The organism is Ruminococcus turbiniformis (assembly GCF_020687545.1).
Lineage (GTDB): Bacteria > Bacillota > Clostridia > Lachnospirales > Lachnospiraceae > Mediterraneibacter > Mediterraneibacter turbiniformis.
This window is the reverse complement of sequence record NZ_JAJEQX010000011.1, coordinates 1-57,671: the sequence shown is the minus strand read 5'-3', so window position 1 is coordinate 57,671 and position 57,671 is coordinate 1. Positions and strand designations below refer to the sequence as shown.

55 protein-coding genes, 1 tRNA gene and 5 pseudogenes (1 of these 61 running past the window's edge) are annotated in these 57,671 nt (G+C 48.8%); 17 read left to right on the top strand and 44 right to left on the bottom strand.

Features of this window, described 5'->3' with window-relative positions; genetic code table 11:
• The 5 genes and pseudogenes from LKD70_RS07745 to LKD70_RS07725 all read left to right on the top strand — a co-directional run.
• Window positions 1-321, top strand: partial view of a helix-turn-helix domain-containing protein gene (locus LKD70_RS07745; RefSeq protein ID WP_177754555.1) — the 3' portion only. 27 nt of this gene lie to the left of the window's left edge; the window shows 321 of its 348 coding nt (coding positions 28-348); its start codon lies beyond the left edge, outside the window; it ends in the stop codon at window positions 319-321.
• A pseudogene (locus LKD70_RS07740) lies at window positions 318-671 on the top strand (recombinase family protein); the annotation flags it as partial. The gene LKD70_RS07745 and the pseudogene LKD70_RS07740, both read left to right, overlap by 4 nt.
• 283 nt (window positions 672-954) lie before the next feature.
• The gene (locus LKD70_RS07735; RefSeq protein WP_227707460.1) at window positions 955-1,440 is read left to right on the top strand and encodes a DUF5721 family protein; all 486 of its coding nucleotides are present in this window, start codon (window positions 955-957) and stop codon (window positions 1,438-1,440) included.
• Window positions 1,441-1,547: 107 nt separating this feature from the next.
• Entirely contained in the window at window positions 1,548-2,300 is a 753-nt protein-coding gene (locus LKD70_RS07730; protein ID WP_227707459.1) for a MerR family transcriptional regulator, read from the top strand.
• A 51-nt stretch (window positions 2,301-2,351) separates the two neighbouring features.
• Window positions 2,352-3,470, top strand: coding sequence for a hypothetical protein (locus tag LKD70_RS07725; protein ID WP_227707458.1), 1,119 nt, complete (start codon window positions 2,352-2,354; stop codon window positions 3,468-3,470).
• Between the two features lie 623 nt (window positions 3,471-4,093).
• On the opposite strand, the gene htpG is transcribed toward LKD70_RS07725, so the two are convergent.
• Window positions 4,094-6,217 carry a molecular chaperone HtpG gene (gene htpG / locus LKD70_RS07720; RefSeq protein WP_227707457.1) on the bottom strand — a complete coding sequence of 708 codons (2,124 nt, stop codon included), beginning with the start codon at window positions 6,215-6,217 and terminating at the stop codon, window positions 4,094-4,096.
• A gap of 254 nt (window positions 6,218-6,471) precedes the next feature.
• Between htpG and LKD70_RS07715 the strand changes: the two genes are divergently transcribed.
• The gene (locus tag LKD70_RS07715; protein WP_227707456.1) at window positions 6,472-6,978 is read left to right on the top strand and encodes a GNAT family N-acetyltransferase; all 507 of its coding nucleotides are present in this window, start codon (window positions 6,472-6,474) and stop codon (window positions 6,976-6,978) included.
• On the opposite strand, the gene LKD70_RS07710 is transcribed toward LKD70_RS07715, so the two are convergent.
• Window positions 6,959-7,900, bottom strand: coding sequence for a DMT family transporter (locus LKD70_RS07710; protein ID WP_227707455.1), 942 nt, complete (start codon window positions 7,898-7,900; stop codon window positions 6,959-6,961). The two genes, LKD70_RS07715 and LKD70_RS07710, sit on opposite strands and share 20 nt — an antisense overlap.
• Before the next feature lie 4 nt (window positions 7,901-7,904).
• Window positions 7,905-8,423: a peptidylprolyl isomerase gene (locus LKD70_RS07705; RefSeq protein WP_227707454.1), complete on the bottom strand. Its 519-nt coding sequence runs from the start codon at window positions 8,421-8,423 to the stop codon at window positions 7,905-7,907.
• A gap of 242 nt (window positions 8,424-8,665) precedes the next feature.
• Between LKD70_RS07705 and LKD70_RS07700 the strand changes: the two genes are divergently transcribed.
• From LKD70_RS07700 to LKD70_RS07690, 3 genes are all read left to right on the top strand, one after another.
• Window positions 8,666-9,778, top strand: a complete 1,113-nt coding sequence (locus tag LKD70_RS07700) for an ABC transporter ATP-binding protein (RefSeq protein ID WP_227707453.1) — start codon at window positions 8,666-8,668, stop codon at window positions 9,776-9,778.
• A gap of 165 nt (window positions 9,779-9,943) precedes the next feature.
• Window positions 9,944-10,849, top strand: coding sequence for a PucR family transcriptional regulator (locus LKD70_RS07695; protein ID WP_227707452.1), 906 nt, complete (start codon window positions 9,944-9,946; stop codon window positions 10,847-10,849).
• Between the two features lie 3 nt (window positions 10,850-10,852).
• On the top strand, window positions 10,853-11,353 hold the full coding sequence (locus LKD70_RS07690; protein ID WP_227707451.1) for a DUF6106 family protein: 501 nt from the start codon (window positions 10,853-10,855) through the stop codon (window positions 11,351-11,353).
• 221 nt (window positions 11,354-11,574) lie between these two features.
• On the opposite strand, the gene trxB is transcribed toward LKD70_RS07690, so the two are convergent.
• The 9 genes from trxB to LKD70_RS07645 form a co-directional block, all read right to left on the bottom strand.
• Window positions 11,575-12,480, bottom strand: coding sequence for a thioredoxin-disulfide reductase (trxB, locus tag LKD70_RS07685; RefSeq protein WP_227707450.1), 906 nt, complete (start codon window positions 12,478-12,480; stop codon window positions 11,575-11,577).
• 4 nt (window positions 12,481-12,484) lie between these two features.
• The gene (locus LKD70_RS07680) at window positions 12,485-15,031 is read right to left on the bottom strand and encodes a ribonucleoside triphosphate reductase (protein ID WP_227707449.1); all 2,547 of its coding nucleotides are present in this window, start codon (window positions 15,029-15,031) and stop codon (window positions 12,485-12,487) included.
• 173 nt (window positions 15,032-15,204) lie between these two features.
• Window positions 15,205-15,900, bottom strand: coding sequence for an anaerobic ribonucleoside-triphosphate reductase activating protein (locus LKD70_RS07675; protein WP_227707448.1), 696 nt, complete (start codon window positions 15,898-15,900; stop codon window positions 15,205-15,207).
• A gap of 87 nt (window positions 15,901-15,987) precedes the next feature.
• Window positions 15,988-16,782 (bottom strand): pyrroline-5-carboxylate reductase, encoded by a 795-nt coding sequence (gene proC / locus LKD70_RS07670; protein ID WP_227707447.1) that lies wholly within the window; start codon window positions 16,780-16,782, stop codon window positions 15,988-15,990.
• A gap of 100 nt (window positions 16,783-16,882) precedes the next feature.
• Complete coding sequence (locus tag LKD70_RS07665) at window positions 16,883-17,152, bottom strand: acylphosphatase (protein ID WP_227707446.1); 270 nt, start codon at window positions 17,150-17,152, stop codon at window positions 16,883-16,885.
• Window positions 17,153-17,304: 152 nt separating this feature from the next.
• A complete protein-coding gene (locus tag LKD70_RS07660; RefSeq protein ID WP_227707445.1) occupies window positions 17,305-18,150 on the bottom strand; it encodes a class I fructose-bisphosphate aldolase in 846 nt (281 codons plus the stop codon).
• A gap of 86 nt (window positions 18,151-18,236) precedes the next feature.
• Window positions 18,237-19,592 carry a GntP family permease gene (locus LKD70_RS07655; RefSeq protein WP_227707444.1) on the bottom strand — a complete coding sequence of 452 codons (1,356 nt, stop codon included), beginning with the start codon at window positions 19,590-19,592 and terminating at the stop codon, window positions 18,237-18,239.
• Between the two features lie 188 nt (window positions 19,593-19,780).
• Window positions 19,781-21,292 (bottom strand): FGGY-family carbohydrate kinase, encoded by a 1,512-nt coding sequence (locus tag LKD70_RS07650; protein ID WP_227707443.1) that lies wholly within the window; start codon window positions 21,290-21,292, stop codon window positions 19,781-19,783.
• 21 nt (window positions 21,293-21,313) lie between these two features.
• Window positions 21,314-22,171 carry a MurR/RpiR family transcriptional regulator gene (locus LKD70_RS07645; protein WP_227707442.1) on the bottom strand — a complete coding sequence of 286 codons (858 nt, stop codon included), beginning with the start codon at window positions 22,169-22,171 and terminating at the stop codon, window positions 21,314-21,316.
• A 382-nt stretch (window positions 22,172-22,553) separates the two neighbouring features.
• Between LKD70_RS07645 and LKD70_RS07640 the strand changes: the two genes are divergently transcribed.
• From LKD70_RS07640 to LKD70_RS07620, 5 genes are all read left to right on the top strand, one after another.
• A complete protein-coding gene (locus tag LKD70_RS07640) occupies window positions 22,554-22,802 on the top strand; it encodes a TM1266 family iron-only hydrogenase system putative regulator (protein ID WP_227707441.1) in 249 nt (82 codons plus the stop codon).
• Complete coding sequence (hydE, locus tag LKD70_RS07635) at window positions 22,799-23,869, top strand: [FeFe] hydrogenase H-cluster radical SAM maturase HydE (RefSeq protein WP_227707440.1); 1,071 nt, start codon at window positions 22,799-22,801, stop codon at window positions 23,867-23,869. Before LKD70_RS07640 ends, hydE begins: the two co-directional genes overlap by 4 nt.
• A gap of 89 nt (window positions 23,870-23,958) precedes the next feature.
• On the top strand, window positions 23,959-25,380 hold the full coding sequence (hydG, locus tag LKD70_RS07630) for a [FeFe] hydrogenase H-cluster radical SAM maturase HydG (RefSeq protein ID WP_227707439.1): 1,422 nt from the start codon (window positions 23,959-23,961) through the stop codon (window positions 25,378-25,380).
• A 148-nt stretch (window positions 25,381-25,528) separates the two neighbouring features.
• Window positions 25,529-25,795, top strand: a complete 267-nt coding sequence (locus LKD70_RS07625) for a type II toxin-antitoxin system prevent-host-death family antitoxin (RefSeq protein ID WP_227707437.1) — start codon at window positions 25,529-25,531, stop codon at window positions 25,793-25,795.
• A gap of 3 nt (window positions 25,796-25,798) precedes the next feature.
• A complete protein-coding gene (locus LKD70_RS07620; RefSeq protein WP_227707435.1) occupies window positions 25,799-26,113 on the top strand; it encodes a type II toxin-antitoxin system RelE/ParE family toxin in 315 nt (104 codons plus the stop codon).
• A gap of 3 nt (window positions 26,114-26,116) precedes the next feature.
• Here LKD70_RS07620 and LKD70_RS18940 read toward each other — a convergent pair.
• The 4 genes and pseudogenes from LKD70_RS18940 to LKD70_RS07605 all read right to left on the bottom strand — a co-directional run.
• Window positions 26,117-26,359 (bottom strand): annotated as a pseudogene (locus LKD70_RS18940) (hypothetical protein); the annotation flags it as partial.
• Between the two features lie 36 nt (window positions 26,360-26,395).
• Window positions 26,396-26,869, bottom strand: a complete 474-nt coding sequence (locus tag LKD70_RS07615; RefSeq protein WP_227707434.1) for a carbohydrate kinase family protein — start codon at window positions 26,867-26,869, stop codon at window positions 26,396-26,398.
• A complete protein-coding gene (locus tag LKD70_RS07610) occupies window positions 26,820-26,993 on the bottom strand; it encodes a hypothetical protein (RefSeq protein WP_227707432.1) in 174 nt (57 codons plus the stop codon). Before LKD70_RS07610 ends, LKD70_RS07615 begins: the two co-directional genes overlap by 50 nt.
• Before the next feature lie 2 nt (window positions 26,994-26,995).
• On the bottom strand, window positions 26,996-27,616 hold the full coding sequence (locus LKD70_RS07605) for a hypothetical protein (protein ID WP_227707430.1): 621 nt from the start codon (window positions 27,614-27,616) through the stop codon (window positions 26,996-26,998).
• A gap of 19 nt (window positions 27,617-27,635) precedes the next feature.
• Here LKD70_RS07605 and LKD70_RS18750 point away from each other — a divergent pair.
• Window positions 27,636-28,052 (top strand): annotated as a pseudogene (locus LKD70_RS18750) (GntR family transcriptional regulator); the annotation flags it as partial.
• An 83-nt stretch (window positions 28,053-28,135) separates the two neighbouring features.
• Here the strand turns inward: LKD70_RS18750 and LKD70_RS07595 are convergent.
• The 27 genes and pseudogenes from LKD70_RS07595 to LKD70_RS07455 all read right to left on the bottom strand — a co-directional run bounded on the left by LKD70_RS07595 (window position 28,136) and on the right by LKD70_RS07455 (window position 56,194).
• Entirely contained in the window at window positions 28,136-29,218 is a 1,083-nt protein-coding gene (locus LKD70_RS07595) for a PD-(D/E)XK nuclease family transposase (protein WP_227707428.1), read from the bottom strand.
• Between the two features lie 270 nt (window positions 29,219-29,488).
• Window positions 29,489-30,169 carry a TIGR00266 family protein gene (locus LKD70_RS07590; RefSeq protein WP_227707427.1) on the bottom strand — a complete coding sequence of 227 codons (681 nt, stop codon included), beginning with the start codon at window positions 30,167-30,169 and terminating at the stop codon, window positions 29,489-29,491.
• Window positions 30,170-30,277: 108 nt separating this feature from the next.
• Entirely contained in the window at window positions 30,278-32,461 is a 2,184-nt protein-coding gene (locus tag LKD70_RS07585) for a sensor histidine kinase (RefSeq protein ID WP_227707425.1), read from the bottom strand.
• Complete coding sequence (locus LKD70_RS07580) at window positions 32,433-33,131, bottom strand: response regulator transcription factor (RefSeq protein WP_227707424.1); 699 nt, start codon at window positions 33,129-33,131, stop codon at window positions 32,433-32,435. The genes LKD70_RS07585 and LKD70_RS07580 overlap by 29 nt, the downstream gene beginning before the upstream one ends.
• Before the next feature lie 111 nt (window positions 33,132-33,242).
• Window positions 33,243-33,752 (bottom strand): DedA family protein, encoded by a 510-nt coding sequence (locus tag LKD70_RS07575; RefSeq protein ID WP_227707422.1) that lies wholly within the window; start codon window positions 33,750-33,752, stop codon window positions 33,243-33,245.
• Window positions 33,753-33,816: 64 nt separating this feature from the next.
• Window positions 33,817-34,056 carry a maltose acetyltransferase domain-containing protein gene (locus LKD70_RS07570; protein ID WP_227707421.1) on the bottom strand — a complete coding sequence of 80 codons (240 nt, stop codon included), beginning with the start codon at window positions 34,054-34,056 and terminating at the stop codon, window positions 33,817-33,819.
• Window positions 34,057-34,061: 5 nt separating this feature from the next.
• Window positions 34,062-34,256 (bottom strand): hypothetical protein, encoded by a 195-nt coding sequence (locus tag LKD70_RS07565; protein ID WP_227707420.1) that lies wholly within the window; start codon window positions 34,254-34,256, stop codon window positions 34,062-34,064.
• Between the two features lie 176 nt (window positions 34,257-34,432).
• A complete protein-coding gene (locus LKD70_RS07560) occupies window positions 34,433-35,446 on the bottom strand; it encodes an acyltransferase (RefSeq protein ID WP_227707419.1) in 1,014 nt (337 codons plus the stop codon).
• Window positions 35,443-36,732, bottom strand: coding sequence for a DNA polymerase Y family protein (locus tag LKD70_RS07555; protein ID WP_407690927.1), 1,290 nt, complete (start codon window positions 36,730-36,732; stop codon window positions 35,443-35,445). Before LKD70_RS07555 ends, LKD70_RS07560 begins: the two co-directional genes overlap by 4 nt.
• A gap of 122 nt (window positions 36,733-36,854) precedes the next feature.
• Window positions 36,855-39,461: an ATP-dependent chaperone ClpB gene (gene clpB, locus LKD70_RS07550; protein WP_227707417.1), complete on the bottom strand. Its 2,607-nt coding sequence runs from the start codon at window positions 39,459-39,461 to the stop codon at window positions 36,855-36,857.
• A 333-nt stretch (window positions 39,462-39,794) separates the two neighbouring features.
• Complete coding sequence (gatB, locus tag LKD70_RS07545; RefSeq protein ID WP_227707416.1) at window positions 39,795-41,225, bottom strand: Asp-tRNA(Asn)/Glu-tRNA(Gln) amidotransferase subunit GatB; 1,431 nt, start codon at window positions 41,223-41,225, stop codon at window positions 39,795-39,797.
• Between the two features lies 1 nt (window position 41,226).
• Window positions 41,227-42,708, bottom strand: a complete 1,482-nt coding sequence (gene gatA, locus LKD70_RS07540) for an Asp-tRNA(Asn)/Glu-tRNA(Gln) amidotransferase subunit GatA (protein WP_227707415.1) — start codon at window positions 42,706-42,708, stop codon at window positions 41,227-41,229.
• 101 nt (window positions 42,709-42,809) lie between these two features.
• On the bottom strand, window positions 42,810-43,103 hold the full coding sequence (gene gatC, locus LKD70_RS07535; RefSeq protein ID WP_227707414.1) for an Asp-tRNA(Asn)/Glu-tRNA(Gln) amidotransferase subunit GatC: 294 nt from the start codon (window positions 43,101-43,103) through the stop codon (window positions 42,810-42,812).
• Between the two features lie 114 nt (window positions 43,104-43,217).
• Window positions 43,218-44,549, bottom strand: coding sequence for an aspartate--tRNA(Asn) ligase (gene aspS, locus LKD70_RS07530; RefSeq protein ID WP_227707413.1), 1,332 nt, complete (start codon window positions 44,547-44,549; stop codon window positions 43,218-43,220).
• 499 nt (window positions 44,550-45,048) lie between these two features.
• On the bottom strand, window positions 45,049-45,693 hold the full coding sequence (locus tag LKD70_RS07525) for a DUF4317 family protein (protein ID WP_227707412.1): 645 nt from the start codon (window positions 45,691-45,693) through the stop codon (window positions 45,049-45,051).
• 133 nt (window positions 45,694-45,826) lie between these two features.
• A complete protein-coding gene (locus LKD70_RS07520) occupies window positions 45,827-46,300 on the bottom strand; it encodes a hypothetical protein (protein WP_227707411.1) in 474 nt (157 codons plus the stop codon).
• Window positions 46,301-46,580: 280 nt separating this feature from the next.
• The gene (locus tag LKD70_RS07515; RefSeq protein WP_227707410.1) at window positions 46,581-47,333 is read right to left on the bottom strand and encodes a LytR/AlgR family response regulator transcription factor; all 753 of its coding nucleotides are present in this window, start codon (window positions 47,331-47,333) and stop codon (window positions 46,581-46,583) included.
• Entirely contained in the window at window positions 47,330-47,698 is a 369-nt protein-coding gene (locus LKD70_RS07510) for a GHKL domain-containing protein (protein ID WP_227707409.1), read from the bottom strand. The genes LKD70_RS07515 and LKD70_RS07510 overlap by 4 nt, the downstream gene beginning before the upstream one ends.
• Window positions 47,655-48,380 (bottom strand): hypothetical protein, encoded by a 726-nt coding sequence (locus LKD70_RS07505; RefSeq protein ID WP_227707408.1) that lies wholly within the window; start codon window positions 48,378-48,380, stop codon window positions 47,655-47,657. Before LKD70_RS07505 ends, LKD70_RS07510 begins: the two co-directional genes overlap by 44 nt.
• Before the next feature lie 48 nt (window positions 48,381-48,428).
• Window positions 48,429-49,502, bottom strand: coding sequence for a sensor histidine kinase (locus tag LKD70_RS07500; protein ID WP_227707407.1), 1,074 nt, complete (start codon window positions 49,500-49,502; stop codon window positions 48,429-48,431).
• A gap of 20 nt (window positions 49,503-49,522) precedes the next feature.
• A complete protein-coding gene (locus LKD70_RS07495; RefSeq protein ID WP_227707406.1) occupies window positions 49,523-50,299 on the bottom strand; it encodes a response regulator transcription factor in 777 nt (258 codons plus the stop codon).
• Between the two features lie 111 nt (window positions 50,300-50,410).
• Window positions 50,411-52,486 carry an FtsX-like permease family protein gene (locus LKD70_RS07490; RefSeq protein ID WP_227707405.1) on the bottom strand — a complete coding sequence of 692 codons (2,076 nt, stop codon included), beginning with the start codon at window positions 52,484-52,486 and terminating at the stop codon, window positions 50,411-50,413.
• Window positions 52,476-53,249 (bottom strand): ABC transporter ATP-binding protein, encoded by a 774-nt coding sequence (locus LKD70_RS07485; protein ID WP_227707497.1) that lies wholly within the window; start codon window positions 53,247-53,249, stop codon window positions 52,476-52,478. The genes LKD70_RS07490 and LKD70_RS07485 overlap by 11 nt, the downstream gene beginning before the upstream one ends.
• 125 nt (window positions 53,250-53,374) lie before the next feature.
• Window positions 53,375-53,527 (bottom strand): annotated as a pseudogene (locus LKD70_RS07480) (winged helix-turn-helix domain-containing protein); the annotation flags it as partial.
• A gap of 665 nt (window positions 53,528-54,192) precedes the next feature.
• The gene (locus tag LKD70_RS07465; protein WP_227707404.1) at window positions 54,193-54,963 is read right to left on the bottom strand and encodes an SDR family NAD(P)-dependent oxidoreductase; all 771 of its coding nucleotides are present in this window, start codon (window positions 54,961-54,963) and stop codon (window positions 54,193-54,195) included.
• A 141-nt stretch (window positions 54,964-55,104) separates the two neighbouring features.
• Complete coding sequence (locus LKD70_RS07460; protein ID WP_227707403.1) at window positions 55,105-55,641, bottom strand: cyclophilin-like fold protein; 537 nt, start codon at window positions 55,639-55,641, stop codon at window positions 55,105-55,107.
• 13 nt (window positions 55,642-55,654) lie between these two features.
• Window positions 55,655-56,194, bottom strand: a complete 540-nt coding sequence (locus LKD70_RS07455) for a flavodoxin family protein (protein ID WP_227707402.1) — start codon at window positions 56,192-56,194, stop codon at window positions 55,655-55,657.
• Window positions 56,195-56,414: 220 nt separating this feature from the next.
• Here LKD70_RS07455 and LKD70_RS18745 point away from each other — a divergent pair.
• Window positions 56,415-56,606, top strand: a pseudogene (locus LKD70_RS18745) (LysR family transcriptional regulator); the annotation flags it as partial.
• Between the two features lie 12 nt (window positions 56,607-56,618).
• Window positions 56,619-57,323 (top strand): LysR family transcriptional regulator substrate-binding protein, encoded by a 705-nt coding sequence (locus LKD70_RS07450; RefSeq protein WP_407690928.1) that lies wholly within the window; start codon window positions 56,619-56,621, stop codon window positions 57,321-57,323.
• Window positions 57,324-57,435: 112 nt separating this feature from the next.
• Here LKD70_RS07450 and LKD70_RS07445 read toward each other — a convergent pair.
• Window positions 57,436-57,508: transfer RNA gene (locus LKD70_RS07445), tRNA-Asn, on the bottom strand.
• Between the last annotated feature and the right edge of the window lie 163 nt (window positions 57,509-57,671).

The window sequence follows — 57,671 nt, the reverse complement described above, 5'->3', positions numbered from 1 at the left end:
ACCCTGCGCGAAGGGATGGGACTTTCGCAAAAGAAGATGGCTGAGCTGCTGGATGTGACCCAGCCGAGCATCAACCGGTATGAACACGGGAAAGCGGTTCCTATTGAGGTCCTAATCGGGTATGCGGACTATTTTGATGTCTCGATGGACTATATCACCTGCCGCTGTGATGAGCCACAGGGCAAGCTGTATCAGGCACGACCGCCGATCTCCGACAATCCGGAATTGGGGAAGTTTATCGAGATGTGCTTTGACCCACATTCTCCGATGAACGGACGGTTGAAAGAGGCCCTGTTCCGCATGATGGAGGGTAAACAATGAAAGCTGTGATTTACGCCCGATATTCTTCCGATAATCAGAGAGAAGCAAGTATTGAAGGACAAATCCGGGAGTGTACCGCCTTTGCCGAAAAGAACGGGATCACAGTCCTGCGGCACTATATCGACCGGGCTATTTCCGCCAAGACGGATAACCGGCCCGAATTTCAGAATATGATTAAAGACGGCAACAAAAAGCTGTTTGATATGATTATTGTCTGGAAACTCGACCGGTTTGCCCGGAACCGCTACGACAGCGCCCGGTATAAAGCGCAGCTCAAGAGAAATGGCATTAAGGTGGTTTCCGCTACGGAGGTCATTTCAGACGGCGCGGAGGGTATCATTCTGGAATCTTAGTATAATCCATTCTGACAAACAATTCTATACTTTTCCGAAATTTCTTTCACCCCTCCCCCCTCAATTTTCATTCAATTTTTTATATATCGTATTTTTTTCTGTATTTTTCTTTTCCGCAGAAATTTTTCCATCCGTCCGGCACTTTTCCCGGCTCTTCTGCACCGCCCTTTGTCCTGACAGCAGTTTTATGTGTACCGCAATTTTTTTCTGTGTTATGATAAATAACAGATATTTTCTAAAATTGCTCCGCCGGAGCGGTATATTTGGAGGCATTGAATCTATGATTGCACTGACACTGACTGACATTAAGGACTTTACCCTTCACCTTCTCAAAAAAGACACCTTCGACTCCTTCAGTTTTATTGAAGGGGAAATCGTTACATTTAATACATTCCGGATCGACGGATTTATTCAGAAAAGCTTCTTTGACACCGGCACTGAACTGCCCGAATATTCCTACTGGAAAAATATACGGGAGCACTGCTTTGCCGTAATCAAAGGGAAGCGCGCTCCCTTAAGCTTCCGCTTTGTATTCAGCCTTTCCAGAAAAAACATAGAACGTCTCGCCGCTCAGTCTGCGGCCCCTGTAACCCCGGACGATGTACAGGGGCTCTACCTCAATATTCATTATGACGGATGCCGCCTCACCTGCGTGACCGGCACCTCGTTCAAAACATTCACCATGAACAGGACGCTTGAGCACGCCTGGGATGAGATGGCGGAACGGTTTCTGAAGCAGAAGGAAATCGAGTATATCAGAGAGTAATTTCTCCTCAGAACCTTGACCTTCCAGCCACTGGAAGGTATAGAATAGGCTCACAGAACAGTCAAGAATATTCAGAGCCCCACCGGGAGAAAGGAGGAAACTGTCCCGTGAATATCAGAGAAGTGGAAACGCTGGTCGGCATCAAGAAGACAAACATACGATATTATGAGGACGAGGGACTGATCACCCCAAAGCGTAATGCCGGAAACAACTATCGGGAATACTCTCCTCAGGATGTGGAGATCCTCCGGAAGATCAAACAGCTTCGGGAACTGGATATCCCTCTCGCCGATATCCGCGAAGTGATCAGCGGACGGCTGTCTCTTACAGAGGCCGCGGACAGAAGACTTGCCCGTCTCCAGAATGAAAAAGAACACCTGCAGATTATAGAGGACCTCTGTCTTAAAATCCGCTCGGAGGAAATGACTTTCGGCACGATGGATCTGTCCATTGACGAAGAAGACGGAATCTGGAAAGAACAGGAACGCCGCATCACCCGGACAGACAGGAATCCCGGATATATGGAATCCCGGATCGGAAGCGTTATCGGCTATGCGCTGATGTATGCCGGAATGTGCGGCAGTACTGCCGGTTTTGGCCCCGGAACGGAAGCCAGGCTCTTTGCCATACTCTGGTTCGCCGCGTTTTTCGCTGCCGGAGTGATTATTACACTGAGAAATGATCTCTATCTGCTCCGGAAATATAAATGCAGATATCTTTTTGCCGATCTGCTGTGTATCCCTCTTTCCGCCGCCGTTATACAGTATGCGCGGGCTGTGGAGTTTCCGGTTGTCGCGGCAGAAGTCCCGGTGCTGGTGTATATTGTGATGAGTGTGGTCTATAAACGCGGGATCTGCTGATTTGTCGGGAAGGGCACTGGTTGGGTGAGCGTTCGCGTGCAGTAGATCACGATGTTCCTCGGAGGCACGCTCGCGCTCGGGACGAACGCAGCGGTGCTAAGCGCGCAAAACACGCGCGCAAGTACCGGCGTTCTTTACGGCCCCCTGCGGGACACCGTGATCTTCCGCACGCTGGGCTTCATCCAATCAGTAGTGTGCCCATCCGGCACCCTCTTTCCAAAACGCAACCGCAAATCCGGACGGAAGAGATCCGGCACAGGCAACACGATCAACCGTACATTCAAATCCACACTTTTTATCATGCTTTTCGAGGATAAGAACAATCTGCTGGAGCTTTACAACGCAATGACGGGAAAACACTATTCGGATCCCGAGCTGCTGAAAATCAACACACTGAAAAATGCGATTTACATGTCCATGAGAAATGATCTTTCCTTTCTCATCGACGGCAGGCTTTCCCTGTACGAGCATCAGTCCACCTATAACCCGAATCTGCCGCTGCGGTTTCTTTTCTACATCTCCCAGCTCTATTCGGGGATGACGAAAAACGAGAACCTGTACGGCACGGCGGCAGTAAAACTTCCGCCGCCGGAGTTCGTCATTTTCTATAACGGCGAAAAAGAGATGCCGGAGCGGATGGTCAGAAAACTGTCTGATCTGTACACTTTCAAAACAGAAGAGATCCGGCTGGAGCTGGAAACCGTCATGCTGAATATCTCGGGAGATAATAACGTTCCGCTGAAAGAGGCGTGCCGGACGCTCCGGGACTATGCCGTGTACACGGACAAGATCCGGGAGTATACAAAGACGATGGAACTGGAGGAAGCTGTGCAGCTCGCTATCAGGGAATGTCTCAGCGAAGGAATCCTGAAAGAATTTTTGGAGAAACACAGAGCGGAGGCGAAGGAAATGAGTATTTTTGAATATAATCAGGAACGTCATATGATGCAGGAACGAGAAGCTGCCTGGAACGAGGGCAGAGCAGTTGGCGAAAAAGAGGGACGCGAAGCCGGAAGACGTGAGGGGCTCCGTGAAGGACTGCGCGAAGGACTCCAAAAAGGGATTCACGATGTTGTACGAAACATGATCCAGCAGGGACTTAGCGACGAACAGATCATAAGTTATTGTAATATCACAAGCGAGGAGCTGGAAAACTACAAACAGGGATAAGTTTTGATTTGCCGGGAGGGACACTGATGAGATAAAGGGCCGCGTGCATTAGATCACGATGTCCCTCGGAGGCACGCTCGCGCTCGGGACGAACGCAGCGGTGCTAAGCGCGCAAAACACGCGCGCAAGTACCGGCGTTCTTTACGGCCCCCTGCGGGACACCGTGATCTTCCGCACACTGGGCTTCATCCGAACAGAGGTGTGTCCATCCGACAAATCAGCAGTGTAAATAAAAAAGAAGACGGAACTTTGTTGATAGATAACAGCTGGTGATACGACTGTTAGTGTCAATAAAGACCGTCTTATTTTTTTCAATATTTTACAACAGTGATAAATCGCATTCCGATAATTGAGTTATAATTCCATCATACTCCTCAATCATAATCGATATCGAAGCGCCACCCGGCGCTCACTTTCCAAACCGCATGATTTGTCTGAGTGCCTGGATGCGCCCAGCCGTAAGGAGGGAGCTGGTTGAGCCCCGTAAAGCAGCGCCGGTGTTTGGGTCGCGTCCTTTGCGGCCTTATGCACCGCTGCGCTGCGTCCCGAACGAAAGTGCGGGTGAAACCAACACCCTCCTTACGGCGGAAGTATCCTACTCGCTCCGACAAATCACAGCCTTCCTACTTCGTCAGCAGCATCATGATCTCATTGCTCCGCTGTACGAATGCCGTCATCTCCTCAGGACTCAGCGGTTTGTGCGCCAGCATTGCCAGATCATAGAGCTGTTTGCAGATCACAGGTACGTTTTTGCTGCGCTTGTGCTCTACAAGGAATTTGACCAGCGGGTGGTTCGCGTTCAGCACAAGTGTTGCCTGGCTTCCGAACATGGACGGATCCATACCGTTCATGCCGTACATCCGCATCATCTCTGCCATACGTCTTTCCTGCTCGGATAGGATCGCCATGGAGGCGACTTTATCGTCTTTTAACTTCTCCACTTTCACATCCAGTTTGTCATTTCCGAGCTCTTTGCGGAAGATCTCCACAAGGCTGTCTGCCGTCTTCTGGAACGACTCTTTCTCATCCTCCGCCACTTCATCCTTGAGAGATGAGTGAACGTCAGCATCGATTCTTAAGAACTGAATATCCGTATGCTTCTGCTCAAGATAGGTCACAAACGCGGAATCAATATTGTGTGTCAGAATAATCGCGTCCTGTCCCTGTGCCTTGAACATGTTGATATACTGGCTCTGCTGCACTTCATCCGTCACATAATAGATGCTCGTCTTCTCTTCCTGCTTGTCTTCCGGCTGCTCTCCCTGAGCATCTGCCGTGTCTGAAGCCTCACCATCTGCAGAATCGTCGGACGCAGCGTCTGTACCGTCGCCTTCGGACTCTGTCTTTGCAGCTTCGCCGTTTGCAGCTGTCGCTTCTGTCTCTGTCTCCTCTGATGCCCCTTTGCTCTCTTTGATTGCCTCCTCAAGAGTCAGGTACTTATGATCCAGGTTTTTATAGATCAAGGAGTCTTTCATCTTCTCTCCGAATTTCTCATCCTTGAGGCATCCGAACTTGATAAACGGGCTGATATCATCCCAGTATTTTTCGTAGTTCTCACGGTCTGTCTTGAACATTCCGACCAGTTTGTCCGCCACTTTCTTGGAAATATAATCCGCCACTTTGTTTACGAATCCATCGTTCTGCAACGCGCTTCTGGAAACGTTCAGCGGAAGATCCGGACAGTCAATCACGCCCTTTAATACCATAAGGAACTCCGGAATCACTTCCTTGATATTGTCCGCGATGAACACCTGGTTATTGTACAGCTTGATCGTTCCTTCGATGGAATCGTACTCTGTGTTGATCTTCGGGAAATACAGGATTCCCTTTAAGTTAAACGGATAGTCCATATTCAGATGAATCCAGAACAGCGGCTCCTTATAGTCCATAAACACCTTGCGGTAAAACGCAATGTATTCGTCCTTTGTACACTCGCTCGGATTTTTGCCCCAGAGCGGATGTGTATCGCTTAAGGAGACCGGACGTTTCACAATCTTTACCTTTTTCTTCGGTTCGCCCTCTTCTCCTTCTTTTTTCTCCTCCTCGATGTGCTCGATCACTTCATCTGTGTCAAGCAGTTCGTCCTCGTCGATTGTCTCGTACTGAGGCTCTGCATTTGCTCTGGTAAGGAAGATCTCCACCGGCATGAAGGAACAGTATTTTTCAAGCACTTCACGGGCACGGTACTCATTCGCGAACTCCAGGCTGTCCTCATTCAGAAACAACGTGATCTCTGATCCGACTTCCGTTCTGTTTCCGTCCTGCATCTCATATTCCGTACCGCCCTGGCTCGTCCAGTGAACCGGCGTTGCCCCTTCTTTATAGGAAAGCGTATCGATCTGCACCTCGTCCGCAACCATAAACGCAGAGTAGAAACCAAGTCCGAAATGTCCGATCATATCATCTTCTGTTGTCTTATCCTTATATTTCTCAAGGAACTGCGTAGCGCCGGAGAAGGCGATCTGTGTAATATATTCCTCCACTTCGTCAGCCGTCATTCCGAGACCGTTGTCGATAAATTTCATCGTCTTCTCTTCCGGATTAACGATCACTTCAATCTTCGGCTTGTATCCCTCCGGGAGTTCATACTCTCCCATCATATCCAGTTTTTTCAGTTTTGTAATAGCATCGCAGCCGTTTGACACAAGCTCACGCACAAAAATATCATGGTCGGAATATACCCATTTCTTTATAATCGGAAATATATTCTCACTGTCAATCGATAAATTTCCCTTTTTCGTTTCCATGATGACACACTCCTTTATTAAAATCTGCAGGTATTTTCTACATCCATAACACATTCTAGTACAGCGATATTCAAAAGTCAACAGAAAATTAGCACTCTCTTTCAAAGAGTGCTAATAATTATGTTAAAAGTATAAATATTGTATAAAAAAGATTCAGCGCATATACTTTTAATTATACGCAAAAATGCTATACTTAAAATGCTGTACTTGATTGAAGCAAGAGCGATAAATTTCATTTCAGGGAGGTACTCACAGTGAACAATACAGAATTTTCAGCAAAAAGAGCCGTAACAGATGAGCAGATCCAACAGATCGCCGAGCTCGCCGTCGTTATCTGGAACGAGCACTTTACCCCTATCATCGGGAAGAAACAGGTTGATTACATGGTCGAGAAATTCCAGTCCTATCCTGCTCTTAAAGGACAGATCAGCGAGGGTTATGAATATTATCAGCTCTATAACGGAGACGAATTCTGCGGATATATCGGTATCCACCCGGACAGTGACGGCAGACTCTTTCTGAGCAAACTCTACATAAAAAAAGAATGCCGCGGCCGCCATCTGGCAACAAAGGCATTCCATTTCTTAAAAGATCTCTGTGAAAAACGCGGTTATCCTGCAATCTGGCTCACATGCAACAAATACAATGAAGACAGCCTTGCCGTATACCGCCACCTGGGCTTCGAGACAATCGACACGCAGGAGGCCGACATCGGCGGCGGTTTCATTATGGACGACTACATTATGGAATATCGCATGTAGAATCCGGGGCCATCACTTTATCCGGTCTGTTCACGATGATAATTCCGGCGCTGACAAGTACAAGCGCGATCAGATTTTTCACTTCAAATACGTCTTCCCCGAGGATAAGACCGGAGAGGGCCGCAGCAAACACCGGGATAGTGAATGTGTAGACCGCAACTTTTCCAACCGGATTGTATTTCATCAGTATTGTCCAGATACTGAACGCGGTTGTAGACAGAAGCGCCATGTAGATAAGGAGGAGCACGCTCTGCAGCGTGAATCCTTCCACCCGGCCGCCCATCGCAAATCCGATGAGAATAAGCAGGGCGCCGCCCATCAGCGTCTGGTACGCGGTAATCGTCATGGAGCTTTCCTCATCCGCGATCATTTTCAGAAGAACCATACTGATTCCATATACAACGGTACAAAGAAGAACCATTCCTTCCCCCTTAAGGGAAAATCCGCTTCCCCACGCTCCGGGCGCCAGATTCACGGCGACAACACCGGCAAATCCGAGAATGCATCCAAGCGTTTTCTGAACGTTCATCTTCTCATTTTTCAGCATAAAATGCGCCGCAATGATCGCAACGAACCCCTGGGATGCATTGATGATCGACCCTTTTGTTCCGGTCGTGTACGCAAGCCCTATGTAAAAACACACATACTGCACTGTGGTCTGCAGAATGCCCTGGCGGAAAATATGCCATACCGACGAGCGCTTCATCGTAAGAATCCGCTTTTCCACAACGCATCCGATTATAAATGTAAATATTCCCGACAGGAAGAACCGGTATCCCGCAAACAGAATCTGGCTTCCCGTTCCTTCAATATTCAGCCACTCGTATCCCAGCTTGATGCACGGAAAAGCGCTCCCCCACAGCGCACAGCACAGCAGGGAAAGCGCACACACAACAGCCGGCTTCTGTATTTTCAAATTCATTTCTCTACACAGTCTCCGGCTCTTCGTACTCTTCTCCGAACAGTTCCACCGTTACTTTCTTCATCACCTGCGGCTCCAGCGGTCGGTCACTGTAATCTGTCGCAGTCTCCGCGATCTTATTTACCACGTCCATTCCCTCTGTGATCTTTCCGAACGCCGCATACGCGCCGTCAAGATGCGGGGACTTCTCATGCATGATAAAGAACTGGCTTCCCGCCGAATCCGGATGCATTGCGCGCGCCATGGAGAGCACGCCCGGATCATGCGCCAGATCATTCTGAAACCCGTTCTGGGAAAATTCTCCCCTGATCGAATATCCCGGACCTCCCATACCGTTTCCGTTCGGACAGCCGCCCTGAATCATGAAGCCACGGATAACACGGTGGAAAATGAGTCCGTCATAAAAGCCCTTGTTCACAAGCGAGATAAAGTTTCTCACTGTGTTCGGCGCGATCTCCGGATAGAGCTCCGCCTTCATGATATCTCCGTTTTCCATCTCAAATGTAACAACTGGATTTGCCATAATTAAAATTCCTTCCTTTCACACCATTCACATTGCGCCCGCGTCTGACGCGGCACATGTATCAGGGAATAATGTAGCGAATTTGCGCCCGGCCGTCAACGTCAACCACGCTCTGGTCGAAGTGTACATTTTTCTTCTCCTTTTTTGGTTACTCGTTACATTGTCGGTTTCTGCCTCCGGGAGTATACTGTTTTTCAGAAAGAAACGAACTACGTTTTTAAAAATTAAGGAGGCTACATAAAATGGCAAGCTTATCACTTGAAGGCATTCAGAAAATTTATCCGAACGGATTCCACGCAGTTAAAGACTTTAACCTTGAGATCGAAGATAAAGAGTTCATCATCTTCGTAGGACCGTCAGGATGTGGTAAATCAACAACGCTTCGTATGATCGCAGGTCTGGAGGATATCTCCGGCGGTACACTGAAGATCGACGGAAAGGTTATGAACGATGTAGAGCCGAAGGACCGTGATATCGCAATGGTATTCCAGAACTACGCTCTGTATCCGCATATGACAGTATACGACAACATGGCATTCGGACTGAAACTCCGTAAAGTTCCGAAAGACGAGATCGACAAGAAGGTTCGCGAGGCCGCAAGAATCCTTGACCTTGAGAAACTGCTTGACCGTAAGCCGAAGGCTCTTTCCGGTGGACAGAGACAGCGTGTTGCCATGGGACGTGCTATCGTTCGTAACCCGAAGGTATTCCTTATGGACGAGCCTCTCTCCAACCTGGATGCAAAGCTGAGAGTTCAGATGCGTATCGAGATTTCCAAGCTTCATGAGAACCTGGGTGCTACAATCATCTATGTAACACATGACCAGACAGAGGCTATGACACTTGGTACAAGAATCGTCGTTATGAAAGACGGAGTTGTTCAGCAGGTAGATACACCGCAGAACCTTTACAATACACCGTGCAACCTGTTCGTTGCAGGATTCATCGGATCCCCGCAGATGAACTTCATGGATGCAAAATGCTCCATCAAGGGCGATGATGTTACTCTTACAGTCGGACAGCATGTGCTGAAAGTACCGGCTTCCAAGAAGAAAGCTCTCATCGACGGCGGATATGACGGAAAGACAGTTGTTCTTGGTATCCGTCCGGAGGATGTACATGACTCACAGGCATTTATCAGCAACTCACCTGACAGCATCATTGAGTCTACAATTAAGGTTTACGAGCTGCTCGGTGCAGAAGTATTCCTGTACTTCGATGTTGAGGGAACTCAGATGACAGCCCGCGTAAATCCGCGTACAACACTGAGAACAGGCGACAAGGCTGTATTCGCGCTCGACATGGAGAAGATCCACGTATTCGACAAAGAGACAGAGTTGACGATTACAAACTAATGTTTTAAAATTGGAATAGCAGCTTAAGCGGTTGCTAAGATGCTATTCACTGCTGGTCAGCCTGACCGGCAAGCTTACCGCTTATCTATCATAATATGAGGGGCTGCACTTTTTAAAAGGTGCAGCCTTTTATTTTCTGTATTACAGGCAAAACAGGAGATGGGTATGGAGCACACACAGGAACTCGAAAAAGCACTCGCAGAGCTTACCCGCGTCACGGGAGTTACTCTGGATGTCAAAGCGAATACACCGGAGGAAGAAAGGCAGGCACTCTCGCAGATTAAATGTCTGTACACGGCATATAAAGAAAAATACAACAAAACCGATTTTCTCCAGGGGCTCATGACCGGAGGCATCCCGTCCTATGACATCCACGAGCGGGCGCAGCGCCTCCACATTAATCCCGACGAGAAACGGGTACTTTTTCTTCTGGAGTCCGATACAATGGATGAGGCTGTGCCGGAAATTCTCAAAAACCTTTTTCCCGCACAGACAAAGACTTATATGATCCCCATAAGAGACCGCGCCGCGGCCATCCTCCGGCCCCTTCGCTCAAACGAGACTGCCGAGGATATCCGCAGGATCGCCCGTACCATTGTGGATACGCTGAATGCAGAGGCTCTCATCCAAATCCAGGTGTCCTACAGCTTTGTGATCCAGTCTCTTTCCGATCTCCCCGAAGCGTTCAGGGAGACAAGCCTGGCACTGAAAGTCGGTAAGCTCTTCTATTCGGAACAGACGGTATTCCCGTACAATGAGCTCGGGATCGGGCGTCTGATCTATCAGCTTCCGGTCTCTCTGTGCGAAAATTTTTTAAAAGAGATATTTGGTCCCGAGATCCCGGATTCTCTCGACGAAGAGCTTCTCGGAACAATCAATCGGTTCTTCCAGAACAATCTCAATATCGCCGAGACGTCCCGACAGCTCCACATGCACAGAAATACCCTGATTTACCGTCTCGAACAGATAGAAAAACGCACCGGCCTCGATTTGAGACTTTTTGAAGATGCCATGACATTCCGGATCGCGGCCATGGTGTTAAATTATTTACACGCAGAAAGGAACCAGTAAATTATGAACGACGCAATGTACGAACAGCTTGTAGCCCGCAAACCAAAGGCCTACGATATTCCGCTCCGTATCCTTGTGCTCCTTGTGATCGTGGCGGTTGCATTATTCGGTATGCTTTTCGTAGGCATGATTTCCTTTATCGTTGCAGTCATACTTGCTTTTTTGGCTTATTACTTCATCTTCCCGAAGCTCAATGTGGAGTATGAATACATCATCCTGAATCACGATCTTCAGGTCGATGTCATCTACAACAAAGCAAAGCGCAAACGCCTTCAGAATTTTGACATTCAGTCTGCAGAGATCATCGCACCGAAAGGATCGCCGAGACTGAACTCGTACAAATCGGACAAGATCTACGATTACAGTTCCGGGAATCCGTCCGCAAAGGCTTATGCGATCATGCTTCCGCTGGATCAGAAAAACGCATGTGTTTATATTGAACCGGACCAGAAGATGATCGATCATATGAAACAGTGGATGGGGATGAAGATGTTCCAGGATTGATGAATCTGTCTTTGCTTCTCAGGAAAGCACAGCAGAAATAAAAACTGCATATCTGAAGAAAGAAAATCCCCTCTGAAACTGTGTTGCATGAACGGCGAGTGGAGCGCGTATGCGCGACTTTGAGCAAGGGAATGCAATCACAGTTTCAGAGGGGATTGTAATATAAGTCGTATTCTGTTTTTAATTTCTGATGTGGTTTAACTGTTGGACAAAGACAGTTCTCACTCCGCTATATATTTGCACGCGGCAAGTGCCGCAACAGCCCCGTCAGCTGCGGCTGTTGTGAGCTGTCTCACTTCTTTTGTCCTGCAGTCTCCTGCGGCAAAGATCCCCGGGCAGGATGTCACGCAGTCCTCAGCGGCAAGAATGAATCCGCTGCCGTCCAGTTTCACAAGATCCGCAAACATTTCGTTTTTCGGGATCTGTCCGACGGCGATAAATACACCGGACACGGCAAGGCTGAACTCCTCACCTGTCTTTTTATTGTTCAGAACCACGCCTTCCACCGCCATATCGCCTGTGATCTCTTTTACCGTTGCGCTTAAGACAAACTCCACATTTTCCTTTTCCCGCAGCCTGCTTACGATTTTCTCTTCTCCCCGGAATTCATCTCTCCGGTGAATCAGATATACCCTGCTGCAGTAATTGGACAGAAACTCCGCGTCCTGCAGCGCTGTACTGCCGCCTCCCACAACAGCTACGTCTCTTCCCCGGAAGAAGGCGCCGTCGCATGTAGCGCAGTAGGACACTCCGGAGCCGGCAAGGCGCTCCTCTCCCGGCACTCCCAGATGCCGGTGCGACACTCCGGTCGCAAGTATGACGCTTCTGCACGGGTATTCCTTTCCGGCTGTCTCGATTATCTTCACTTCACCCTCATCACGTATTCCTGTCACCTGTTCCATCACAGTCTCCGCGCCAAGTTTCATCGCCTGATCAAGAAGATTCATGGAAAATTCGCTTCCGCTCACACTTGCGATGCCGGGATAATTTTCTACATTGGGAGATGATGTAATCTGCCCCCCGAATACAGATCCCTCGATAATAACCGTGCTTTTTCCGGCGCGCTGTCCATATATGGCCGCCGTCATCCCGGCGGTTCCGCCGCCGATAATTCCAATATCGTACATAGTTTTACTCCTCCTCATGTTCTATATTTTGTGCATACTTTTTATTTTGTGTATACTCCTTATTTTTTGCATACTCTTTGATGTTGGACGCATTCGCAAGCTTTCTCACCGTGTCCCCGTTTATGACAATCAGTGTCGGCGCCTGCATGACTCCGTATTTCTCGACAAGCTCACGGTTTTCTTCCGCATCCACCGTCTCGTAGGAAATATGTGCCTTTTCCAGAGAATTTACAGCCACGCGGCAGTTCGGACATGTCTTCGTAGTAAAGAGGAATGTCCGGATCTTCTCTTCCGTTTCCTCTTCAGAATTCTGCACGCCGCCCGCCGATGTCCCGCCTGCGTCTCCGGCTGCCGAAGCCGGCAAAACCTCTGCACCTGCTGAAGCCTGCAAAACCTCTGTACCTGCTGAAGCCACCTCGGCTGCTGAATCTGCCGCATCCGCCGCATTCCGGGCCGTCCTGTTTCCCGGCCTCATTCCGGAATGCGCGATATCATAGACTTTTCTCTCTTTAAACTCCTGCGTTTTCCCATCGTTCCAGTTTTTCACCGGACGGTAATAGCCTGTAATCCTGCTGTAAACCTCTGTCTCTTCCCCGCAGTGCGGACACCGGTACTGCTCTCCTGAGAGATATCCGTGATTTTTACAGATCGAGTATGTCGGTGACATCGTATAATACGGCAGGCGGTAATTCTCCGCAATCTTCCTGACAAGAGCAGCCGCAGATTTCCAGTCGGGAAGTTTTTCCCCAAGGAAGGTATGGAAGACCGTTCCTGATGTATATAATGTCTGAAGCTCGTCCTGTATGTCAAGGGCCTCAAACACATCTTCTGTATATCCGACCGGAAGGTGGGAGCTGTTCGTGTAGTACGGCGTGCCGTTTTTCTCTGCCGCCGTTATGATATCCGGAAACTGCTCCACATCGTGTTTTGCCAGCCGGTAAGTCGTAGACTCTGCCGGAGTCGCCTCCAGATTGTAGAGATCGCCGTACATTTCCTGATAGTCAGACAGGCGTTCTCTCATGTGGTTCAGCACATCTTTCGTGAACTGCTGCGCTTCCTCATGGGTCAGATCCTGGCGGATCCATTTCGCATTGAGGCACGCCTCGTTCATGCCGATCAGTCCGATCGTGGAAAAATGGTTTTCAAATGTTCCGAGATATCTCTTCGTATACGGATAGAGCCCCTCATCCAGAAGTTTTGTGATCACAGTCCTCTTGATATGGAGCGATCTCGCCGAGATGTCCATCAGCCTGTCGAGTCTTCTGTAAAACTCTTCCTCATTCTCCGAAAGATAGGCAATCCTCGGCATATTGATGGTCACAACGCCCACAGATCCGGTACTCTCACCGCTGCCGAAAAATCCACCGGACTTCTTGCGCAGTTCCCGGAGATCAAGGCGCAGCCGGCAGCACATGCTCCGCACATCGCTCGGCTCCATGTCGCTGTTGATATAGTTTGAAAAATACGGCGTACCGTATTTTGCCGTCATCTCAAAGAGAAGTTTATTGTTCTCTGTCTCCGACCAGTCAAAGTCCTTCGTGATGGAATACGTCGGAATCGGATACTGGAAACCGCGCCCCTCCGCGTCGCCCTCGATCATCGTCTCGATAAACGCACGGTTAATCATATCCATTTCCGCTTTACAGTCTCCATAAGTAAAGTCCATCTCTTTTCCGCCTACGATCGCGGGAAGATTCTTCAGGTCATCCGGCACAGTCCAGTCAAGCGTAATATTGGAGAACGGCGCCTGCGTTCCCCACCGCGACGGAATGTTCACTCCGTAAATGAACGATTCGATACATTTCTTCACTTCCGGGTATGTCAGGTGATCCGTCTTTACAAACGGCGCAAGATACGTGTCAAAAGAGGAAAACGCCTGTGCGCCCGCCCACTCGTTCTGCATGATCCCGAGGAAATTCACCATCTGGTTGCAAAGTACGCTTAAATGTCTGGCCGGCGCAGATGTTATTCTTCCCGGAATTCCACCCAGCCCTTCCTGAATCAGCTGTTTTAACGACCACCCTGCACAGTAACCTGTGAGCATGGAGAGATCGTGGATATGAATGTCCGCATTTTTGTGCGCTTTTCCGATCTCATCATCATAGATCTCCGAGAGCCAGTAATTAGCTGTGATCGCACCGGAATTACTCAGGATAAGCCCGCCCACTGAATACGTGACTGTCGAGTTTTCTTTGACCCGCCAGTCCGTCACTTTCACGTAACTGTCCACAATCTCTTTATAGTCGAGAAGCGTAGAGTTCAGATTGCGGATTTTCTCCCTCTGTTTGCGGTACAGAATATAGCCTTTCGCCACATCGTCATACCCGGCCTGAATCAGCACGGACTCTGCGCTGTCCTGTATATCTTCCACGGAAATAAGGGCGTCTTTTATCTTCGGTTCAAAGTCAGCCGTCACTTTGAGCGCAAGCATATCGATAATATCCTGGTTATAATTTTTCTCCTGTGCCTCAAAAGCCTTGCGGATCGCCTCGCCGATTTTGGACAGATTAAACTGCACGATCTTTCCGTCTCTTTTCCTCACCTGATACATGTCTTCAAACCCCTTTCCTTCCTTTTCTGCTGATGCGAACGTCTGAATTCATTCTATCATTCTGCGGAAAATTCTGTCAATAGCAAAACACCAATATCTAGTTTTTATCTTCGCAAACCATCACTAGATATTGATGTCACTTTATCATTTCTTTTATGCCGAAAAGAGTGCTTTTACTCCATCCCGCGCAGCTCTGCAGACGGAATATATTTCTTCACAATTTCAAGCGCCTGTTCCATAATCTCCTTTGTGTAGGCGCGAAGCCCCGGGCTGATCAGATCGCCGGAGTCAACAAATCTCTGGAGATAGTAGTGCTCCGCTCCCGAAAGCCATCTCCCGATCTCCTCGAAATCTTCTCTTTTATGGAACTCTCTCACCACGGTTGTACGGAACTCATACGGAATGTTTCCCTGTATCAGGAATGAAGCACTTTCTTTTACATTTTCCATACCGTATCCTTCGATTCCTGCAGTCATCCCGTATTTCTCCGGAGAATTTTTAATATCCATAGCCACATAATCGAGCAGCCCCTGGCCCGCCAGATATTTAAGGCGCGCCGCATTGCTTCCGTTCGTATCCAGCTTGACAAGGTATCCCAGATCCTTTATTTTTCTCAGAAACTGTTCCAGATCCTGCGCCAGCAGGGGCTCTCCTCCCGTGACGCATACGCCGTCCAGAATCCCCTTACGCTTTTTGAGAAAGGCGAAAACTTCTTCCTCCGGGATATCATTCTCCGGGTCTACATGCGTCACAAGAAACGCATTATGACAGAACGGGCAGCGGAAATTGCAGCCCGCAGTAAATACCGTACACGCCACCCTGCCCGGATAGTCAAGCAGAGTAAGCTTCTGCAGCCCCTGTATATGCATGAATCTTCCTCCTTTTTCAGATCAGATGCGGGAACCGCCCGGCCTGTTCCGGCCTATACAGGCCTATACTGGCCCGTGCAGGCTGTTCTACAGATTTCTGGAAACATCCGCGCAGGCCTTCATCGCCTCGATTACTGCACTGCGGAATCCCTTTTCTTCAAGCACTCTGACAGCCTCTATGGTCGTACCTGCCGGAGAGCATACCATGTCCTTTAACTCAGCCGGATGCTTTCCTGTCTCAAGCACCATCTTCGCGCTTCCGTACACTGCCTGGGCCGCAAACTGATACGCCTGCTGCCGCGGCATTCCTTCTGCAACCGCCGCATCCGCCATGGCCTCAATGAACAGAAACACATAGGCAGGGGAACTTCCGCTCACCGCCACGACCGCGTCGATCAGATGCTCCGGAACAAACTCCACTTTTCCGAAGGCCCCGAGAAGTTCCAGCGCATATGCCCTGTTCTCCTCTGTCACATACTGGTTCGCGCAGGCCGCCGTCATTCCTTCTCCAACAAGAGCCGGAGTATTCGGCATGGTGCGGACGATGCGTACCGGTTTCCCAAACTGCTCCTCCAGCCATGACAGCGTTTTGCCCGGTGCGATTGTGATAACAAGCTGCTCCTCACTTATGCAGTCCCGGATCTGTGCAATCGCCTCCGCATAAAACTGGGGTTTCACAGAAAGAACAATCACTTCCGACTCTGCAGCCACCTTTCTGTTGTCGTCTGTCACACAGATTCCGTAGAGTTCTCTGACTTTCTCCCGGCCCGCCTCAGAAATATCTGATCCGATAATCTCCTCCGGCTTTATAATCCCTTTTCTGATGATTCCTCCCATAATGGCGCCTGCCATATTTCCTGTCCCGATAAATCCTAATTTCACAGCTGTCTTCCTCCTTCTGACTTTTCTACAGCTTCTGCAGTTGTATTCTTTTCTCAGTTCTCAGTTTTTTCCCACGATGTTCCAATCTGACATCTCACTGTTATCTCACTGTAAACCGGTCCTCTTCCCGCAGCGGAATCTCTTCTGTATCCATCCACTCAATGGTAATAAACCGGTCGTGGTTCAGCCTGACAAGCAGCTTGTCAATCAGTGCTTCTCTTCCCTGAACTTCCATTGTCACAGTGCCGTCCCACTCATTCCGGACCCAGCCGGAAAGCCCAAGTGACTGAGCCGCATATTTCGCTGTATACCGGAATCCGACGCCCTGGACACGACCGTGGAACACGATATGCTTTCTCACTTCTGACATATGCTTTTCCTCCAATTCACAGCTCTATTTTAGTCTGTTTGCAGAAGAAAATCAATGCGTTTAAGAGGGGGATGGGGGAAAGGAAGCTGTAAAAAGAATCGGATTAATTGAGGGGGATGCCGCACAAAGCAGCATCCCCCTTATTAGTCCGGTCAGAACTGATCATAATTTTTATCATTTTCAAGCTGAGCGAGCAGCTCTTTTGCCTCTTTCACACTGTAGCCTTCATGGATAATATAGCGCAGTGTAATAACGAGCGCTGTAACATCTCTGTAATCCCATACAAAACGTCCCATGGTCACTCCGCCGACTCCGCAGTCCATAGCGTCTCTCGTCATCTGAAGGTAATCATCCAGTGTATTGCACGCATCGCCGCCCTGGATAACGATTCGGAACGAGGACGGTACGCAGGATACCACCTTTGCCATGGAATCCGGATCGCCGGTATAGGTCGTCTTCACGATGTCCATACCGAGTTCACACGCGCTTCTCACACAATACGCGATATTTTCCCATGCTGTTCTGCCTTCCATTGACACGTTCTCTCCCTTGGGGTATACATGACCGATCAGAGGCATCCCCTTGCGCATGCACTCCTCAGCGATCATGCCGACTTTCTCAATCTGATCTCCCTGGAAGTCTCCCATCATGATCGCTCCCATGGAAACACCGTCCGCCCCCATACGAATCGCCTCATCTACTGTGCCAAAAACCACATCTCTGGTAGGATTTGCCGGAGCCGGATTGGAAATTTTCATAAGGATTGACGCCGGATCTCCTGCATGCTGCGGCATACAGCGCTCAGCGATTCCTTTTGTCATAGTGACCGCATCCGGTTTTCCAAGAAGTATTTTATCGATTGCAGACTGCACGTCCTGGATTCCCGTCATCCCGGCGATTCCTCTTGAGATCGCATGATCTACTGTAATCGCCATCATTTTGTTGCTCTTCGGATTCACCAGTCTGCTCATCCGTATTTCTTTTCCCAACATTGACATTTTAATGTTCCTCCTGAAATATATCTATAATTATCAAATGGTACAGGCTGTATCTTTGCCTGACACCCTGTGTCTGAATCCGCAGTTTATACCAGCGGCAGCACTGTCGCGCCGATCAGGCAGAGAATAAATGCCATTCCCATAAGTGTTACCGTGTTCAGCGTATATGTTTTCAGTCCGCCTGTCACGCTTGCGCCGGAAAGGTTTGTAACTACCCAGAAACCGGAGTCATTGACATGTCCGATAAAGTTTCCGCCGGCCAGAGCCGCGATAGCTATATATACCGGATGGCATCCGGCTGACGGCGCGACAGTCGCCATAATTGTCATTGCCGTAATGGACGCCACGGTTCCGGAACCCTGCGCAACTCTGAAGAGCACGCCGATCAGGAACGTTACACAGAGAATCAGGATTGTAGAGGACTGTCCTTCTGTAAGACCTCCAATCAGTACTTCTCCGATATTCGTTGCCTGGATAACTGAACCAAAAGCTCCGCCCGCACCGGTGATAAACACCACAATACCGGCCTGTTTCAGAGACTCGGAAACAGAATCTCCGATCGCCTGAAGGCCCATTTTCCTTGTAAGAAGCAGATACGCTGCGATCAGTCCAAGAAGGATCGCAATCGTCTTCTGGGACAGGAAGGATATAAAAGCAGGCGCGTCGTTTCCTGTCACAACCGGCCAGAAAGAACCGATCAGGATGCACAGTACCGGCAGAAGAATCGGAATAACAGCTGCCCACGGCGACGGAAGATCTTTTTCTTCCATCATGCCTTCCCCGCTCATGTCAAGAAGACCTGTCGTATCCTTTTCCGGATTCCAGAAGCCGGGACGATTCAGAAGTTTAAACCACACAAACATGGAAAACAGTGCGGAGATCAGACCTACAATCAAACCAAGTATGATGATATAGGAGAGATCAAAGCTCAGGATACTTGCAGAGGCAAGCGGGTTCGGTGTCGGCGGAACAAATGTCTGTGAGCTGACGCCTCCGATTGCGATCGCACCCGCAAAGTATGGAAGAGGTCTCTTCGTCTGTTTCGCGACAGCAATTCCAAGCGGAATCAGAATGACGAATGTTACGTCAAAAAATACGGGGATGGACAGCAGAAATGCCGTAAGTCCGAGCGCCCACGGAGCTTTGTTCCCGAGAAATACCTTAAGGATTGCCCTTGCAAGCGATTCTGCCGCACCGGAATCCTGAAGGATCTGTCCCATCATAATTCCAAGACCGATCGGCAGTCCCGTAGACGCCATCAGATTGCCGAATCCATTATTGATGGAATCTACAGTTGTGGTAAGCCCCAGCTGACAGGATATTCCCATATAAATGCTTGCCACAATCAGGGCAATCGTCGGATTTACTTTTACTTTCAGCACTAATATCAGTATAATCGCGATCGCGATTATGAGATTAATCGATAATCCTAATGCGCTCATAATGTATACCTCCAGATTTTTGCATACACTAAGAAAGCATCACAACTATCTCATCGCTTATGCCTGTTTAAATGGTAACAGCACAGCGGCTGAACTGATATATGAAATCATGGCAGCTCAGTCTGCGCTGTTCTCAAAATCTGTATTCAGTTGATAAAAAAAATTGACAAAATTTTCTACAGGACATATTATAATAATGTGCGACTGGAGATGTTATGGTTAACTTTCTTTAGTCCCTCATATATGTCCTGGTATTCGGATGCTCTTATCCCATATTCTTTCTGCATCCGGATATCAGGATAATATATTTTCTTGATATGTATCATCTTGTTTATCGCTTCATCAAAGCTTTTGTAATATCCCTTTGCCACTGCTCCTATAATGGCCGCGCCCAGCGACGCTGCTTCGTCCGTCTCCAGAGTGACAATCTTTTTATTGAAGATATCCGCTTTGATCTGAACCCACTTCGGGGTTTTTGCTCCGCCGCCGATCATCCGGATCTCATCGATCTTACAGTTCGTGGCGTTTTCCACTGCTTCTAGATTCAGCTTCATCTCATATGCAAGTGAATCGAGCACTGCTCTTGTAATGTCCTTCTTCGTATGGCACACCCTAAGTCCTACAATCGCGGCAAGCGACTCCGGGTCATTGTACGGCGTTCCCGCGCCTTCCAGATGAGGCAGTACATAGATATCCGACGGTGTATCAGGACACTCTTCTATCATCTGAGTGTAAATATCTCTTCCGTTTTCTGCCCTTCTGTCATACAGTACGTTTTTGTACCATTTGAGAAACAGCCCGCCATTTGTATTGATGGCCATTGTGATGTAGTTTGACGTGTCTGCATGCCGGTAGCATGTAAGACTGTATTTTTGCATCTTATCGCTTAACACCATTCCCGGCAGTACTGTAACCATGGCATCAACCGTGCCGCACGCATCCATCAGCATCCCGGGCTTCACCACACCGCTTCCGATCGCTCCGCACGCCTGATCATGGCCTCCGATCACGACCTCGCATGTCTCATCCAGCTTCAGTTTCTGTCTGAGCTCTGTCCGGATTTTTCCGACCACTGTTACAGACGGAACAGGGGACGACAGTTTTCCGATATCAATTCCTGCAATGCCGAGCACTTTTTCATCCCACACCGGTTCCTTCACCGAGAACATCATCGTTCTCCCTGCAATGGAGTAGTCGGTGTAAGGCCCCTCCCCTGTCAGCATATACGCAGCATAGTCCTGAACACAGCAGAATTTCCATGCCCTGTTGTAGATCTCAGGCTGATTCTGCTTATGCCACATAATTTTGTTCAGCGTATAAATCGATCCGAACGTGTTTCCCGTCCTGCCGTATATTTCCTTCTCGTCATAATTTTCCTTCCAGAACATATACTGCGGAATGGTACGATTGTCCATCGTCACGATAATGTTGTAGAGCGGCTTCCCGTTCTCATCAATGGGGAGCACCGCCTGCGCCTGCGAAGAAATCGCAACCGCTGTGATCCTCTGCCCGGAATCTTCCGACGCCTCGCGGATCACCTGATACAGTTTGTCCAGATAGTCTTCCGGGTCAAGTTCCGACCACCCGGCCTTCGGAGTCACCAGTTCGCACTCGCGCCTCGCACATGCAAGAGTTCTGCCGACTTCATCATACACTGCTGCTTTGACACTTGAAGTTCCCAGATCAATCCCGCAAAACATTCTCTTCTCCCATCTCCTTTCTCAGATTTTCGTGGAGTCGAGAGCATTTCTCGTCTTTACAATATTCTCGTAAGATTCGTCATAGTTGTTAAATGCAACGCCCACATAAAGCATGTCGATAATCGACAGTTCCGCAATCCTGGACGACAGCGCGTCACTGTTGAACGCCGTCTCGCTTGACGATGTAGGAAGCACTACGTCCGCAATCTCGGTGATCGGGGACTTTCCGTAATTCGTAATCGCGATCGTCTTCGCTCCTGCCTGTTTCGCATTCTCAAGCGCATTGAGAATATCGTTGGATGCCCCGGAATGAGAAATAGCAATCACCACATCCCGTTCTGAAAGAACCGAAGCGGTCATGGCCTGCATATTGCTGTCCGTAAATGCCAGAGCCAAATAACCGATCTTGATAAACTTGTGCTGGCCGTCAAGGGCAATGCTTCCCGATCCTCCGATTCCGAAAAACAGAAGATGATCGCTGTTCTGAATCATCCTTACCGCTTTCTCTATCTCACCGCGGTCCAGAATTTCAGACGTCGCCTTTAACGACTGCACATGCGATTCCACGATCTTATCCACAATCGTCGGCAGCGTATCGGTCTTGGACATCCTGCTGTAAATCTGATGTTCCGGATTGATCGCCTCCTGCGCAATACTGATCTTCATCGCCTGATAGCCTTTATAGCCGAGTTTCTGTGCGAATCTCACGATCGCAGCCTTGCTTACCTGACACGCTTCCGCAGCCTCATCAATCGACATGTGAATGATCTCTTTTCTGCTCGTTTCAATGAACTCATAGATCTTTTTCTCATTCTTTTTTGTAAGGCCCGCCTTTACGCCCTGAAGCCTTGCCTGGTAACCTGCATTTGACTGAGTCATGTCTTCTCTCCTCCTATGACCGCATTATATAACATTTGAAATAAAGATTCAATATATTTTTGTAATTTTGAAATAAATATTCATTTTTCTTTCAGCGATGTGCCATATTGTAGAAAAATCCCCCGTGTGGTATACTCAAAAAAGACATTCCGTACTGACTGCAAAGGGATTCCCGGCACAGGGATTCTTCTGAGCAATAAGGCGCAAATCATACCGAAAACAGCAGGAGGTATCCCTCGGTATCCCTCCTGTATTCCGTCATACCTGCGCCCCTTTGGATCAGCACAGGTTCTTTTTTTCAGAAACTTCATAAGCCTTTCCCTTTCCGGAAAGCTTCCCGTACTGACCGCCGCGGAATGAATACAGATATGGAGGATTCAGGATGGAGACACGAATCGCGCTCATCGGCATTATTCTGGAAAACCGGGATTCCGTCGACGAGCTGAACCATCTGCTGAGTGAATATGGAGAGTACGTCATCGGCAGAATGGGAATCCCTTACCGGGAAAAGGGCATCCACGTCATCAGCGTCGCTCTGGATGCGCCAAATAACGTCATCAGTGCACTGTCAGGCAAACTGGGGATGCTGCCGGGCGTGAGCACAAAGACGATTTACGGGAAAAATATATGACAGCCGGTACGCACAGGGCGGAATCAGGCAGAGAACTGATCGACAGACTGGAGCAGACCCGTGGGCTCACACGCGAGGAATGGATCACACTCATATCCGGACGCACGCCGGAAACAGCGGAGTACCTCTTTGAGCGTGCCCGGGAAGTCCGCATCCGGCACTACGGGCATGACGTCTATATCCGCGGCCTGATCGAATTTACAAACTATTGTAAAAACGACTGCTATTACTGCGGCATCCGCAAAAGCAACGCAAACGCCAGCCGCTACCGGCTTACAGAGGAAGATATTCTCTCCTGCTGTGAACTCGGATACGGGCTCGGCTTCCGGACATTTGTCCTGCAGGGCGGCGAGGACGGATGGTTCACGGACGACCGTATGGCGCACATTGTTTCTTCGATCAAAGAAAAATGGCCTGACTGCGCCGTTACACTCTCCATCGGCGAACGCCCGCGCGCGAGCTATCAGAGGTTCTACGATGCAGGAGCGGACCGTTATCTGCTCCGCCACGAGACTTTTGATCACAGCCATTACCGGATGCTTCACCCGGAATCATTGAGCGCCGAGTACCGCCAGAAATGCCTGTGGAATTTAAAGGAAATCGGTTATCAGGTCGGAACCGGGTTCATGGTCGGCTCTCCGTACCAGACTCCGGAAAATCTGGCCGACGACATGCTGTTTCTGAAAAAACTGAATCCCCAGATGGTGGGAATCGGGCCTTTTGTTCCTCACCATGACACACCCTTTGCCGGACAGCCGGGCGGCACTGTGGAACTGACCATCTTCATGCTTGGACTGATCCGTCTGCTTCTGCCGAAAGTCCTGCTGCCCTCGACGACCGCTCTCGGAACCATAGCACCGGACGGAAGGGAAAAGGGTATCCTGGCCGGAGCAAACGTCGTCATGCCGAATCTCTCTCCCGCCCAGGTGCGAGAAAAATATCTGCTCTACGACAACAAGCTCTGTACCGGAGATGAAGCTGCGGAGAGCCTGCGAAGCCTCGATGAGAGGATGAAGGCGATCGGGTATCACATCACCGTGTCCCGGGGCGACTCACTGAATATGTAAAAACGCCATACCGAAAAGTTCCCGGACTGAGAAATTGCCGGAAAGAATATGGAAGAATATGAAACAATACCAGAAGGAGGAATATACCAATGTATGATGTAAATTCAAAATGCGCAGATGATTTTATCAACCACGAAGAAATTCTCGAAACTCTTGCCTACGCAGATGAGAACAAGGAAAATGTAGAGCTGATTGACTCGATTATCGAGAAGGCGAAAAAGAGAAAAGGGCTCTCCCACAGAGAGGCATCCGTACTTCTCGCCTGTCCCATCGAGGAGAAAAATGAGGAAATCTATAAGCTGGCAGAGCAGATCAAAAAGGACTTCTACGGAAACCGCATCGTCATGTTTGCACCGCTGTATCTGTCCAATTACTGCATCAACGGATGTACCTACTGTCCCTACCACGCGAAGAACAAACACATTCCGAGGAAACAGCTCTCCCAGGAAGAGATCAAACGGGAAGTTATCGCGCTCCAGGATATGGGACACAAGCGTCTCGCCCTGGAGGCCGGGGAAGATCCGGTTCGCAACACAATGGATTACTACCTGGAATCCATCAAAACGATTTACAGCATCAAGCACAAAAACGGAGCGATCCGCCGTGTGAACATCAATATCGCAGCTACGACCGTGGACAATTACCGTCTTCTGAAAGAAGCCGGAATCGGCACATACATTCTCTTCCAGGAAACGTACCACAAAGAGAGCTATCTCGAGCTCCATCCGACCGGACCGAAGCACGACTACAACTACCACACGGAGGCAATGGACCGTGCGATGGAAGGCGGCATCGATGACGTGGGCCTCGGCGTTCTCTTCGGGCTCGACAAATACCGCTACGAGTTTGCCGGACTCCTCATGCACGCAGAGCATCTGGAGGCAGCATTCGGCGTCGGCCCGCACACGATAAGCGTTCCCCGCTTAAAGCACGCAGACGACATCAATCCGGACGATTTCGACAACGGCATCGACGATGATACATTTGCAAAGATCGTAGCATGTATCCGCATCGCTGTTCCGTACACCGGAATGATCATCTCCACAAGAGAGAATCAGAAGACAAGAGAGCGTGTTCTTCATCTCGGCATCTCCCAGATCAGCGGCGGCTCCCGCACAAGCGTGGGCGGCTACTATGAGCCGGAACCGGAGGATGCAAGCTCCGAGCAGTTTGACGTGAGCGACAACCGGACACTGGATGAAGTCGTGCGCTGGCTTATGGAGATGGATTATATCCCCAGTTTCTGTACCGCATGTTACCGTGAAGGCCGCACCGGCGACCGCTTCATGTCACTTTGCAAGAGCGGACAGATCCAGAACTGCTGCCACCCGAACGCCCTGATGACACTGAAAGAATATCTCATGGATTACGCGTCTCCCGAGACAAAGGCAATCGGCGACAAGCTGATTGACCGCGAAGTGCTGAACGTGCCGAATGAAAAAGCACGTGCCGTTGTGCTGGAGAATTTAAGGCTGATTGAACAGGATAACCGGAGGGATTTCCGATTTTAAGGGGGCTTCCGATAAGGGGGCTTCCCGGGTTCTTTCTGAATTTTAGGTATAGCCAATAAGATGTTTTCTGCGCATATTGATTCGGTAGCATAATATAAATATAATGTAGTTAGAATACTGCTACCAAATACAAGTGGGAGGTGTGGCTATGAATATTCGTCCATCCGCAGCAATCCGTCAAAATTACAACGAGATTGCAGAAATGTGCAGAAAGACTGCAGAGCCGGTATTCCTTACCAAGAATGGCGAGGGAGATTTAGTCGTTATGGATATTGAAACCTACAACCGCAGAGAGAAGATGCTGAACCTCCGTGAGGAACTGCTTGCGGTTGAGGAGGACAGAATAGCGGGAAGGACTGGCTGTACGCTTGAAGAGCTGGACGCTTATCTTGATGAAATGATTGCAGAGGTATAGCGTATGGTATCAAACAGCAAGTACAAAGTCATTGTTTCCGACAGGGAAAAAAGAATGTTAGGGACGCACATCCGCTTTATGGCGCAGGTCAATAAAGAGGCAGCGGCGGCAAAGAAAAAGGAGATTATGACAGCGATGCGTTCTTTAAGGCAGATGCCGCAGCGTTTTCCTTACTTTGAGGAAATGTATATCACACCGAACAAATATCACAAGATGTTCATTGAGAAGTGGTATCTTGTCCTTTATCAAATCCAGGATGATACGGTCTATGTAGAATATATCCTTGACTGCCGCAAGGATTACAGTTGGCTTATATAGCACAAATACCCAAATATAAGAAAAGATCCGAGGTGTCGCCTGATTTTTCTTTATCTTTCCATAAGTTTGATAAAGATCGCTGAGTTCCATTCCCTCCACAAATGCACTCAGAAGACGAACCGGATCATCTGCCGGAATCAAAATTTCCACATCCAGCGGAAGTTTGATTTGATAGTACAGAGAAGATAGAGTATAATCTTTCTGTAAGAGTTTATTTAGTGCGACAGCCCCATACCCAAAATTCATAAAGAACCGTTTCCCGGCCAGGTCCTTTTCCACTTATCACGCAAGGCGCTGTCTCAAAAGTTCAAGAGCCTGCGCTCTTGTATCTGCCGTGAACTTCGGATACGGACCATACTGCAGCAGATTATACGCGGCGGAAATATTACCGTTCACCGCCGCTTCTCCTGGCGCTTTCCCCTCGCAGTATCCATACATCGCCGCAGCAGTAGAGCAGTTGCCGCACCCTGTCGGGTCTTCCACATCTCCGATGGTAACACTGGCTGCAAAATGGCTTTTATTATCACAGAGAAAGTATGATCCTTTTTCTCCCACTCTGAAAAAGCACGGAACACCAAATTGCAGAATTTTCTCAATTGCTTCCTCTTCACTCTTCGCATCGAACAGACTCATTGATTCCGGCAGATTAATGGAAAAAAGTCCTGCTTTTTGAATCGTCTTAAGAGTCTGTTCTCTCCTGTCCGCTTCAATCGCCGATGCCGTAGGGATCTCCCACATTGGAAATATAGAGTACATCGTCATCCCACAGTTTGATGCCCGCCATACAGAACACAACACCGCCCATATGGTATTTGTCAGTTGTCCCGTCAGCATAAACGATATCGTTCATGATAGTCGGGCCGTAAACGAGATATTTCATAGTCAGAATTCCCCTTCTTTAATTCCAAGAAATGCAAGCTGATTATCCAGCATTTCTTTCATTTCCTGTTCCGGAAGGATTCCTGTACCGAGCGGAACGTGTGAATCATAGTAATCAAGCACCATCTGCCAGCCATAGTAAAAGCGCTCTTCGACCGTCTCCATGGCCTCCATCTTCTCAAGGAACGGGGCTCCGAGAATGCCGTTGCGGAAATATTCTACCGTCTTCATCTTACAGTCAGACAGATACACGGAACCGATCCTGCCCTGGAGATCCGGTGCCAGAAGATTATGTGCAACCCATTCCATTGCAAGCTTCTGCGGATTATGCCCGTAAGAAGCTTCAAGCCATGCCATGTCGGGCGTAATCTCTGCTTCCGGCAGGAAGAAACGTCCGTCCCCGGTGACTTCACTGCACCCGAGTGCGTGAAGGATATGATTGATCTCCCAGCCGATTTTCAGCTTATTGCGCGGATCATATACCTGGGAAAACACAAACCTGTAGTCATCGGCGACCTGTACGCCGTGCTCCAGTCCCCAGCCTGCATTCTCAAGCTCAATATTGGGAGACTCGTCTGTCAGAAGCCCTCTGTCTTCCAGCTCACACAGAAGCTGCTGCGTCATATAAACCATGGCCTGACGTATGATTCATGCAAATACGGTTCCTTATACACATGTCATAAGCAAATCCGAAGTCATGATTACTCAGGAACTCAAAAAGACATTTCAAATGTCGGAGCCTGCTGGAAGCTCTATTATGAAGCTTGTCAGGCTGCGAAGCCTCGATGAGGAACCGGTAATTGTCGAGACAGACTATCTGCCAGACCAGCTCCGACTCATTATGGAAATGGATCTTGAGAACAAATCTCTCTATGGACTGATATATGAAAAAATGGGGATTAAACCTGCAAATATCAGCGACCGCTTCCATATTGTCAGGGCAACGGCCGCTCTGGCAGAATATCTGAACGTTCCGAAAAATCATCCCCTGCTCAGTGTCACTCAGAACGTACTTGATGAACAGGGGAATGTGATTTATTACAATGAACAGATTATAAAGACCGAATCTTACGAATATGCTGTAGAATCATTTTCCGGATCCGCTCTGTATCATAACAGAGTTGAATTCACACTGGTTCTTTCTCAACCTTTGGACCTTTCCGCCTCCAATGCTGCTTTCAGACGTTCGATCTCCCTGTTCTTCTCCTCAAGGACAGCACTGCTCTCCGATAATGCGGCGTCCTTTTCTGCAAGAGCTGCATCCTTTTCCGATAAGATCGCATCCCTTTCCGATAAGGCCGCATCCAACTGCCTCTTCTGTTCATCAATCTTATCCTGCATCTCATCGATCATATACTGCACTGTATTCCGGTCCAGTTCCTGCAATTCTTTGGAAAACATACTCATCACCTTCTCCGTGCTCAGGCACAGCTCGTAGATCTCCTCGTAGTATCGCCGGAACTGCGGGTACTGATCGATCAGCCGCCCGATCCATTCCGGATCGTCGATACTCAGAAACGTAAGCCATGCATCCAGTTTTGTTCTTATGCCTTTATTGTGAAGAATGTTTCGGAAGTTGTCAAGCGGGATAAAGGCATATTCCTGCAGAAGATCGATCTCAAGCCCGGTATCTGTCTTCTGCCTTGAACGGTGAATATAATCGTCCGGAAACTGGTGGAACTCCGCCGGGCTCTCTTCGTAAAAGATGATCGTATACACCTTTTTCATATCGCGGTAGCTGAACTTCTTTTTCGATTCACTTCTCTCGCTCCGCACCCGTTTGTACTGGCGGAGCAGCAGATCTGCGGAATAGCACGCCGCCCGCTGTCCGGGAAACATGTATCCCAGTTTCTGCACTTCCACATTTGCAAGACTGTGATTTTCCAGCTCAATGACAATATCCATGATGACAAGTGAACGTCCGTCTGCGATGTAAGGTGACTCCTGGGGAAGAACTTTTAAGATCCGGATCTTCTGCTTCAGAATGAGGGAGAGCAGTTCCTCCAGTCGCTCCGGCACCGTGTCCGGATCCATGATTTCTTTGAAAAAAGAGTCGTATAGAACCTTTACTCCTTTTATACCGGTGCAGAAGTCCAGAAACTCTTTTTGGTACTCATCTTCCCAACTCTCATACGTCATTTTCATTGTTTCATTTCCCGAGATTTCAGCGAGAAGCGCTTCCCGGGTGCGGATGTTTGAAAAAGTTTTCTGCAGTACATTTGCCATACGCATTTCCTCCTTTGCGTCTATGCAGTTTTTCTGAGTCAAAAATCAATAAGTTTCCGTTCATCATCGGGTAAGTGCTTCGAACTGAAGCTCCGAAAATGAGAAGCCGTAAAGGCTGTGACATTCGGCGGCAAGAACGCCGCCGGTATCAGTGCTTAAAGAATAGCACGCTTTCTGAAAAAATACAATATTCAAATTCCTCTTTATAAATCTCTCGAACTGCCGGGAGGACACACTTTCCTCCCGCCAAATCACTACTCACACATCTTCTTATTTACTCACCGGCATGAACTTAAGTATCTCACCCGCCACATTAGAGATTGGCATTGTCTGAAGCCATATGCGCCCCGGTCCTGTGATGATAGTGTTGAACAGCCCTTCGCCTCCGAACACCATGTTCTTGATTCCCGGCACAGTCTTAATCTCCATGCTGCATGTCGCATCCATGGCTGCCAGATATCCCGTATCAATCACGATCTGCTGTCCCGGCTGAAGGTTATACTCTATCACCGAACCGTCAAATTCAAGAAATGCAGTGCCCTGTCCCGACAGTTTCTGCATGATAAATCCCTCACCGCCAAAGAAGCCTGCTCCCAGCTTTTTCTGGAAGAATACCGACAGCTGAACACTGCTCTCCGCCGCAAGAAAACCGGATTTCTGCACAATCACTTCATTTCCCGGAGCTACATCCCACTTGCGGATCTGTCCCGGAAAACTTGAGGCAAAAGCAATCATGCCATTGCCGCCCACAGCGGTATACCTGTTCTGAAAGAAAGACTCGCCTGCAAACATTCTTCCGAATGCTTTCCCAATTCCTCCGTTGGATGTCGTCTCCATCTTCATGTTCGGTGACATCCAGCTCATGGAGCCTTTCTCTGTAATCATTGTCTCCCCGTCTTCAAGATAGCAGATAACTACCGGTAACTCGCCTCCCTGAATATCGTATCTCATACACTTTCTCCTTTCACATTTTCTGTTGAATTTATATCCATTCTACCATAAAATGCCGGAAAGCGAACTCTCCTTCCGACATTTTAACTAAAATTTGATCTTTCCTGTTCAACTCGCGGCTCCGCTGCCGTCTGCTTCAGACCGGGCATCCGCCATCTGCGTCTCCTCGGGGGGAATCTCCAGTTTCGGCAGCATGATATCTGCCTTGAAAAGATCCGCTTCCGTAGAAATTTTCAAAGTTCCGTGCTGCAGTTCCGCAAAGCTCTTTGCGATTGCAAGGCCCAGTCCGGAGCCTTCTGTATTCCGGGAGGAATCCCCGCGCACAAAACGGTCTGTAATCTCCTCTGCATTAAAGTTCAGTTCCGAAGCCGACACATTTTTCATCGAGATATGCACGCTGCTTTCCTCCTCTGTCAGCTCAATATACACTCTCGTGTGCGGCATTGCGTATTTTGTAATATTGACAATCAGGTTTTCAAAAATCCGGTATGTTTTCTGACTGTCCAGCCACATAACCAGTTTGTGATCCGGCAGCTTCCAGCGGAATTCCAGATGCGATTCCCTGATTTTGCTGTCATTCTCAAGTCCGACCTGTTTTAAAAGATCCACGATGTCCACTTTCATAAAATGCATGACCACACTCTTGCTCGCCGCCTTGCTGATCTCAAACAGATCTTCGATCAGCACTTTCAGGCGCAGCGATTTTCGTTCCAGGACATCAATATACTCTTTTCTCTTCTCTGCATCTTTCTCGTTCTTGAGCAGATCCGTATAGGTGATGATCGCTGTCAGCGGTGTCCTGAGATCATGAGAGACATTTGTGACAAGTTCCGTCTTCATTCTCTCGTTTTTCACTTCTTCATCCACCGCTTTCTTAAATCCCTTCTGTATCTTCTTCAGTTCATCCTGAATCGGGTTGAACAGCCCGATATCCCCTTCAATCGGAACGTCCAGATGTCCTTCTGCAAGCTGATTCGTTGATTTGAGAAGCAGCTTGTATTTTTCCTGCAGATCCTTCGTATATTTGCGGAGGAATAAGAACAGCAGCACCGAGTAGATAATCAGCGCAAGTGTTCCGTAGTACCACAAAAAGCACACGAGCGCCAGGATAATATAATTGATTATGACAATCTTGAGAATCGTCCTGTTTGTTTTATCCTGAAAATCAATGTGAAGCAGATTGTCATACTGCCTTGCCACTAATGCTTTTCCTTTTCTCAAAGTCTTTTTTGCCGCGCTTTTCACCCCGCTTTCATCGCCTGCAAAACGGCGGATCAGCTTTGCAGTCAGAGTCCGCTCTTTAAAATATGCCGTTTTCATCCGGATTACCGCCCGGAAACATGTCACTGCCCAGAATATGATCCCGAAGATCAGGAACCACATCAGGAAATTCAGCGTCCATATGATAATCTCCCCGCCGTGTCCCGCCGCAGGATAATTCCCGGTAATTGTCGTGTACACAAGATCCGCGGGCAGATACTGGATATTTGTTCCGAATATAATAACAATTAAAACAGCCAGCGGAATCTCAAACGGAACAGTGAAGATTTTTCTCCCGCTGATATCAAGCCGCTTTGCGAACGGCAGAAGAAGCGCTGCTGCTATGACAAAGAGAAGCAGGCACTCCAGGGTATCCCTGTAATATGTTGTATTTACAAAGCTGTAATTATAGATACCCGAGCCGATCGTCTCACCGTAAGTATCCAGATTTTTCTCTGTCATCCCGTATACAATGGTGACTCCTGCCGGCTCGGCAATACTGGATATCTCATAATTATATCCGACTTCAGACGCCACATTTAAATACTGTGATTCCAGCTCATACTCCTCCTGCGGATCCAGCACCGTCCCGTCGATCTGAATCCCCGAAAGCTCTCCGTCCTCCGAAAATGTATACTTTGCCCGGAATGCATAATAAGATTCACTCGCCGCTTTTAACCGTTCCGCAACCGTCTCAGAAGCCGCATTAAGCTGCGCATTTCCCTCTGCATCGAAAATTTCATAGTCCATGTACCGTCTCGTCAGGTTAAACTGCTGCTGACCGTACATTTCCAGAACTTCCGCCGGGTCTGTCTCCTCAGACAGCTCATTGTACAGAATATACACGCCCTCGTTCAGATCATAGGACATGCTGTCTATCGTCTCCGCCCGGCGGCTGTCCTCCGACTGAATCGTCTTCAGGAAATCCGATATCTCCCCGTATCGAAACAGCATAACCAGCGAACATAAGCCGAGAATGATTACAGCGGCAATAATGCCTGCATTACGGCTGTCTTTCAATTTTATAGCCAACTCCCCACACCACCTTTAAATATTTTGGATTTTTAGGATCAATCTCTATCTTTTCTCTTATATTTCTCACATGAACCATAATGGTGTCTGTGTTGATTGCTTTCTCCTGCCATACTCTCTCATAGATCTCCTCTGACGAGAACACCCGTCCCGGATTTTTGGCGAGGAGAAGCAGGATCTTGTATTCGATCGGCGTAAGTTTCACAGGGTTGCCATCCATTGTCACTTCCACAGTCTCCTCGTTGATCTCCAGTCCGCCGATCACATACACGTTTGCCTTCGGCGTCAGCTTCTCCAAAAACTTTCTGTATCGTCTGAGCTGGGAATTTACCCTTGCCATCAGTTCCATCGGAGTAAACGGTTTCGTTACATAATCATCCGCACCGATATTCAGCCCTGTAATTTTATCCACCTCCTCTGACTTGGCTGAAAGCATGATCACCGGGAAATCATACTTTTCCCGCAGCTTCATTGTCATCCTTATACCGTCCATTCTCGGCATCATAATATCAACAATCGCAAGGTGAATCTCCTCTCTTTCAATCACCTCCAGCCCTTCCACTCCATCTGCCGCTTCGAACACTTCGTATCCCTGGCTCTGCAGATAGATCCGTACACCTTCGCGTATCTCCTTATCATCCTCAACAATCAGAATATGATTTGCCTCCATTTTACTCTGTCTCCTTTCTCCTGATCCGGCTGCCCCGGCCTTTTCGGCGCACAATTGATTTTAGAGCATCTCCACACAGATGGCAAGTCAGCCGGTCACTTTTTCCCCTCGTCACGATAACAGATTAACCGCGGCGTCTCCGAAGAAATATCCCGCCCCCACAAAAGCCAGATTCCAGAGAAACACGCCACACAGGGAACTGACTGTATATTTTGCAAAATCCATCTTCACCATTCCGGCAGGTATAGAGATCAGTGTCCGCGCCACGGGGATCAGCTTGCTGATAAATACGCCGATACCGCCTTTCTCCCGCAGGAATTTCATCTTCTCTTCTATCACCGGTTTCTGCTTTGGAAATTTCTTAAAGTAGAATCCCATCAGCTTTCCGCCGCCGAATCTTCCGAGCAGATAGAGCACCCAGCTTCCCGTAAGTCCTGCTGCCACCGAAAGAATCATGACCGCCGGAAAGCTGATCTCTCCTCTGGCTGCCCAGAGCCCCGCCAGCGGCATGATAAGCCCGGCCGGGAATCCCGGAAGATTCAGATACTCTAAAAAAACGATCAGGTAGATGAAAAAAGCACCGTATTGTAAAAAATAAGTGGTAAGTTCCTGGATGTTCATGAATACAGCCTCCTTTTACTGTATACAGGATAACCTGTATTTCTAAAGGAGGCTGATATAAGATTCAAAAGAAATTCTTAAGATTTTCGTAGAAATCAGAATAGAGAAACTCCGCACAAAACAGAAAAATCGGGCAGGGGAAGTCCGGTTCAAAAAAAGGATTTTTTCCCAGGGATCCCAGAAGCTTCCTCAAAATTTCTTCTCTTTTCTCCGGTGCTTCCCCATAAGACCGGTTATACTGATTTGTCAGAAAGACCGCTTCTTTTCTCGCATTAACCAGTTCCTCCGTGAGATCATTGTACATTTCTCCTACAGCTCACATGTACGGGCAAAATTCTCAAGATCATTCAATGAAAACGGAGCGTATTCTGCCAGGAACTCAAAGTAGTCAAAATTTCCTGTAGATGCCGCTGCCTCCACAATTGTCGGCCATGTGCTCCAGATTCGTGTGTTTACAGTTGTTCCGCCGTTGTCTAAAATTTCTCTTAGCTTATTTAATTTCATATTCTTTTTTATAACTCCGATTATTCTTCTCTTTAATTTTCTTCCGTGAAGTGCGGATTTGACGGATGGCATCTACCGTCTGGAGTCGTCCCGAGTGCAAACGCATCCCCGAGGGATACCCTTACACACCATGCGCGGATTTCTCCTGTCGGTCTGTTTCATCCGGAAAATCCGAATCACGTAATTCTCCGTCCCACTTTCGTCTTTCTCATCAGCCAGACACACACAAACGACACTGCCGTAATCACGACAATCAGTCCCGGCACGGCGATCCAGGCGGACAGATCGTACGCTTCCATATGTTTCTTGTAATTGTCAAGAAAAAGAATATGAATCAGATAAATTCCAAAAGAACATCCGCAGAAAAGGTCTATCACTCTGCGCGCATGTTCACCCGGTTTAAGACATCCGTCTCCAAGCCGGAGCATAAAAAGGAAAAACGCTGCCGCGGAAAGAACTACAGACGGCATTCCATAAGTAAGCGCACCCTCATAGTGGTCTCCCTGAATTACTGTAACCGCAAATGTCACCCCGAAGGAGACTGCCATGCCGAATGCACAGATCAGAGCTGCCCCGGTCTGACTGACCGGAATTTTCTCTCTGTATTTATAGATATAATATCCCAGAAACAGATAATAGGCATATACACGGTCACCGATCAGCGGCAGATCATAGTACATTTCCGCACCCATAAGCCAGAAAATATAGTTGAAAAGTACTGCCAAAGCCGCAATTATGAGCAATGCTTTTTCGAGCTTCACGCTCAAATTTCTGCACATCACCTGGAAAAACGGCAGCACAAGGTAAATCGGGATCATAGCATACAGATACCACAGATGTGCCTCCGCCGGAACATACAGAATTTCTCTCAAGTCAAAGCCGGACTTCATATAACATGTATTCCAGATATAGTAAACAGCACTCCAGACAATAAGAACTGTTAAAAAGCGCAGAAGCCTTTTCCCATGCTTTTCAAGCGGCTCTTCTCTCCCGAGAAGCAGAGCCCCTGAAATCATAAAAAATGCGGGCACACTGACCCGCGCAATAGTATCCACTGCCAGCGAAAACAAATACTCGCTGTCGGGAATTTTTCCATAGGCCCTGCAAAAATAGTTGCTCACATGGATGGCAATAACCAAAATAAACGAAACCATCCTGATCAGCTCCAGATTGTAATCCTTTTCTCTCATAGCATTCCCCTCTGATTCTCCCCTGTTTTTTTCTTCCCGCTTTTTTCCTTTTCCCGTTCTTCCTTATCAGTACGGATATTCTTTTTCATCATACTTGCCTTCACCACCGCGCCTTCCCCGAACCGGGCGTTTAATTCATCCATGGCTTTCTTCAGGCGCTTATGTTTCTCATCCGGTTCCTTCGGAAGTTCAATATCAAAAATAGAAAGCTGCTCCGGCGCGGACTCTTCCACAAGTTTGGACGTCCGTATACCCAGAAGCCGCACCGGCTCGCCACTCCATATTTCAAGAAAAAGGCTGCACGCTGTTTCTTTCAATACTTTCGGATCGCTGGTCGGGCGGTCAAGCTGAACCTGGTGGGAGTTTGTCCGGAAATCATAATACTTGATCTCCATGCTCACCATTCCGGCCTTTTTCCCCGCTTTTTTGAGTCTTCTTCCCACGCTTTCGGCAAGTTCTTCAAAGACCGGACAGACATCCTCATATGTGGCGGCATCCTCTCTCAGCGTCGTAGAGTTGCCGATTCCCTTGGCCTCCTCCGGCTCTGCCTGAACCGCAGAAGCGCCGATTCCGTTGGCAAATTCCCAAAGCATTCTGCCATGGCTTTTCAAATGAAGAGATATCAGCTCAGGATCTGAACGCGCAAGATCCCCTATTGTATTAATCTCAAGCTTTTTCAGTACCTCCACGCTGGAACGTCCTGCCATATAGAGTTCACCGATCGGCAGAGGCCACATCTTCTGCTGAATTTCTTCCGGGAAGAGAGTATGTACCTTATCCGGCTTTTCAAAATCCGACGCCATCTTCGCAAGCAGTTTATTTGTAGAAATACCTATATTTACAGTGAAGCCGAACTTCTTTTTTATTCCTTCCTTTATCTCAATCGCCCCGTCTGCCGGCGAGTTGTATCGGTCTGCTATCGGTGTGAAATCCATGTAGCACTCATCCACACTGACCTGCTCGATCTCTTTCGTAAATGTCCGAAGATACTCCATAAGCATCCTGCTTTTTTCCCGGTACATCTTGTGATTCGGCGGATACATGGCAAGATTCGGGCACTTACGAAAGGCATTCGCAACGGGTTCCCCCGTGCGGATGCCATATCTTTTTGCCGCAGGGGATTTAGCGAGTACCACGCCGTGGCGGGATTCCTGGTCTCCGCCAATGATGGCCGGTATCTCGCGCACATCCACTTTGGCTCCGTTTTTCAGCTGTTCCACTGCAGTCCAGCTCAAATAAGCTGAATTTACATCTATATGAAAGATGATCGGTGTCATCTGTTTCATCTGACAGATCCGTCCTTTCGCACTCCCGCAGTCTTTACCGCAGCTGCCCTTTTCATTTCAACAGCTTCTGTTGCCGCGGCTGCCCTTTTCATTTCAACAGCCTCTGTTGCCGCGGCTGCCTTTTACATTTCCGCTGCCGTAATCTGTCCCTTTACTTCCGCGGCGAGCTTCCCGTCTTTTACGTCAATCAGGATCGTATCCTCCCTGCCGACATTTCCTGCGAGAATCAGTCTTGCGGCGAGTGTCTCCACATTTTTCTGCAGATATCTCTTCAGCGGCCTTGCGCCGTACATCGGATCATATCCGCCATCCACGACAAAGTCCTTTGCCGCTTCTGTCAGCTCGATCCTCAGTTCCCTCTCGGAAAGCCGTCTGTTGACATCTGCTATCAGTAAATCAATAATGGCACGGATGTTCTGTTTCGTCAATGGCTTGAACATAATTATCTCATCAAGACGATTAAGAAATTCAGGTCTGAAATGTGCCTTCAGGTCATTCATCACCATTTCCTGACTCTGTCCGTCGATCGTTCCGTCGTCGCGAATACCTTCCAGCAGATAATTTGCCCCGATATTCGACGTCATAATAAGGATCGTATTTTTGAAATCAACGGTCCGCCCCTGAGAATCCGTAATACGTCCGTCATCGAGCACCTGAAGAAGAACATTGAATACATCCGGATGAGCTTTCTCCACCTCATCAAAGAGCACGACAGAATACGGTTTTCTTCTGACTGCCTCTGTCAGCTGTCCGCCTTCGTCATATCCCACATATCCCGGAGGCGCTCCAATCAGTCTGGACACGGAATATTTCTCCATGTACTCACTCATGTCGATACGCACCATATTATTTTCATCATCAAAAAGGCTCTGCGCAAGTGCCTTGGCAAGTTCCGTTTTACCAACGCCTGTAGGACCGAGGAACAGGAAAGAACCGATCGGCTTGCTGGGGTCTTTAATGCCTGCCTTTGAGCGGATAATAGCCTCCGTCACAAGCTCTACGCCTTCGTCCTGGCCGACCACGCGCTTGTGCAGCTCATCCGCCAGATGAAGCGTCTTGTTCCTCTCGCTCTCATTAAGCTTTGCAACCGGAATACCGGTCCATCGGGACACGATACGCGCAATCTCATCGTCTGTCACGGCCTCATGGACAAGAGACAGATCCCTTGCTTTTACCTTTTCTTCTTCTTCCTCCAGCTGCTTCTGAAGCTGGGGCAGCGTACCATACTGAAGCTCTGCGGCCTTATTCAGGTCATATTCCCTTTGAGCCTTCTGTATGTCCTTATTGACCTGCTCGATCTGTTCGCGGATCTTCTGGACACGCTCCACAGCATTTTTTTCATTCTCCCACTGTACCTTTTTACCTGCATACTCTTCTCTTAAGCCCGCAAGTTCTTCCTGAAGGTGCTCCAGACGTTCCCTGCTCAGGCGGTCTTCTTCCTTTTTCAGAGCTTCTTCTTCAATCTCAAGCTGCATGACACGTCTGCGGAGTTCATCCAGCTCAGTCGGCATGGAGTCAAGTTCTGTCTTGATCAACGCACACGCCTCATCCACAAGGTCGATAGCTTTATCCGGAAGGAAACGGTCTGAAATATATCGGTTGGAAAGCGTTGCCGCCGCTACGAGAGCGCTGTCGGTAATCTTCACGCCATGGAAAACTTCATAACGTTCTTTCAGTCCTCTCAGAATGGAAATCGCATCCTCAACCGTCGGTTCATCTACCATAACCGGCTGGAACCGTCTCTCCAGAGCCGCATCTTTCTCGATGTATTCCCTGTATTCATCAAGCGTTGTAGCGCCGATACAGTGCAGTTCGCCTCTGGCAAGCATAGGCTTTAACATATTGCCTGCATCCATCGCCCCGTCCGTCTTGCCGGCTCCTACGATTGTATGCAGCTCATCGATAAAGAGGATAATCTTGCCGTCGCTGTTTTTCACTTCCTCCAGCACGGCTTTCAAACGTTCTTCGAACTCGCCGCGGTATTTTGCTCCTGCGACAAGGGCTCCCATGTCGAGAGAGAAAATCGTCTTTTCCTTCAGTCCTTCCGGCACATCGCCGCTTACAATCCGCTGTGCAAGACCTTCTACAACCGCTGTTTTTCCGACGCCGGGTTCTCCGATCAGAACCGGATTATTTTTTGTCTTACGGGAGAGAATCCGAACTACATTCCGAATCTCCTCGTCACGTCCGATCACCGGATCGAGCTTCTGCTCTCTTGCGCGCTCCACCAGATCCTGCCCGTATTTGTTCAGTGTGTCATAAGTTGCCTCCGGGTTGTCACTTGTAACCCTCTGGTTTCCCCTGACTGTGGAAAGCGCGTGGAGGAATCCTTCACGGCTGATCCCGAACTCACGGAAAAGCTGTTTCATTTCTTTACTTGCATATTTTAACAGGGAAAGAAACAGATGCTCAACAGAGACATATTCATCCCCCATCTGTTTCGCCTCATCCTCAGCATGGATAAGGGCATTATTGAGATCCTGTCCGACGTAAGCTTTGCCGCCCTGGACTTTCGGCCGCTTACCTATGGCCTGCTCCACACTGTTGATAAAAAGCTGGCCCTGGATACTCATCTTTTCAAGCAGTTTTAAAATCAGGCTGTCATCCTGCGTAAGCAGCGCGTAGAGCAGATGCTCCTGCGCCAGTTCCTGGTTTCCGTTATCTGCGGCGACCTTCTCGCAGTTTTGAACAGCCTGAAGAGAATTCTGTGTAAATTTATTGATATTCATGGCTATCCCTCCTTCATTCCCGCGAGCAGCGAACCGGGCGGACATACTTACATGTCCGTTTGGCGGCTGCCGTGGGGGGCTGATACCCCGCATGCCTGCATCGGGGTATTTGACTGCACGCCTGCGCAAAGATGATTATTCTTCCTCGCGCAGTGTGAGGACACTGATTGTTTTCGTGTTCTATTAGCAATATAGCAAGAATTGTTAGCCATGTCAAGTGTCGAGTGCTAATTTATTATTTCTTTTTTGAGAAGTTTTTGAAACGCCTGGCTCTGACCTGTATATACAGTTTTTCTTCTATAACAGGAACTCTTTTGTATTGAACTGTGTTTTCTAAAGAATCTCCATGAGCATCTTTCTCACGGTACCGGCGTCTGCCTTGCCTTTGAGCGCCCTCATACTCTGTCCCATGAGCGCCCCGAAGGCTTTCTCCTTACCGCCTTTATAGTCGGCGACTGCCTGCGGATTGTCGGCAAGCACATTCTCGATTGCCTCTCTGATGGCTTTCTCGTCATTGACCGTCTTCAGTCCGTTTTCTTCCACGTACTTCTCCGGGTCAACATCATCTGTGAAGATCTGTTCAAACACCTTTCTTGCGACAGAAGCACTGACCGTGCCTGCGTCTGCAAGGTCAATCAGCTTTGCCAGATACTCCGGTGAAAAGGTAAGATCTTCCGGTTCCATTCCCCTGTCTTTCATCAGACGGAACATCTCGCCCATGATCCAGTTGGCAACCTTTTTAGGTTTGCCGCACAGCCTGGCAGCCTCCTCAAAAATATCCGCCACATGCTTCGACTCTGTAATCAGTTCTGCGTCATACTGCGGGATATCAAATTCCCTCTTATATCTTTCCATCTTCTCTGTGCGCAGTTCCGGCAGTCCGGCGCGAATCTTTTCAATCCACTCGTCGCTGATCACAATCGGCACAAGATCCGGCTCCGGAAAGTAACGGTAGTCCTGCGCGTCCTCTTTGGAACGCATGGCATAGGAATGTTCCTTATTATCATCCCACCGTCTCGTCTCCTGGATAACTTCCTTCCCTTCCTCGAGAAGCTCGATCTGTCTTGCGCGCTCTCCCTCGATGGCATGGGCGATTGCCTTAAAGGAGTTCAGGTTCTTCATCTCCGTCCTTGTCCCGAACGTGTCCGTTCCGGCTTCTCTGACGGACAGGTTCACATCCGCTCTCATGGAACCTTCCTGAAGCTTACAGTCCGACACACCGAGATACTGGGCAATCATACGCAGTTTTTCAAGGTATGCGATCACTTCGTCCGCGGATCTCATATCCGGCTCGGATACAATCTCCACGAGGGGCACGCCGCTTCGATTGTAATCCACAAGGGATGTGTCATCCCACTCGTCGTGGACGAGTTTTCCGGCATCCTCTTCCATGTGCATCTCATGGATGCGCACTTTCTTCGCACCGGAAGGGGTATCGATCTCCACATATCCGTCTCTCGCAATCGGAAGATAGAGCTGTGAGATCTGGTAGTTCTGCGGGTTATCCGGATAGAAATAGTTCTTTCGGTCAAACTTGCACACCTGGGTAATCTTACAGTTTGCGGCAAGCCCAAGTGCCATGGCGTACTCTACCACCTGTTTGTTGAGCACCGGAAGGGAACCCGGCATCCCGGTACATACCGGACAGGTATGGGTATTCGGCGCGCTTCCGAACTCTGTGCTGCATCCGCAGAAAATCTTTGTTTTCGTCGCCAGCTCAATGTGCACTTCCAGTCCGATTACTGTCTCATACTGCTTTGCCATATCAGCACGCCTCCTTTCCGGTGTCTGCTGCCATCGTTTCATATTTTTTCTCCGTGGCGCACTCGTATGTGTACGCCGCCCGGATCAGTGTCTTTTCCGCAAACGCATCCCCGATCAGCTGCATGCCGATGGGAAGCCCCCGGCTGTCCTTTCCCACAGGAACACTCATGCCCGGAAGGCCTGCCAGATTTACGGAGATCGTGTAAATATCTCCCAGATACATTTTCATCGGGTCGCTTAAGCTGCTGCCAAGTTCCGGCGCTGTTGTGGGAGCCACCGGTCCGAGGATGATATCGTATTTCTCAAATGCCGCGTCAAACGCTTTTTTGATGAGTGCCTTTGTACGGAGCGCCTTCAGATAATATGCGTCATAATATCCGGAGCTTAAAACGAACGAGCCGAGCATGATCCTGCGTTTTACCTCTGCGCCGAAGCCCTCCGAACGGGTCTTCTTATACATATTGTGAAGGCCTTCGTACTCCGCTGTCCGGTAGCCGTACTTTACACCGTCGAACCGCTCCAGGTTAGAGCTTGCCTCGGCCGCGGCGATTGTATAGTAGGCCGGAATCGCGTATTTCACAAGCCCCAGGTCAAACAGTTCCACAGATGCGCCCTGGCTTTTGAGCACTTCCGCCGCGTTTAAAACCGCTTCTTTTACTTCCGGGTCAAGACCATCTCCCAGATAGTCGCCCGGGATTCCGATACGGAGCCCTTTCACATTGTTAACGAGAGCTTCCGTAAAGTTCAGATCCTCTCTGACAATAGATGTGCTGTCTTTTCTGTCATGGGACGCCACGGCTTCGAGAAGCGCCGCACAGTCCGATACATCCTTTGCAACCGATCCGATCTGATCAAGAGAGGAACCGTATGCGATCAGTCCATATCTGGAAACGGTTCCGTAAGTCGGTTTCATACCGACCACGCCGCAGTAGGAGCTTGGCTGGCGGATGGAACCGCCTGTGTCCGACCCGAGCGCCGCGAAGCATTCTCCCGCTGCTACCGCCGCGCAGGAGCCGCCCGAAGAACCGCCCGGCACATGGTTTGTATTATGCGGGTTTTTGGTCGGTCCGTACCAGGACGTCTCCGTGGTACTTCCCATGGCGAACTCATCCATGTTCGTCTTTCCGAGAATCACCATGCCCGCCTTCTTTAAATTCTCCACCGCCTCTGCAGTGTAGGTCGGTTTGAAGTTGGAGAGAATCTTTGAACTGCACGTAGTGAGCTGTCCCTTAATGCACATGTTGTCTTTCACCGCCACGGGCACTCCCGCCAGAGGCCCTGTCAGTTCTCCCGCGTCAATTTTCTTCTGTATTTCATCCGCCTGGAAAAGCGCATCTTTCTCGTCAAGCGTTACATAACTGTTGATCACCGGCTCTGCTTCTTCTGCCCGCTTTAGCGCCGCTTCCACCGCCTCCCGGACGGTGACTTCACCGGCTTTTATTTTCTTTCCAAGCTCAAGAGCTGTAAGCTGTAATAATTCCATATTTCAGGCCGCCTTTCTGTCTTAAGTCCATATCTTTTGATACTTCTGATATCCCCGCCGCTGTCCCGGCTGTCGTCTGACCGCCCATGCGGTTCTGCGCGTCAGCCGATCGTTTTGGGCACCTCGAAAGTATCTTCCTTTCTCTGGGGCGCGTTGGCAAGCGTCTCTTCCCTGCCGTCCCCGTTTGTCACAACATCATCCCGGAACACATTATTCACCGGGAAGACGTGGGACATGGGTTCGATACCCGATGTGTCCAGTTCGTTTAATGTATCAATATAGTCCAGCATTTTTTCCATATCTTCCTTGGCCGCCTCTTTCTCCTCATCGGAGAGTTCCAGCTTGGCAAGTATGCCGACATATTCAATTGTCTCGTCTGATATTTTATTTGCCATGACTTTCCTTCCTTTCCGCAGTCATCCTGTTTTCTCTCAGGCCGGATTCCTGCCGCCGCTTTTCTTCCCTGCCGCGTCTTTTTCTGATTCCGGCTCATTCTGAATCCGTTTTTTCTATGGCTCAAGTCTGCTCATATCTCTCGGGAACAGCGTTGTCTCACGCACATTGTCATCCCCTGTCAGCTTCATGGTCAGTCTTTCAAGGCCGATCCCCAGTCCGCCATGGGGCGGCATGCCGTACTTGAATGCGCTTAAATACTGCTCCATCCCCTCATCAGTCATACCTCTTTGCTCCATCTTCTCAAGCAGCATATGATAGTCATGAATGCGCTGACCGCCTGTGGTGATCTCCATTCCTCTGAACAAAAGATCAAAGCTCAGCGTATATGTCCCGTCCGCCGGATCATCCATCGCGTAGAACGGGCGCTTCTTCGACGGATAGTGAGTGACAAAGACAAAGTCCGCGTCCCACTTTTCCTTCGCGTATCTGCTGATCAGCACCTCTTCCTCCGGTTCCAGATCATACGGACTTCTGATCTTCCGCCCGTATTCCTCGGATACAAGGCGCTTGATCTCATCGAAGCGCACCGCCGGAATTTCATCCGTCTTTGGCAGCTCAATACCAAGTATCCTTATCTCATCTGCGTACTCTTTTTTCAGCAGCTCCATGGCATACTGAAGATATCCCGTCTCCATTGCCATAATATCCTCGAATCCGTCGATATATCCCATCTCGAAATCAAGGCTCGTATATTCGTTTAAGTGGCGCTTCGTGTTGTGTTTCTCCGCCCGGAATACCGGCGCTGTCTCAAACACTCTGTCGAACACGCCCACCATCATCTGTTTGTAAAACTGCGGGCTCTGCTGCAGCACGGCCGGCCTGTGGAAATACTCAAGTCTGAACAGGTTCGCCCCGCCCTCTGCGCTCTTCGCGCCGATCTTCGGCGTGTGGATCTCTGTAAATCCCTCTCTGTACAGGAAGTCCCGAAATCCTCTCACAAGTCCCTCCTGGATGCGGAATCTTGCCCGTTCCCGGAGATTGCGAAGAGAAATAGGACGGTAGTTTAACTTTGCCTCAAGAGATGTGTTCATCTTCCACTTTGCGATCGGAAGCGGCATCGGCGCGGCCGGTTCGCTTAAAATGCGGATTCCCCTCAGGCGGATCTCAATCCCTTGAGGCGCTTTCTCCGACGCTTCCACAACTCCTGTAACTTCCACCGACGCTGCCTCTTTGACATCTTTTAAATCAAATCCGGATACGCCTTTCTCGTAGACGCACTGTACAAGGCCGCCGCGTTTCCTCAGGATCAGGAATGCCACGGTTCCCATATCGCGGATCGTGTGGACAGCTCCGTTTACTTTTACGGTCTGTCCTTTCACCTCTTCTGCGAGCAGATCGGCAAGTTCATAAGTTTCTTTCTGTTTTACTCCTTTTACCAGTTCCATGTTTTTTCTCCTTTCAGACGCCTCACCCCGGGGCTTTCCTTTTCTGCGCTTTGTGATCCGACTTATTGTGCAATCACCGGAAGTAATAAAAGGCATATTCCGGTATTGTAAGCGGCCGCCAGTACAAAAAGAAAGCCCCGGGATACTAAAGTATCCCGGGACGGAAATTATCAAGATAAAATCCGCGGTACCACCCGCATTGAACCCCACACCAGAATTTGGCCTGCGCCTGCGGCTTGCCCTCGTTAAGTGCTTTCGGTTCCTCTCTTTGCATGTAACGTATGCTACGCGTACCGCCCTACTTAGGTTCAGACGGTCAGCTCCCAAGTGTTCCCACGATTTCCTCCGCTGTCCGGCGCTCTCAGTCGGTGACGCCAACTTCCTGTCAGTTTCTGAAAACCAGAGTCTTGTTCACAGCCTTTATCATTTTAACACTTCAGACTGTTAAAACTTGTTTCCAATAATAGCACAGTGAATTTTAAAATGCAAGAGGAAATTTTCAGGAAAATAACCGCTTCACAAGAAAACTTTTCTCTCTGCTCCCGAAAATATCCATACACCGGATAAGCGCTCCGCCGTCTGAATACGCGGGAAAAAGGAAGCCGCACTCCGGCTCCCCTGCCTCATAGTCCCCGTTCACAGGACAGATCGCGCAGATCAGATATTCAAACGTCTGCTCTGACTCTCCCAGTCTCTCATGATCCGCCGCCTTCGCCGGAATATCATACCGGTCATGAAAAAGAAACACTCCGTATTCGTGATCCGTCCTGTAGTTCTCCGCAACAATCTCATAAAAAACATCAAGCAGGGCGTCATTCTCAAGTCCGGATGTCTTCGCGCCTGTCAGAAGCTGCCACATGCTCCCCTTTCCGGTCATCTCTTCCGGTATCATATACCGCCTGAGCCGGACATTTGTCTCCGCGAAGGGAATCGCCTTCGCAATCTCAAGATTTCTCGCCTTTTCTGATTCGGACAGTTTTAAAAACCTTATGTTGAACGTTCCGTCTATGATCCCATCCGGATCAATGTAAGCGCCTGCAATCCTTGTGATCGAAGTCCGCTTCACCGTCATCCTTCTTGTGAGGGCAAGCATGTCCTCTCTGTCTATTTTCATTTCTCTGATAAGCGATCCTGCCTGGTTCATTCTGCTTTCTTCTCCCCATCCGGCTGACAGTTCACAAACCTGCCGCCTTAATATGTACCAGTATATCACTGAACAGAGAAGAACTCCAGCAGATCTTCCTGGCATTCATCTGCTGTACTGTAAAACCGCTCCTTTATTCACTGCCTTTGCGCATCCGCCGGTCCGGTATTGATCTGAGCATTTCAAGCGTTGCATCCATATTTTCCCGGTGCCAGTTTCCGCTTAAAAATCCTCTTCCGAGCATTCCCGAGCTTCTGAAATCGCTCAGCTCCTTCTGCTGTACGGAAAGTGTAATCACATCGTCTTTCATTGTTATCGCAAGATAATAGTTAAGCCCCGCTTCCTTTATCTCAACATTCCTGATCTCATCAAACGGAATCGCCAGAGTAACTTCCTTTTTCAGTCCCCAGTCGAGCTTGCCGAACGGGACAAGCACCAGTTCATTTTCACAGATCTGAAGCACAAAAAATTCAGTGCTCACTCCGAAGAACTTTACGATCGCATCGCTCAGATTCTCTGGCGCATACGATACGATAATACACCGGTCCTCAACAGGCTCATACCCCGCGCTTTTGATAATCTCCCGAATTTCCGTCTCTTTTGCCATAATTTTCTCCTCCGTCCGTTCTGATAATTCCCGCTGGCAGAGCCGCACAGCGCTCCTGTCACGGGATGGCATCGTTCTTTTCCCGCCGAAAACAGTGCGGTCCGGAACGTGTTTTCCATTATACGCCGATACGGTGTACTGCTGAGAACTGCTGCCCAAACGGCTCGTTTAATGCCTGAACAGCACGTTCCGTCCGGGAGACGTTCTCATCTCAAAACAACGCCCCTGCCCGTGAAGCAGCCTCATCTCCGGATAACGCAGTTCTGCCCGGGCATCTGTCTTATGCCCGGGCAGATCGTTCAAGCAGATTCAAAAGATGCTTTTTCACCTGACGGGAAAACAGACATTCTTCCCCGTTGGCAAAAACAATTTTTTTCTCTTTGATATCCAGCGCCCTGATCTGGCGCACATTTGCAAGATATGCTCTGTGTACGCGGAGGAACTGTTCTCCCAGACTTTTCTGCAGCTCCCTCATACTCCCTGTAAAGTCCATTCTTCCTTTCATGCCGTGAAGGATAATGCGGTGGCTCTGTTTCCCTGTCTCAAAATAGAGAATCTCATCAACCGGGACATGGCGCACTGTATCCATAAATTTAACGGTAAAATACTGTCTTTCCTCATCCCGTTCATTCATTGTCCGTTCCGTGATCACATTCAGGCACCGCCTGATTCCCCGAAACATTTCCTCCGGATTATCCTTTACAATATAATCCAGCGCTTCCAGCTTATATCGGAACGTCTCGAACGCAAGCTCGCCGTAAGCTGTCACATAGATCAGAAACCCTCTCGTATCTTCTTTTCTGATCTCCTGACCGAGGGTAAAGCCTGTGTACTTTCCATCTTTCAGATCCACGTCAAGGAAGTAGATTCCCCGTTTTCCGTTTTTTCTCACAGCGTCAAGCAGCTCTTCCGGTGATCCTGTATCACAGACAATCTCCATATCACAGTCGGAGATAAGAATTTCTTTCTCGAGTTCCTCCCGGACTGCCCTGCGGACCGCCGGCTCATCATCACAAAGATAGATCGGAATCATCTCCTCTTCCTCCCTGTCTTCTTCCCTGATTTCTGTGCTTCTATTTTCATTTCCTGAACAAAAAATCCGTTCTCCTGATATGTAAAAGAGGCGATATTTTCATGAGATTCTACAATTTTACGAAAACTTGTCAGTCCTGTCCCGCGGTTTTTTCCCTTTGTGGAAAATTCATCTTCCCAGATCCGTGAAATCGGCACTTCACCCCTCACAGGATTGCGGATGAGAATGCTCACCCCTTCCTCGGCCGCACAGAAAAGCGCGGTAACTTCCGCTCTTTTTTTCAAATCACGAAGATATTCTTCCGTCTCCTCGGCCGCATTGTCAAGAAGGATTCCAACTGCCCGGCACAGTTCGCCTGACGGCATATTTCTGCAGGTCACACCGGAAAACATAATTCAGCACACCGTAGACGAGCAGGAGAAGGAACAGGTCAACCATCGGATTATTGTTATTCAGTATGATCTTTTCATTCACCAGCTCGACCGCAAACACTCTGACTGCCGGAAGGAGTGCGAAAAAGACCTTCCAAAGTCCCGTTTTACTCTCCCCGTAAAGAAAATTCGTATATTCCTCATACAGCCGCTTTTTTCTGAGAAACCACGCGGCAATACTGACGACAAGGAGAGTTCCGATGCCGCTCTCCGCCATATATGCCGCAAGCTCTGACGGAACGGTCAGATCATAGTTCCCGTCAAGAAAGAAGCCGCTTAGTCCGCCCAGTACCCAGTAGAGAAAAACAACCGCCGCTCCTGTAACCACCGTGTTTCCCCATGTTTCGCGGTACACAGTTTTCAGCACAAGCATCCAGCCTGCAGTCTCGATATAAACTGTGGCAAGCTGCACACCCGCATTTCCCATCCAGTCCCTGACAAAGAAAAGCGAAGTCGGAACAATAAGCACAAGGCAGTAAGGAATGAACATTGCTGCAGCCCATTTTCCCTCCGGTTTTTTCTGTATCAGCGCGTATGTCAGGATTATGCAGCAGAGATATTCAGAGAAAGCAAGCGGAATATTCAGCAAAAACGTAACGGCAAATGTATATGTCATAATATTTTTCTCCGGTGATTCTGGATTTTTCCTCTCCCATTATATCTTTCACCTGCCGCACTGTAAAGGCACAGTGCCCTTCCGGTCAGATCTGTCCACCCGCGGAAATATCATCGCCATCTCAAACCCCACGCCTCTTTCAGACCACACTTCCAGCCTGATATTGAGATCATCCGCCATCTTCCCGGACAGATAGAGGCCCATGCCCGTCGCCCTGTTTCTCCCCTCCGCGGCATCTCCGGTAAATCCTTTCTCGAAGATGTACGGAAAGTCGCACTGTTTGACTCCGATTCCGTTGTCCCTGATTCGGAGTACATCTCCCCGGGGCGTATTTTTCTCAAAAGAGACTGTAAGCTCCGGATTATCCGAGCTGTATTTGACCGCATTGCTCACGATCTGACCGAGAAGAAAGAGGATTCCCCTGCGGTCGGTGTACACTTCCGGGGCGGAATCCCCGAACTCCATGCGGATTAAAAACTGCTTTTCCTCAAGCAGCATCCGGTAATCTTCCAGCACCTCTTCCATACACTCTCTCAGATCCACAAACTCAAACAGATAATCCTTGTTCGCGCTCTTCAGCCGTGCGTAGTAGAGCATCTGGCTGATCTGTTCCTGTATCCGGTTCCGGATATAGTCAAGCTTAAATGCAGTCGGTGAGGGCAGTTCCCCGCTCTGATTATCCAGCACCATCGTCAGCAGGGACAAAGGCGTCTTGATTTCATGCGCCCAGGCCTCCACGTATTCCTCATAGTCTGCAGTCTCTGCCTCTGCTTTTGCACACTCATCCTGCCGTTTTCTGAGCACCGTTCCGAGCATTCTGATCCACGCCTCGTCTGATGTGCCGGCGGCCTTCAGAAGGTTTTCCTCATGCCACTCATCCGGACTGCTCAGGAAATCAAAAAGCGCCTGCTCTTTTTTCTTCTCCGCGCGCTGTAAAACAAAAACGATGACCGCAAAAAGCATCACCGTCATAAGCAGCATCAGCGGGGCAAGCACGCGGAATGCTTCCAGGTCCGCAAGCCACAGAAGAAGCGCCGACACCCCGTCGATCCCGAGGATCAGCAGAAACCACGGCACATACCGCCGGAGTTTTCCCATACTTTTCCGCATACTGTCTCTCATACTGTATTTCTTATCGCGCCTCATGGATTTTCCCCTCTGTCTGTTTCCTCTATACTCCGCTCTCCTGTTTTCCGTACGTTCTGCTCTCCTGTTTCCTGTATTCCTTCTGCTTTCCTCCTCTGCCTGTTCTCCCGGCATTCCAGACGGTATCCTTTTCCCCGCTCCGGCACGATTCTCTGCTCCATATCAAGATCAGCCATTGTCTTTTTCAGTCTTGTCAGATTGACCTGAAGCGCATTTTCATCGATATACTCTGTCGTCCCCCAGAGCGCTGTACACAGATCATCTTTTGTGACCGTCTGCGCCGGATGAGCCAGAAATACTTCCAGAAGCTTCCCCTGGTTTTTGGGAAGAACGACCGATGTACCGTGGATATACAGTGTGTACGTCTGGCGGTCAAGAAGAAATTCCTTTCCCTCCAGCAGATTTGACCTTCCCTCGTACCGTTTCAGTACATTTGACACCCGTGCCAGAAGGCGCTCCTTCCGGCACGGTTTGGTCAGATATTCATCTGCCCCCAGCTCCAGTGCATGCAGTTCATCCCTCATCTGGTCCCTCGAAGTCAGGACAAGAACCGGAAAAGGACTCTTCCCCTTCACCTCCCTGCAGATCTGGAATCCGCTTTCTCCGGGCAGGTTGAGATCGAGGATCACAAGATCCGGCTCCAGTGTCTCCAGCTGCTTCGCCGTGTTTTCAAACTCTGTGATCTTTTCCACTCTATAGCCCGCATTCTCGAGCATCTGCGTCAGCTCTTCCCGCATCAGCGGCTCATCTTCCACCACAGCGATCCGTTTCATGCGATCTCCTCCCGTTCTGTTCCTTTCTTCAGCCGGCCTCTGCTTTTGTCCTGCTGCCTTTCCTTCTCTTTTCCTCAGTCGGCCTCTGCTTCTCTCACACTGCCTTTCCGCTTACTCTTCCCGCTCCGGAACCATCAGCGTCAGAAGATACCTGCTGCTCAAGCGTTTTACCACAATCATATAGATCAATTCTATCATACAGAGCAGCAGAATCATAGCCGCAGATACGACCATCATCTCACTGACTGAGCCCATCGTCCTCGAAGAGAGAATCCCCGTAAAAAGAGCCCGCACGCCGAAGATGCTGCTCACTGCTGCAATCACCGTCGGAATGCCGAAATACCAGTTGATCTGCTTTCCCGCTGAGCGGCACAGCGTCTCATAGACCGCACCAAGACGAATCAGCGTCCTGTAGCGTCTGTTTGTCTTCTGCTGGTTCATCAGGAACTGCACGCCGATCACCGTATTTGCAACGATCAGAAACACAACCGCCAGATAGATCGTAATGTAGCTCGTCGCCACCGTATAGAAAAGCTGACGTCCCATGTTCTGAAGGTAACTTTCATATTCAAGTCCTGTCTCATTGAGCTTTGCGTTCATTTCAGAGATCGCAGTCATCAGGCTGACACTCTCCTCCCGGTTTCCGAGAATGGCATCAACGAAAATATTGTACTCACCCTGTGTATAATAATCAAACGCCTCATCCGGAAGAATCAGCGCAAATGACAGCGTAATCGAGCGGACCGTCACAAGTGCTGTTGTCTGTACTTCCCCTGTCAGGTAAAGAGGATCTCTGTCGAGCAGCGTCTCCGGGCGCTTTGTGAGAGCCTCATTCATCATCTGCCGCAGCGCCTCCGTAGATACGTCTGTATCCATATAGACGGCCGCCTCCTTTTCGCCGAGCTCGATCTTCGGCCGGCCTGCGGCGTCAAGCAGCTCATTGTAACTGCTCAGAGCAATCAGATGCGGATACGTCATATAGCTTAAATTGTTCAGAAGGATGTCTCTGTCCTCCGTTGCAGGCATCGCCGAGATCAGATTCATAACCACATCCATGGAGTAAGTGTCATCCGGATCATCCGATGTCCGGACCGAGCCAACCTTCATCTCTATAAAATCAGAGAACTCATGGGCCAGCCCGTTTTCCCGCAGCGTACTCATGGTCTCGTCTGCTTTTTTTCTGCTCGTATTCTCCTCATCCATATATTCCGCCGTAAATGTATAGTCAAGAATATGCTCATCGTCCCCATAGTGGCGCACCATGGCAATTCCCGCGCCAAAACAGCACAGCGCGGCAAGAATCAGCAGGGAACTGACTGCCATGGCGGAGGACTGCCGGATCACGTTTTCCTGAAGCTGACGCACATTGAACACATGGAGCTTCCGGTCTTTTCCTCCGGCTCTGATAATGAGGCCAAACACTGCGCGCAGCCCGAAGAAAAGACACAATGTCCCCGCGAATCCGATCACAACCGTAAACGCCATCCTGTCGATGCGGCTCCAGGAGATTCCCCGGATCGCCATATAGTACGCAGTCCCGAGCCCCAGCACTCCTGCGATAAGGAAAACAGCGTACACCGCTGCCGGAAACTGCCGTTTCGTCTCCTCCGGTCGTTCTGCGAGCAGGCTGCCGATCTCCTCCCGGCTGATCTTTATGCTCAGTATGAGGAAGGCCGCCAGCTTAATCATAAGGAATCCCGCGGCAGTCAGCGCCACCGCATACGGGGAAAAGGAAAACCGGTGCCCGATAATGCCAAGCCCGACCACTCTCGCCGTCACAAGACTGATCAGTTCCGAGAGAAGAACCGCCGCCGGAAGTCCGATGGCAAGCGCGATCACACTTCCCCCGAAGTCCTCTGCCAGAAGCATTGCAAAGAGTCTGCCCCGCCGCATCCCCATCATCAGATACATGCCGAACTCATGCCTGCGCCTCTCCATCTGAAATTTTCCTGCGAAATAGATCAGAAAGAAGAGGATCACCAGCGTCAGTCCGTAAAAGACCGGGATCATTTCAAGAAGACGGTTGACCGCATCGCTTTCCATTTCTCTTAAAAAATACATGACGTCCTGCTGCGACAGAGACAGAACAATGTAGAACGCTATGATCGAAACAAGCAGAGAACCGAAAAACAGCCCGTTTTCTTTTCTGTTCCTCCTGCTGTTTCTCCTGACAAGTTCAAAGAACATTTGCGCTCCCTCCTCCCAGCTGTGCCATCACTTTTAAAATCCGCTCGTAAAACTCCTGCTGTGTTTCCCCCGGCATATCTCTTCTCAGTTCATGGAAAATCCGGCCGTCCTGTATGAAAAGAATCCTTCTGCAGTAGCTCGCTGCATTGGAGTCATGCGTCACCATGAGGATCGTTGCATGCTGATCCCGGTTTAAACCTGAGAGCTTCTCCATCAGCATTTTTGCATTCCTGGAATCCAGCGCCCCTGTCGGCTCATCAGCGAGGATCATGCACGGATCCATGATAAGCGCCCTGGCTGCCGCCACTCTCTGTTTCTGGCCGCCTGACATCTGGGACGGGAACTTATCGAGAACATCTGTGATCTCCAGATACCCCGCCAGCCGGGAGAGCCGTTTTTTGCTCTCTCTGTCCGGGATATTGTGTAGCGACATGGGGAGCATAATGTTTTCCCTTCCGGTCAGGTTGTCAAGCAGTTCAAAATTCTGGAAGAGATATCCGATCTTCTTTCCGCGGTACTCTGAGAGTTTCCGCCCTTTCATGGACTGGATCTCTTCTCCCTGCATCACGATCTTCCCCGCTGTGGGGCGGATCACTGTGGCGATACAGTTTAAAAGCGTCGATTTCCCCGAGCCGCTGCTCCCCATAATCCCGAGAAATTCCCCGTCCGTCACCTGGAGCGCAATGCCGTCCAGCGCTTTCGTCTGGTTTCCGGCTCTCCCGTAATATTTCTTTAAACCTTCAATCTCAAGAATTGCATTCATCTGAGCACCCTCTCTCATATTTTTATTTTTCCTGTTTTTATTTTTTCTTTTCTGTGATTTTATGATATCACAGCGGGTGCCCGGAAAACACTTACACCTGCTGTAAGGTTTTCTGACTTTAAATTTTATCGGTTCAGCCTGTATCCCGCGCCCCACACCGTCTCGATGATCTTTGGGTTTTTCGCGTCATCTTCAATCTTTTCTCTCAGACGGTTAATATGGACGGACACAGTCGCCGCATCCGCAACATAATCATATCCCCATATTTTTTCAAACAATTTCACACACTCCCAGAAATGCGGAAGCAATACTCACGGCGCATAAAATAAACATGGAGTGCCCCATAAAGTCCATCAACGGATTAAACTTCATACTTTTCACAATAATCCCTCCGTAATAAAAATACCGTCCTCCACGGTATGTTCCGGTTTATACGGGTGGTTTGCGACCTGCCCGTGGGTAGCTATTGACCTATTAGCTGCTCATAAATGCGATGAAAGTGAGTATGTACGAAAATCAGTAGGCAATGCCATAAGGGATATTTGTAAGAAACACAGCTCGTTAGTTGTAGCGGAATTAAGCATATGGAATTTATCATCAAAAAAGTTCGGCAGGTTTACAAGCTGGCAAGTAAATTTATTGAAAAATAAATCCGTGCCTTTCCCAACCCTGCTATACGGCTTGCGCCGCAAAAGGATAACATCCAACTAACAAAAAAATCGTTTAAATTTCTGCAGGCCATATGGCATGATATGGCGGTAATAAGGAAGAGACCGCATGAGTCCTTCACTGATATAATCGCTTGTATTATCGTCCTCACCGGAGAAATACTGCTCACAAATATGGTTAAAGATATCATAGATACCATTCTTTTTAATCGAACCGCCGCCATAGATGACTTTCCTTTCTCTCCTTCTTTTCCTTTCTGATATTCTTCCGTTGCTTACAGGAAGGCTCCGTTACATACCTGGATGACCTGTCCGCGTACCGCTTTTCCCATTTTACTTGCAAGATAGAGGCACGCATAAGCCTGATCCATGGGATCACACTCCGGTCCCGGGAAATAAACATAATGTCCGCTGTATTCAAGCATCTTTGCACCGCCAGGCTGCTCTCCTGCCTTATTTGCCAGATGTGCGGGAGTCACTGTTGCTCCGGGAGCCACGGCGTTACAGCGGATGTTGGTATCCACAAGTCTCATAGCCACATTTTTCGTAAGAGTATTCAACGCTCCTTTCGTAGAAGTATAGGCAGCTCCACAAAATGGCCTTGTACCGTTTACAGAAGAAATGTTAATGATTACGCCATCATCTTTCGGCAGAAAAACTTTCAGGGCTTCCCGGATATATCTCATAGGACCTCCCAGGTTGGTATCCATCACAAAACGCATCCAGTCATCGTCTGTCTCATCGATCATCTTCTGCTCTCCAATTCCGGCATTGTTGATCAGGATATCCAGATCTCCAAATTCTTTTAACGCAGTGTCTATCACACGTCTCGTATCCTCGGTAGAACATACGTCTGCTACAACTCCTACAGCGTTCCCGCCTTTTTCCCGTATTTTCTTCACGGATTCATCCAGCTTCTCCTGTCCTCTCGCCGTGAGAACAACATTCGCTCCTTCCTCTGCGAAAAGTTCCGCCATAGTCTGCCCCATGCCATAGCTTGCGCCTGTTATGATCGCTGTTTTTCCTTCTAACATTTTTGCTTCCATTTCAATTTCCTCCTGTTCTTTTTCGCGTTATTTTGACACTTTATTTCTGTGAGCAACGAGCCAAGCGGGCATGCTTGCATGACCATTTGGCGACTGCCGCAAGGGTCAAATACCCCGCTGCTAGCTTGAGGCCCCATATGCTTACATCGAGGTATTTGACTGTTCTATGGAAAATGTTACCGTCACACTCCCACTTCCAAGGGCATCTTCCCATCCGGTAAGGTCGTCCACCTCTGCCAGCTTTGTATAACTCCAGGAATTGGAGCCGTAAAACATGACGATCTGACTGCTGTTATAGAGAACGATATCTCCTGCCTGGGTGGTCATCTGGCTGTTGCTTGCCGGGAGGCTTGTTCCGAGACTTCCTACTTTCTCAAATCCCGAATAATCATCCATCTCAATAACGATGGGCTCATCTTCCAACATCTCCACGAAAGCAGTTACCGCTTCATTGTCTTCCAAAGTGGCTGTGAATGTGCTGCTGCCTGCCTCTATCTGTAATTTCATCTCCGTATCCTCCTGTCCACCGGCTTCTGTGCTGTCTGTATTCGCATTCGTCTGTGTATTTTCTGTTTCAGTTGTATTCGTTTCATTCTCCGAAGGAATGTTTTCTCTGCCGCATGATACAAGGAAAAACATCATTAAAACTGCTAATACGAATGTCATCTGCTTTTTCATTCAGCATCCTCCTTCACACGTTCCTACCTGCTTCATATGACACCACAAGAGATGAGTGCCCTTTGATATCTCCGGCTTCATTTACACCGCCTGCAAATACAGTTCCTTTTAGATGTGCCCGTTCAAAACAAGCAATCCACCCTTCAAGTCCGCTCACTGCACGGCTGTCTACACCTTCTTCATCTTCAGCCGCCGCAGATAAAAGGTAAATATCTCCAAATTCATAGTCAGATCCATACAGCGAATTTGCCCGATCAAGCAGGGTTTTCATCTGACCAGACATTTCATAATAGTAAATCGGTGTTGCAAACACAATCACTTCCGCATCATGCATTTTTTCTACAATTTCTAAGGCATCATCCTGTATTACGCATCGGCCTGTCTCCAGACATGCGAAACATCCCCGGCAGAATCCAACTTTTTTATCTGCCAGACTGACCTTCTCTACTTCATGACCGGCTTCCTTAGCTCCTTTAATAAACTCGTCTGCTAATGCCTCAGAATTGCTGTTTTTTCGGAGGCTTGTGGAAATCACCAGAATTTTTTTACTCATGTGCCTGTCTCCTTTCATGAATGGCTGCCGCAAAATTCTTTGCAGTTGATATACTCACTATTTCTTTTTTTCTTCAGCCTCAGTATATCTCAGCGTCAATAAAATAACAAATATTTATATATTATGTTTTTCAATAGTTTAAACCTATTTTATTTTATGTTACATTAAAATAAAGGTTAAAATAAAACTAAAAACCGTTTCTCAACATGAAAACAATAGAATGGAGATTGTTATGGAATTACGAGTCCTGAATTATTTTCTTGCAATTGCAAGAGAGCAGAGTATTGTACATGCCGCCGAATCACTGCATCTCTCTCAACCCACACTTTCCACACAGATTAAAAATCTGGAAAAAGAACTGGGAAAACAGCTTTTTATCCGAGGCACAAAGGGAACACGAAAAGTCACTCTGACAGAAGAAGGGATGATTTTACGAAAACGTGCGGAAGAAATTCTGGATCTGGTCAAAAAAACAGAAAGTGAAATTACTCTGAATAGCGACATCATCATGGGCGATGTTTACATAGGCACAGGAGAAACGGATGGCGTCCGGCTGATGGCAAAAGCCGCCCGAATACTCCAGGAGTATTACCCGGGTATCCATTATCACATATACAGTGGAAATGCCTCTCACGTAATGGAACGACTGGACAAAGGACTGATTGATTTTGGGATTGTTTTCGGAGATGTTGATCTGACAAAATACAACTCACTGGACACTTCATACTCTGATCAATGGGGCGTACTGATGAGAAAAGATTCTGTTCTTGCAGAGAAAGAGACCATCTCACCGAAAGATCTCAAAGACAAACCTTTAATTCTTTCACAACAGGAATCAGAAGGGGGAACCCTGACGCAGTGGCTTGGCCGGGAGATTAGTGAGTTGAACATAATCGCCACTTACAATCTGCTTTTTAACGCCTCCCTTCTGGTAGATGAAGGTCTGGGCTATGCCATCGGCTATGACAAGATCATCAGTACAAGTGAAGACAGCCCTCTGTGTTTCCGGCCATTGGCTCCACAGCTTGAAAGTCATATGCATATCATATGGAAAAAATATCAGATGTTTTCAAAGCCTGCTGAAAAATTTCTCAAGGTTCTCAGAGAAATTCTCGAAATGCCACAATAGCTGCCCCTCCGGAGTAATACCGTGGTTTAGTGTCGCCAGCGTTACTCCATGATTGATCAGCGTTCCGTATAAATTAAAAGCCCGTAAACGTTGAATTTACGGGCTTTATGAGCTCCCCCTGTTGGACTTGAACCAACGACACTTCGGTTAACAGCCGAATGCTCTACCGACTGAGCTAAGGAGGAATATTTAATTATTGAAGTATACCTTCAAAACTGCACACAGAAAATCTATCCGTCTTTTCACTCTATCGAGTGCCTATTCCCGCTTTGGTTATGCCCTCGACCTATTAGTAACAGTCAGCTCCATGCATTACTGCACTTCCACCTCTGCCCTATCTACCTCGTC

Bases quoted from the DNA above. Each gene is read 5' to 3' on its own strand.
- LKD70_RS07735 (WP_227707460.1), top strand. From the start codon at position 955: ATGATTGCACTGACACTGACTGACATTAAGGACTTTACCCTTCACCTT.
- LKD70_RS07725 (WP_227707458.1), top strand. From the start codon at position 2,352: ATGTTCCTCGGAGGCACGCTCGCGCTCGGGACGAACGCAGCGGTGCTA.
- htpG (WP_227707457.1), bottom strand. From the start codon at position 6,217: ATGGAAACGAAAAAGGGAAATTTATCGATTGACAGTGAGAATATATTT.
- LKD70_RS07710 (WP_227707455.1), bottom strand. From the start codon at position 7,900: ATGAATTTGAAAATACAGAAGCCGGCTGTTGTGTGTGCGCTTTCCCTG.
- LKD70_RS07705 (WP_227707454.1), bottom strand. From the start codon at position 8,423: ATGGCAAATCCAGTTGTTACATTTGAGATGGAAAACGGAGATATCATG.
- LKD70_RS07700 (WP_227707453.1), top strand. From the start codon at position 8,666: ATGGCAAGCTTATCACTTGAAGGCATTCAGAAAATTTATCCGAACGGA.
- LKD70_RS07695 (WP_227707452.1), top strand. From the start codon at position 9,944: ATGGAGCACACACAGGAACTCGAAAAAGCACTCGCAGAGCTTACCCGC.
- LKD70_RS07690 (WP_227707451.1), top strand. From the start codon at position 10,853: ATGAACGACGCAATGTACGAACAGCTTGTAGCCCGCAAACCAAAGGCC.
- trxB (WP_227707450.1), bottom strand. From the start codon at position 12,480: ATGTACGATATTGGAATTATCGGCGGCGGAACCGCCGGGATGACGGCG.
- LKD70_RS07680 (WP_227707449.1), bottom strand. From the start codon at position 15,031: ATGTATCAGGTGAGGAAAAGAGACGGAAAGATCGTGCAGTTTAATCTG.
- LKD70_RS07675 (WP_227707448.1), bottom strand. From the start codon at position 15,900: ATGCATATACAGGGGCTGCAGAAGCTTACTCTGCTTGACTATCCGGGC.
- LKD70_RS07665 (WP_227707446.1), bottom strand. From the start codon at position 17,152: ATGTCAGAAGTGAGAAAGCATATCGTGTTCCACGGTCGTGTCCAGGGC.
- LKD70_RS07660 (WP_227707445.1), bottom strand. From the start codon at position 18,150: ATGTCAATGTTGGGAAAAGAAATACGGATGAGCAGACTGGTGAATCCG.
- LKD70_RS07655 (WP_227707444.1), bottom strand. From the start codon at position 19,592: ATGAGCGCATTAGGATTATCGATTAATCTCATAATCGCGATCGCGATT.
- LKD70_RS07650 (WP_227707443.1), bottom strand. From the start codon at position 21,292: ATGTTTTGCGGGATTGATCTGGGAACTTCAAGTGTCAAAGCAGCAGTG.
- LKD70_RS07645 (WP_227707442.1), bottom strand. From the start codon at position 22,171: ATGACTCAGTCAAATGCAGGTTACCAGGCAAGGCTTCAGGGCGTAAAG.
- LKD70_RS07640 (WP_227707441.1), top strand. From the start codon at position 22,554: ATGGAGACACGAATCGCGCTCATCGGCATTATTCTGGAAAACCGGGAT.
- hydE (WP_227707440.1), top strand. From the start codon at position 22,799: ATGACAGCCGGTACGCACAGGGCGGAATCAGGCAGAGAACTGATCGAC.
- hydG (WP_227707439.1), top strand. From the start codon at position 23,959: ATGTATGATGTAAATTCAAAATGCGCAGATGATTTTATCAACCACGAA.
- LKD70_RS07625 (WP_227707437.1), top strand. From the start codon at position 25,529: ATGAATATTCGTCCATCCGCAGCAATCCGTCAAAATTACAACGAGATT.
- LKD70_RS07620 (WP_227707435.1), top strand. From the start codon at position 25,799: ATGGTATCAAACAGCAAGTACAAAGTCATTGTTTCCGACAGGGAAAAA.
- LKD70_RS07615 (WP_227707434.1), bottom strand. From the start codon at position 26,869: ATGTACTCTATATTTCCAATGTGGGAGATCCCTACGGCATCGGCGATT.
- LKD70_RS07610 (WP_227707432.1), bottom strand. From the start codon at position 26,993: ATGAAATATCTCGTTTACGGCCCGACTATCATGAACGATATCGTTTAT.
- LKD70_RS07605 (WP_227707430.1), bottom strand. From the start codon at position 27,616: ATGACGCAGCAGCTTCTGTGTGAGCTGGAAGACAGAGGGCTTCTGACA.
- LKD70_RS07595 (WP_227707428.1), bottom strand. From the start codon at position 29,218: ATGGCAAATGTACTGCAGAAAACTTTTTCAAACATCCGCACCCGGGAA.
- LKD70_RS07590 (WP_227707427.1), bottom strand. From the start codon at position 30,169: ATGAGATACGATATTCAGGGAGGCGAGTTACCGGTAGTTATCTGCTAT.
- LKD70_RS07580 (WP_227707424.1), bottom strand. From the start codon at position 33,131: ATGGAGGCAAATCATATTCTGATTGTTGAGGATGATAAGGAGATACGC.
- LKD70_RS07575 (WP_227707422.1), bottom strand. From the start codon at position 33,752: ATGAACATCCAGGAACTTACCACTTATTTTTTACAATACGGTGCTTTT.
- LKD70_RS07570 (WP_227707421.1), bottom strand. From the start codon at position 34,056: ATGTACAATGATCTCACGGAGGAACTGGTTAATGCGAGAAAAGAAGCG.
- LKD70_RS07565 (WP_227707420.1), bottom strand. From the start codon at position 34,256: ATGAAATTAAATAAGCTAAGAGAAATTTTAGACAACGGCGGAACAACT.
- LKD70_RS07560 (WP_227707419.1), bottom strand. From the start codon at position 35,446: ATGAGAGAAAAGGATTACAATCTGGAGCTGATCAGGATGGTTTCGTTT.
- LKD70_RS07555 (WP_407690927.1), bottom strand. From the start codon at position 36,732: ATGAAACAGATGACACCGATCATCTTTCATATAGATGTAAATTCAGCT.
- clpB (WP_227707417.1), bottom strand. From the start codon at position 39,461: ATGAATATCAATAAATTTACACAGAATTCTCTTCAGGCTGTTCAAAAC.
- gatB (WP_227707416.1), bottom strand. From the start codon at position 41,225: ATGGCAAAGCAGTATGAGACAGTAATCGGACTGGAAGTGCACATTGAG.
- gatA (WP_227707415.1), bottom strand. From the start codon at position 42,708: ATGGAATTATTACAGCTTACAGCTCTTGAGCTTGGAAAGAAAATAAAA.
- gatC (WP_227707414.1), bottom strand. From the start codon at position 43,103: ATGGCAAATAAAATATCAGACGAGACAATTGAATATGTCGGCATACTT.
- aspS (WP_227707413.1), bottom strand. From the start codon at position 44,549: ATGGAACTGGTAAAAGGAGTAAAACAGAAAGAAACTTATGAACTTGCC.
- LKD70_RS07525 (WP_227707412.1), bottom strand. From the start codon at position 45,693: ATGAACCAGGCAGGATCGCTTATCAGAGAAATGAAAATAGACAGAGAG.
- LKD70_RS07520 (WP_227707411.1), bottom strand. From the start codon at position 46,300: ATGGCAAAAGAGACGGAAATTCGGGAGATTATCAAAAGCGCGGGGTAT.
- LKD70_RS07515 (WP_227707410.1), bottom strand. From the start codon at position 47,333: ATGATTCCGATCTATCTTTGTGATGATGAGCCGGCGGTCCGCAGGGCA.
- LKD70_RS07510 (WP_227707409.1), bottom strand. From the start codon at position 47,698: ATGCCGTCAGGCGAACTGTGCCGGGCAGTTGGAATCCTTCTTGACAAT.
- LKD70_RS07505 (WP_227707408.1), bottom strand. From the start codon at position 48,380: ATGACATATACATTTGCCGTTACGTTTTTGCTGAATATTCCGCTTGCT.
- LKD70_RS07500 (WP_227707407.1), bottom strand. From the start codon at position 49,502: ATGAGAGACAGTATGCGGAAAAGTATGGGAAAACTCCGGCGGTATGTG.
- LKD70_RS07495 (WP_227707406.1), bottom strand. From the start codon at position 50,299: ATGAAACGGATCGCTGTGGTGGAAGATGAGCCGCTGATGCGGGAAGAG.
- LKD70_RS07490 (WP_227707405.1), bottom strand. From the start codon at position 52,486: ATGTTCTTTGAACTTGTCAGGAGAAACAGCAGGAGGAACAGAAAAGAA.
- LKD70_RS07485 (WP_227707497.1), bottom strand. From the start codon at position 53,249: ATGAATGCAATTCTTGAGATTGAAGGTTTAAAGAAATATTACGGGAGA.
- LKD70_RS07465 (WP_227707404.1), bottom strand. From the start codon at position 54,963: ATGGAAGCAAAAATGTTAGAAGGAAAAACAGCGATCATAACAGGCGCA.
- LKD70_RS07460 (WP_227707403.1), bottom strand. From the start codon at position 55,641: ATGAAAAAGCAGATGACATTCGTATTAGCAGTTTTAATGATGTTTTTC.
- LKD70_RS07455 (WP_227707402.1), bottom strand. From the start codon at position 56,194: ATGAGTAAAAAAATTCTGGTGATTTCCACAAGCCTCCGAAAAAACAGC.
- LKD70_RS07450 (WP_407690928.1), top strand. From the start codon at position 56,619: ATGATTTTACGAAAACGTGCGGAAGAAATTCTGGATCTGGTCAAAAAA.